We start from the raw sequence: 56,726 nt of genomic DNA on the forward strand, positions 1-56,726 counted from the left end.
GCAATGAAGGTGGGTCAGGTGGATTGAGGTGGGCGGGGCTGGCGTCTCGGGGACAAGTCCCCTCCTACCGGTTTTGAATCGGCCCGGTAGGAACGAGGCTCAACGCCTACTCCTTCCACCCACCCCCAAGCACTTTGTACAAACTGATCCTGTTGGACTGCTCATCCAGCTTGAGGGTGATCAAATCCTGTTGGGCGGTGTACAGCGAGCGTTGGGAGTCGAGGGCTTCGAGGAAGCTTTGCGACCCGGCGCGATACAGCGCGTCGGCCAGCCGATAACTGACCGCGCTGGCATCGGTGAGGTCCTGTTGCGCTTGCAGGCGTTCGGCCAGGGTGCTACGTACCGCCAAAGCATCAGCCACTTCCCGGAAGGCGGTCTGCAAGGTCTGCTGATAGGTCTGCACCTGGATTTCGTTTTCGACCTTGGCCTGATCCAGCGTCGCGCGATTACTGCCGGCGTTGAAGATCGGCACACTGATGGAAGGCGCAAAGGTCCAGGCGCCGCTGCCAGCCTTGAATAAACCGGAAAGATCCGAACTGGCCGAACCCGCGCTGGCCGTCAGACTGATGCTCGGGAAGAACGCCGCTCGCGCCACGCCGATGTCCATATTGGCAGCCTTGAGCGTGTGTTCGGCGGCCAACACGTCGGGGCGATTTTCCAGCACTCTGGACGGCAGCGCCGCTGGAATCTGTACCAGCACCGCAACAGACTGGGCTTGATCGTCAGGCAGCAGATTGGCCGGGAGTTCAGCCCCAACCAACAGACGCAGCGCATTTTGATCCTGAAGAATCTGGCTGCGATACACCGCCGCATCGCCTTGCGCCGAATTGACGGTGGTTTGCGCCTGAGCCAGCGCCAGGCCCGATGAGCCGCCAAGATCATGACTGCGCTTGGTCAGGTCGTAAGTGGCCTGCTGGCTGCGCAGGGTGTCTTCGGCCAGTTTCAGGCGCTGGTTGTCCGCCGCCAGGGTCAACCAGGCGGTGGCCACTTCAGAGACCAGACTAATCTGAGTACTGCGTCGGGTTTCGTTCAAGGACAAGTAGTCTTCCAGGGCTTCGTCTTTCAGATTCTGTACCCGCCCGAAGAAATCCAGTTCGTAACTGCTCAGGCCAATATCGGCGCTGTATTGATGGCTAGTGGTCGCCACACCGCTGTTGGACAACGTGCCCGGCGTACGCGAGCTGGTTCCGCTGCCTTCGGCGGTGATCGCCGGGAACGCTGCCGCACGCTGGATTCGATACTGGGCGCGGGCCTTGTCGATGTTCAGGCTGGCCAGCCGCAGGTCGCGGTTGTTGACCAGGGCCAGCGCCTGCAATTGCTTGAGTCGGTCATCGAGAAAGAACTCGCGCCAGCCAATGTCCGCCTCGGCTTGACCGGCAATCGCTGTGCCCGAACGCCAATCGGCAGCTACCGGGGCTTCAGGCCGCTGGTAATCGGGGACGAGATTGATGCAGCCGCTCAGGCTGAGGATTGGCGTGAGCAACAATCCCAGCAGAAAACCACGAAGCCGGCTCATACCTCACCTGCCTTGGCGTTAGAGAAATCACTGACTTTGCTGAACCGCCCCCGTATCAACACGAAGAACAGCGGCACGAAGAATATCCCCAGCACGGTCGCCGACAACATGCCACCGAGCACGCCAGTGCCGATGGCCTGGCGCCCGCCGGAACCCGCTCCGGTACTCAAAGCCAGCGGCAGCACGCCGCACATGAACGCCAGCGAGGTCATCAGGATAGGGCGCAAGCGCAGGCGCACCGCATTGAGTGTCGCCTCACGCAGGTCCTGTCCTTGCTCTTGAAGGTGCTTGGCGAACTCGACGATCAGAATGGCGTTTTTCGCCGCCAGCCCAACCGTGGTCAGCAGCCCTACCTGGAAATACACGTCGTTGGACAGGCCGACAAAGTGCGTCGCCAGTACCGCACCGACGACGCCAAGCGGTACCACCAGCATCACCGAAAACGGCACCGACCAGCTTTCATACAACGCGGCCAGGCACAGGAAAACGAACAGAATCGACACGCCATACAGCAGCGGCGCCTGGGAACCGGATAAACGTTCCTGATAAGACTGACCGGTCCATTCGTAACCGATGCCGTCCGGCAGCTGTTTCATGATTGCTTCCACCGCACCCATCGCGTCGCCCGAACTCACGCCCGGCGCAGGATCGCCCACCAGTTCCAGCGACGAACTGCCGTTGTAGCGTTCCAGCAGCGGCGAGCCATAGCTCCAGGAATAAGTAGCAAAGGACGAGAACGGCACCATCTCATCGTTGCTGTTGCGCACGAACCAGTGATCAAGATCCTCGGCCTGCATGCGTGCGGCGGCGTCGCCCTGGATGTACACCTTCTTCACCCGCCCTTCGTTGAGAAAATCGTTGACGTAACTGCCGCCCAACGCCGCCGACAAGGTGTCGTTGATGTCGCTGGTGGTCAGGCTCAACGCCCCGGCCTTGCGATCGTTAATGGCGATATGCAGCAATGGCGCATCGTCCAGACCGGTGCTGCGAACACCCTGCAATGCAGGTTGTTTTCGGGCCAGCTCGATGAACTGCGCGCGCGCCTTGACCAGCGCATCGTGGCCCAGGCCGCCTAGATCCTTGAGCTGCACATCAAAGCCGGAGCTTTGGCCCAGCCCGCGAATCGCTGGCGGTTGGGCGACGAACACATTCGCGTCGGAAACGATCTGCGATAGCTCAGCGGTGGCCCTCGCCGCGATTTGCGCCGAACCCTGATCGGCGCCGCTGCGTTCACTCCAGTCCTTGAGCTTGATGAACGCCCGTCCGGTGTTCTGGCTGTTGCCGCCCACGCCGAGCCCGGTGATGCTGATCAGTGCTTCGACTTCCGGCTGCTTGAGCATGTAATCCTCGAACTGCTTCATCACCGCCTGGGTCCGACTGTCAGTGGCGCCGACGGGCAGTTGCAGTTGCGCCATGAGAATGCCCTGATCTTCATCGGGCAGGAACGACGTCGGCAGCCGCATATACACCACGCCCATGACCAGAATAATCAGCCCGTAAACCAGCATGCTGCGCCCGCCACGCGCGAGAATCCCGCCCACCAACCCTTGATAGCGTTGCGAGCCGCGCTCGAAAGCCCGGTTGAACCAGCCAAAGAAACCACGTTTGGGCACCTCGCTGCGGACATCGGCGTGCCGTAACAGCGTGGCGCACAGCGCGGGGGTCAGAGTCATGGCCACCAGCACCGAGAGCAGCATCGCCGCGACGATGGTCACCGAGAACTGACGGTAGATGATCCCTGTGGAGCCGGAGAAAAACGCCATGGGAATGAACACTGCCGACAGCACCAGAGCGATACCCACGAGGGCGCCAGTGATTTCCTTCATTGACTTGCGGGTGGCTTCCAGCGGCGACAGACCTTCCTCGGCCATGACCCGCTCAACGTTTTCCACCACCACGATGGCATCATCCACCAGCAAGCCGATGGCCAGAACCATGGCGAACATGGTCAGGGTATTGATTGAATAACCGAACACCGCCAACACGCCGAAAGTGCCCAACAGCACCACTGGCACGGTGATCGCCGGGATCAGCGTGGCGCGCAGGTTCTGCAGGAACAGAAACATGATCAGCACCACCAGCACGATGGCTTCCCCCAGCGACTTAACCACCTCCTCAATGGAAATGCTGACGAAGGGCGTCGTATCGTAGGCAATGACGTTTTCCAGCTGCATGTCCTTGGGGTAGAACGCCGACAGTTCGGCCAGCTTGGCCTTGACCGCCTTGCCGACATCCAGCGCGTTGGCGTTGGTCGCCAATTGCACGCCCATGGCGGCAGCCGGTCGCCCGTTGAGCGCCGTGCCCACGCTGTAATCCTCGCTGCCCAACTCGATGTGCGCTACGTCGCTTAACAGCACCACCGCACCGGCGCTGGATGACTTGACCACCACATCGCGGAACTGCGCGACCGTCTGCAACTTGCTGCGCGCACTGATCGTCGCGTTCAACTGCTGCCCGGCTCTGGCTGGCAGCGAACCCAGCTGGCCGACTGACACTTCAGTGTTCTGGGCTTCCAGCGCAGCGCTGATATCGGACGGCATCAAGGCGTATTTTTCCAGCTTGGCCGGGTCCATCCATATGCGCATGGCGAAGCCCGAACCCAGGGTTTTCACTTCCCCCACGCCGTTGACCCGGCTGATCTGGTCCAGCAACGTGCTGGAAATGTAATCGCCGATTTGCGTGGCGGTGGTCGCCGGATTATTGGACGCCAGCGCGGCGATCATCAGAAAGTCCGAGCCGCCCTTGGTGACAGTCAGGCCTTCGTTCTGCACCGCTTGCGGCAAGCGTGATTCGACTTGCTGCAGCTTGTTCTGCACTTGCATCTGCGACACGTCGGGATCAGTGCCCGCGTTGAATGACAGGCTGATGCTGGCGCTGCCGTCAGAGCTGCTCGATGCCGACATGTAGGTCAGGTTGTCGATGCCGGTCATCTGCTGTTCGATGACCTGGGTTACCGAGTCCTCGACGGTTTTCGCCGACGCGCCGGTGTAAGTCGCAGAGATGCGCACCGTGGGCGGCGCGATGTCCGGGTATTGCTCCAGGGCCAGACGGCTGATGGACAAGCCACCGGCGAGCATGATGACGATAGCCAGCACCCAGGCGAAAATCGGTCGATCAATGAAAAAACCAGCCACGGATCAGCCCTCCTTCACAGCAGAGCTATTGGTCACGGCATCAGTCTTGGCCGTCGCTTGTTCCTCGACGCCTTGCGCCGCATCCCCCGCATGCACGTTCTGCCCGCCTTCGACGATGACCTGTTCACCGGCCTTGAGCCCGGACGTAATCCACCACTGATTGTCGATGGCGCGCCCAATGGTCAGCGCCCGCTGCTCGACCTTGCCATTGACCAGCACCAGGGCCGACGCGGCTCCGCCCTGGCTGCGAGTTACCGATTTCTGCGGCAGGAGAATGGCCTGCTCGTCACGGCCCTGTTCCAGCACCGCGCGCACGTACATGCCCGGCAACAGCAAGCCATCCGGGTTGGCGATTACCCCGCGCAAGGTTACGGTGCCGGTACTTTGATTGACGCTGACGCCACTGAACTTCAGGCGACCTTTCTGGGCATAAGTACTGCCGTCTTCCAGCAGCAGCGAGATTTGCGCCTCGCCAGCGCCGTTGCTCTGCAAGGTGCCGCTGGCCAGATCGCGTTTAAGACGCAGCAAGTCGGTGGTGGACTGCGTGACGTCGACGTAAATCGGGTCCAGCTGCTGCACGGTGGTCAGCGCCGTGTCCTGGCTGGCCGTCACCAATGCGCCTGGCGTGACGGTGGACGTTTCGATACGGCCGCTGATCGGCGCGGTGATGCGCGTGTAGGCAAGGTTGATCCGCGCTGTCTCCACGCCCGCCTGGGCGACTTTCACTTCAGCCTGAGCGGTGAGCAATGCGGCCTGAGCGTCTTCGTTATCTTGCTGGCTGATAGCGTCGATCCTGGCCAGGCCGGCATCGCGTTTCGCGGTCAATTCCGAAGATTTCGCGGTCGCCTGGGCCTTGGCCAACGTCGCCTGAGCTTCAGCGAGCGCCGCTTGGTAAGTCGCCGGATCGAGCTGATAAAGCGCCTGCCCGGCCTTCACTTGCGCACCTTCGACGAACAGCCGTTTCTGCACGATGCCGCCCACTTGCGGGCGGATGTCGGCGACCATGAACGCCTGGGTACGCCCGCTCAGTTCGGTATCAAAGGCCTGCACCCGAGGCTTGATGGTCAATATCTTCACTTGGGGAATTCTGACGGCAGGCTCGGGCGCCTCTCTGGAGCAACCTCCAAGGGCACCGAGCACCAGCACGGAAAGAATGAAAGCGGCCGTCACCAGAAGTTCGGCAAAGCGTTTGATGGACATTGAAGCCTCGGCGTTACAGGAATGCATGACCCAATGCTACGGAGCAAATGTGCAGAGAAATTGAAGATTGCCCACAAGCCTTGTATCTGCAGCGTCGAGGCGCCTAAATAGCCGGGCACTTCACCGGGCTTTCTGCATGAAACTGAGCATTTCCACCAAATTGTTTCTGGCAATCATGGCCAGCGTGACCCTGGTCATCCTCAGCATGAGCATGGCCACCAGCTGGAGTTTCGGCCGTGGTTTCCTGGGCTACTTGAACGAGCAGGCGCTGCTGCGCCTTGAACCGATCCTGCCGCGCCTGGAAAGAACCTGGCAGCGCGATGGCAATTGGGAGTCGCTGCGCGACAAACCGGAGAACTGGTTCAATTTGCTGCGCCCGGTGAAAGGCGAGGATCTGGCTGCGAATGGGGAATGGCGAGCGCCGCCTATTTCCGATCTGACCGGCGCGGTGTTTCGCGTCGCCCTGTTCGATCAGAACAAGGCGTTGGTGATGGGTTATCCCGGCGTTGCCGACCAGGCATTGTTGCGGCCGATCAACGTCGCTGGCAACACCGTCGGCTGGCTGGCGGTCATCCCTTTCCAGAGTGTTTCCGAAGCGGGCGGGCAACGCTTCGAGGCTTATCAACTGCGGGTCAGTCTTGGCATGGGAATCGTGTCATTGCTGCTGGCCATGCTCATCGCCTGGTGGATCGCGCGAACCTTGCTCACTCCGGTCAAGCAGGTCGCTGCCGCCACTCACCGGCTGGCGGCTGGGCATTATGCCGAGCGGGTTTCGGTGTCGGCCAATGACGAAGTCGGTCAACTGGCTCGGGACTTCAATCAGCTCGCCTTGACCCTTGAAAGCAATGAGCGCCTGCGCCGCGAATTCATGGCCGATGTTTCCCATGAGCTGCGCACGCCTCTGGCGGTGATGCGCGGCGAGCTTGAAGCCATCGAGGACGGCGTGCGTCAACTGGATATCGATTCCATGCAGTCACTGCAAGGCGAAGTCAGCATGCTCAGCAAACTGGTGGACGATCTGTATGAATTGTCCCTGGCAGATGTCGGCGCGCTGACCTATCGCAAAAACCGCCTGGATCTTGTGCCGCTGCTCAGCGATAGCGCAGCGATGTTTTTCGAGCGCCGCAAGGCCTGTGGCATTGACCTGCAACTTGTGCTGCCAGACGCGCCGCTGTCAGTGCAGGGCGATGATCAGCGCCTGCGCCAACTGATGAACAACCTGCTGGAAAATGCCATGCGCTATACCGATCAGGGCGGCACGCTGCGCATCGAGGCTCGGCATGAAGGTCAATCGGTGCGGGTTGATATTCAGGATTCCGCACCGGGCGTCAGCAATGAACAGCTGCCGCGCCTTTTCGAACGTTTCTATCGTGGCGAAGGATCGCGCAGTCGCAGCAGTGGGGGCGCAGGCCTCGGGCTGGCGATCTGTCGCAGCATCGCCGTGGCACATGGCGGCACTCTGGAGGCCGCGCACTCACCTTTGGGCGGGATCTGGTTGACACTGATCCTGCCGCGAGACGCTTGAGCATGACGTCCATATTGATTGTTGAAGACCAACCCAAACTGGCGTCACTGCTGCACGATTATCTGCTGGCCGCCGGATACCAGCCCAGTTGTCTGAGCAACGGCCTGGAGGTTGTCCCCGCCGTGCGCGCCGCCGAACCGGCGCTGATTCTGCTGGACATCATGCTGCCCGGACGCGACGGCCTGGATGTGTGCCGCGACCTGCGCAGTTTTTGTAGTGTGCCGATCATTCTGATTACCGCCCGCGTCGAAGAAATCGACCGTTTGCTCGGTCTCGATCTGGGCGCCGACGACTACATCTGCAAGCCTTTCAGCCCTCGGGAAGTGGTGGCGCGGGTCAAGGCGATCCTGCGTCGCGGCCGTCTGCTCGAAGAGGTCCGTGCTGAGCGGCTGGTGGTGGAACCCGATCACTTTCGCGCCACGCTGGATGGCGTCGAGCTGGGGCTGACCCCAGTCGAAATGCGTTTGCTGTTCACCTTGGCCAATGCGCCGGGCCGGGTATTTTCCAGGGATCAACTGTTGGACCGACTGTATTTCGACCATCGCGTGGTGACTGATCGCACCGTCGACAGCCACATCAAAAACCTGCGCCGCAAGCTGGATCTGATCAGCCCCGGCGAAGAGATCGTGCAGTCGATCTATGGGGTTGGCTATACGTTGAAGCTGTGAGTGCCGCCAAGCCCCGCCCCCTCTGGAGGCTTGCTGTAGGACCTGGAGGCTTGCTGTAGGACCGGCTTTAGCCGGGAGGGCAATTGATGAGCGGCTCGCGACTGAAGTCGCTCCTACAGTCGCTCCTACAGTCGCTCCTACGACCGATTCGCGGGCAAGCCTCGCTCCCACGATGATCTGCGGGGAGGGCAGATTAAAGCCGCTGAACAGCCAACGCGCCAGCTGGCCCGGCAACACCCGGCTGGCCTGGCAGACCTTCCCGTCCAGCCTTGCCGCCATCGGCGCGATAGACGATGCAACCCTTGGATGCTCCGCCCTTGCCGGCACGACCGCCCTGACCCGCCGCACCACCGGCACCGCCCTCGACATTGACCTTGATGTGCGCGGCAGGGAACGCCAACGGCAGCTCCAGACGTACCTGACCACCTGCGGCGCCGTCGTGACCATTGCCACCGTCGTCGCCATTGAAGCCACGTCCCGCCTGGCCCCAGGTGCAGCCCGGCGCTTCGCCGTTGGCGCCGTCGAGGCCGACATAACCGGGCGCACCCGTGCCGCCGCGCGCATCAACCGACAGCTCGGCTGCGGTCAGGGATTCCAGGCGCAGGGTCAGATTTCGCCCTGGCAACGGCGCTTTCTCATAGGTGCCAGGCGATCCACGCGCAGTGATCTGGCTGCCTTCGCCAAGCTGACCGCGATGCACCACCAGACTGAATGGCTGGCTGCCGGGCACAATCGCAATGCGCGCTTCATGGCCCAGCACCAGTTGATCGACCTTGACTTCGGTAAGGCCGGACGGAATCAGCAAGGTGCCGTAATCCGCGACTTCCAGACGCTCCAGTTGCAGAACGCTGGTGGCGTTGGGCAGGCGCATCAAGGAATGGCTTTCGACAGTGATGGTCTGCGCCATCGCCAAAGGGCTGCACAGCGCGGCCAGCAGGAAAAGACTACGCATGAGCGGCCTCCGAGGACGATTTAGGGAAGGATTGCAGGTGAAAAATGCCGAAGACCAGAATCTGCAGGCGATCACGCCACGGATGCTTGCGCCCGCGCAGGCTGCCATTGAACAGCAGCAGTTCGGCGACATGCGTCAATATCAGCAAGCTGCCGGCCAGCTTGATGAGCATCGCGAACGGCGTCGGTAACACGATAACCAGATTCAGCAGCACCACCAGCCAGAACCCTAACGTCAGCAGCTTCCCCAATCCCCAAAACACCTTCATTACTCGCCCCTGGTCATGATTTTTTTATGCGAACGCTTATTATTGCGCTCGTTTTCCGCGCGCACAGTAGACGGCTTGCTTGCCGAATATGCCAGCGGGGTGATGAAAATTCTTCACGCAGTCACACTGAGCTGCCGAACGGCGCAGGAAATACGGGCCCTGTCGTACGCCGAGCCCGCATCAAGAGAGAAGAATCAGCGGTTGATCTTGATCTCTACACGACGGTTTAGAGAGCGGCCGCTAGCCGTTTTGTTGTCGGCCACGGGACGCGCTTCGCCATCGCCTTCGACAGACACAAACGCACTGCGCGGGATGCCGGAACTGACCAGATAATCTGTCACCGAAATCGCGCGTTTCTCGGACAGTTTCTGGTTGTAGGCATCACGCCCGACGCTATCGGTATGGCCGCTGACCCGCAATTGCGCGCTCGGCGCTTCGCGTTTCAGGCGAGTCGCGATCAGATCGAGTTTCGCTTTGTCAGCCGCGGTCAGGCGCGCCGAGTCGAATTCGAACAGCACATCGTTGATGACAATGACCTCTTCCTTGACGACAACCACTTCTTCAACCACTGCCGCCGGCGCTGGCTCAACCAGCGGACAACCGGTGGCGTCTACCTGAACACCTTTGGGCGTATCGGGACATTTGTCGATGCTGTTTTTCACGCCATCGCCATCATCGTCGCCGTCGCCATGCACCCAGCAATACGCGCCTGCCATCACGCCCACCGCGCCACCCAGGCTGGCCGCCACCGCTGCAGTCTGGAACGCCCCCGCCGCCGCGCCCGCCAGAGCGCCTCCGGCCGCACACAATGGCCAGTCGGTCTTCTGCAAACCGGCACAACCGGTCAAGACACTGGTTACAAGAATCAGAGGTAACGCCGTCCGGATTATTCTCATTAATTTCTTCTCCCAAGGGTTCGGCCCAATGCGCCGCCTCTCAAGTAAAGACATCACATCGCCACTTCGCCAGTTTGAGCCCGTATTTATTGGGGGAAAGCGGAATTTGAATGTGGCTAGCCGCCCGACAGGACTAGGCCCACCGCCGAGAGCGCGCTAGTCTTGCAGGTCAATACGAGGATTTTCGATGAGCGAAGGCTTTTCCACCCGCACGCCCCAGCAAGCGCTGGCCGCCCTGCTCGACCAGCAGACGCCGCGCCGCCTGCTGATGATCGGCGCGCAGACATTTCCGGCGCTACAGGCGTTCAAGGACGCGCATCCGGAAACCGAGGTATTTCATGCGACGCCGGGATCATTGCCGGCGGAACTGGCCGCGCAGCGTTTCGACCTGGCGCTGGTGGTCGATTGCCTGGAGCACATACCCAAGCGCGCCGGGCTGGAATTGCTGGGCGGCATTCGTAACCTGAACGCCAGCCGCATCGCTGTGCTCGCCGATCTGCCTGCCTGCGGTTGGCAGGACACGGACTTCTATTCCCTGGCCTTGCAACTGACGGAACGCTTCGGCCGGGACGAACAAGTGCTGACGCTGTTCACGTACGATCTGCGTGAATACAAACAAGTACCGGATTGGCTCAACGCGCGCTTCTGGGCCAACCCGGAGAATTTTGGCAAATATTGGTGGTGACCCATGAGTAGCGCTATCTGCCCATGCGGCAGCGGAGATTTGTTGATCACCTGCTGCGGCCCTTTTCACGCTGGCCAGCCTACGCCTTGTGCCGAAAAACTGATGCGTTCGCGCTACAGCGCCTACGTGTTGGGTCTGGTCGATTACTTGCTGGATACCACGTTACCGGCGCAGAAAGCCGGGCTGGATCGTGAGTCGATCAGCCAGTGGAGCCTGCAAAGTACCTGGCTGGGACTGGAAGTCGAGAGCACGGAAGTCTTCGGCGGTAAGCCTGAACACGCTTTCGTCACGTTCACGGCGCGCTGGCATGACGGCACGGGGGAGCACAGTCATCGCGAACGCTCATCCTTCGTGCAGAATCAGGGCCGCTGGTATTTCATCGATTCGACCGTGCCGCTCAAGGCCGGCCGCAACGATGCGTGCCCGTGCGGCAGCGAACAGAAATTCAAGAAGTGCTGCGCCAGCTATTTGGCCTGATTCACTTCAGGCTCAGGTGCGAAGTGTCCGGTGCTGGCCCGGCCTTGGGTTTTTCCTCCTGACCCATGTCGCTGCCGGCCGGGGCCAGGCTTATGCGGGAAAGATCCAGGCGCGGCGCAACGGCTTCGGGTTTGGCGTCCTGCAAGTCGCTGCCGGTTTCAAACAGCGCGAAATCCGGCGCATCGACGTCCACGAAAGCAGCCATGTACACATCGCGCGGCGCGACCTGCAAGCGGCCGTTGCGGGCTGACGGTTTGCGCAACCAGGCAGGTTCGTCCGGCGGCGGCGCCAGCTCCACCTCTTCGATCTGCTGCGCCATGAGCAGAACTTCGACCAACGCTCCGGCGCGCTCCAGGGTCGAGCGATACTTTTCAGCGGCCGCAGCATCGAGATTGTTTTTGAGCACCAGGCGCCGCCCGGAGAACAGCAGCGTCAGGCGCTGGGCGTCGGCCTGAAACAATTTCCCCAGATTGGCCTGCACTCGTTCAAGCTGAGCGCCAGGTATCAATTGGCCATTAAATACAATTTCATAAAGATTCATGGGTCAGACTCTGTAGCTCGTGGCATGAGTATGCGTACGCCCAGCAAATGGAACAAGCAGGCCGTCCTGCTAAACTCAGGCCTCAAATGGAGCACGACAATGTTTTTACAGGCGCACGTGATCAGAACAATTAGCCTGGCGCTGCTGCTCTCGGTGCTGGCTGGATGCTCGAGCCTGGTGGTCAGCGACTACAAGGAGCCCGTGGTGCGCCTGACCCGCGTCGAAGTGGTCAAGGCCAAGCTGATGCAGCAGGATTTCAAGCTGCATTTTCGCGTCGACAACCCCAACAGCGGCAGCATGCTGGTACGCAGCCTGCGCTATAAAGTCATGCTCGGCGACGTGATGCTGGCCGATGGCGAGTCCACCGACTGGTTTGTGGTCGATGGCGAAGGCCACAAGAACTTTGTCGTGCCGATCAGGACCAACCTCTGGCAGCACATGAAATACATCGCCAGGCTGTTGAAAAAGCCTGATCAGGCGATTCACTACAGCCTTGAAGGCAAACTCAAGACCGGCTTTTTGTTCCGGCACAACGTGCGTATCGGCCGCGATGGGGAGATAATCCCCGGCGATTTTATTCCGGAGTAACCCCGATGACCCAGCAAGACCACGTGCATGGCCCTGATTGCAATCACGATCACGACGATCACGCCCATGACCATCACGACCACCAGCACGGCCACGTCCATGGCCCGAACTGCGGTCATGCTCACCAGGAGCCGGTGCGCAACGCCTTGAAAGACGTTGGCCGCAACGATCCTTGCCCTTGCGGCAGCGACAAGAAATTCAAGAAGTGCCACGGCGCGTAACGTGTCGAGCACTGCCGACGGCCTGCCTTGCAGGCCGTTTTCATTTGTGTGACGGGCTGCAGTCGGAGTAAAACGGGGGTCTTTTTGCGCTGAACTCATTCGGAGCTTTCAATGATCGACCTGCACTACTGGACCACGCCTAACGGTCACAAAGTCTCGCTGTTTCTTGAAGAAGCCGGCCTGCCGTACAAGATCTTCCCGGTGAACATTGGCCAGAACGATCAGTTCAAGCCTGAATTCCTGAAAATCGCGCCCAACAATCGCATCCCGGCCATCGTCGATCACGAGCCTGCCGATGGCGGCGCGCCGTTGAGTCTGTTCGAATCCGGCGCGATTCTGCTGTATCTGGCGGAAAAAATCGGCAAGTTCATCCCGCAGGATCTGCGCGGTCGTCAGGTAGTCTTGCAGTGGCTGTTCTGGCAGATGGGTGGGCTGGGGCCGATGGCGGGTCAGAATCATCACTTCAATCGCTTCGCCAAGGAAAAAATCCCCTACGCGATCAAGCGCTACGTCGACGAAACCGCCCGGCTGTACGGTGTGCTGAACAAACAGCTGGACGGCCGCGACTTCGTGGCGGGCAGTGAATACAGCATCGCAGACATGGCGATCTACCCGTGGATCGTGACGCACACCTTGCAGGAACAGAACCTCGACGACTTCCCGCACCTCAAGCGCTGGTTCGAATCAGTCGCCAACCGCGCAGCCACCCAGCGCGCTTATGCGCTGGTCGATCAGGTGAACCCGCCGAAACCATAACGATCAAGCTCCGTAGGACCGGCTTCAGCCGGGAGGGTGGCGATGCTGACGACGGGCCTGCTGCGACTGCACCGGCCTCCTCCCGGCTAAAGCCGGTCCTACGGGAGAGGTGTGATTGCGGCTAAAGCCGCTCCTGCGGGAGAGGTGTGATCGCGGCTAATGCTGAAAAACCTTGAAATAAACTCCTGCTCCCCGCTTGCGTGCCGCGCGCCTGCTCTCTAACGTAGCGCCTTTTATACGCCACCCCCGCAGGAGCTCCGCCCATGGCCTCGCCAGCCCTATCCAAATTTCTACCCCGGTTCGGCGCTGCCGCCGCTGCGGCGGGTTTCCTGAGTCTCGCGGGTTGCCAGCTCGGCGGTGGCGACACCGATACGCTGATGCCCAATTCCGGCACGGTTGCGATCAAGGGCCTGGCACAAAACGTTTCGGTACGCCGTACGCCCCAAGGCATGCCGCTGATCGAAAGCAGCACCTTCCACGACGCGCTGTTCACCCTCGGCTACGTACACGCCAATGACCGCATCACGCAAATGGTCGGCATGCGCCTGCTCGCGCAGGGTCGTCTGTCGGAAATGGTCGGTTCCAGCGCACTGGACGTCGACCGCCTGATGCGCGCGGCCAACCTCAAGCGCAACGCCGGCGAGCTGTACAACGCCGCGTCGCCACGCCTCAAGCGCTTCTTCGAAGTCTATGCCCGAGGCGTCAATGCCTACCTGTTCCGCTATCGCGACAAGCTGCCTGCCGACCTGGCCTCCTCCGGCTATCGCCCGGAATACTGGAAAGCCGAAGATTCGGCGCTGATTTTCAGTCTGCTGAACTTCAGCCAGTCGGTTAACTTGCAGGAAGAATTATCCGCGCTGGTACTGGCGCAGAAAGTCGGGGCCGACAAACTGGCCTGGCTGATTCCGACCTATCCGGATGAAGAATTGCCCTTCGCCGAAGCAGAAAAGCTCAAGGGTTTGAACCTCGGTGGGCAAGTATCAGGGCTCAGCGATCTGAATAAAGTCGCCCTGCAACTCTCGGACTTGAACATGCTTGGCGTTGCCGCGTCCAGCAACTGGGCTATCGCCCCGCAGCGCGCTCGCAATGGCCGCAGTTTGCTGGCCAACGACATGCAACTGCCCGCCGCGCTGTCGTCAGCCTGGACTTTCGTGCAGATTCGCGCGCCGAAATATCAGGCGGCCGGTACTTCCATCGCCGGTCTGCCGCTGATCCTGTCGGGCTTCAACGGCAAGCTGGCGTGGTCCATGGCCTCGGTGATGGGTGACAACCAGGACTTGTTCCTGGAGAAGCTCAAGCGGGAAAACAATCGCCTGATGTACATGGCCGATGGCAAATGGCTGCCGGCAACTTCCCACGAGGAAACCTTTTTCATCAAAGGTGGCAGCCCGGTGCGTGAAGCGGTTTACGAGACGCGTCATGGCCCGCTGCTCAACAGCAATCTGGGCGGACAACTGAGCAACGGGCTCGGCCTCGCGCTGCAAACCCCGGATTACAAAGATGACAAGAGCCTGGACGCGTTCTTCGACCTGTCCCGCGCACCCAAGGTAGAAAAAGCCTTCGACGCGAGCCGGGAAATCCGCGCTATCGCCCTGAACATGGTGTTCGCCGACGCATCGAACATCGGCTGGCAAGTCACCGGGCGCTTCCCGAATCGTCGTGAAGGCCTGGGCCTGCTGCCGTCGCCGGGCTGGGACAGCCGCTACGACTGGGACGGTTTCGCCGACTCGATGCTGCATCCTTACGATCAGGACCCGACTCAAGGCTGGATCGGCACCGCCAACCAGCGCACCTTCCCCAAGGGTTACGGCATGCAGCTGTCCAACTCGTGGAAGACGCCGGAACGCGCCGAGCGTATTGCCGAGCTGGCCAACAGCGGCAAGCAGGACAGCCGTAGCGTGATCGCCATGCAATACGACCAGACCACCACCTTCGCCGCCAAGCTGAAGAAAATGCTTGAAGCGCCGGGCATGGTCAAACCGCTCAAACAAGCCATCGATGCCCTGCCTGAAGCTGAACGCGGTAAAGCGCGGGAAGCTTACTCACGCTTGATGGCATTCGATGGCAAGCTGACGCCAACCTCGGCCGACGCAGCGCTGTATGAGCTGTTCTTGCAGGAAAGCGCCAAGCAGATCTTCCTCGATGAGCTGGGCCCGGAAAGCAGCCCGGCCTGGAAAGCGCTGGCGCAGAACGCCAGCCTGTCCTACTCGCCGCAGGCCGACCACCTACTGGGGCGCGAAGACAGTCCGTACTGGGACGACGTGAAAACCCCGCAGAAAGAAGACAAACCGACGATTCTGGCCCGCAGCCTCGCAGCGGCCATCACTGCTGGCGACAGCCAATTGGGCGGCGATCACAAGAGCTGGCAATGGGGCAAACTGCATCGCTACGTGTGGCAGAGCAATCCATTACTCGGCAACAGCATCGAGCATAGCGCCGTTGCGGCAGGCGGCGACCACAGCACGCTGAACCTCGCGGCTTCGCCATGGGGTACGAATTTCGACAGCCCGGTGGCGCCAGGCATGCGCATGATCGTCGACTTCAGCCAGGCTGAACCGATGATGGGCCAGGTCAACATCGGCCAATCCGGCAACCCGGCCAGCGCGAATTACAGCGACGCCATCGAGCCTTCGCTCAAGGGCCTGTATCAGACGATTCCGGTGCAACAGCAGAATCTTGAGAAGGCCTATGGCAAGCAGCGGTTGACCTTGATTCCGGGGAAATAGCCCGAACTCAGTAGATGAGGCGTACCGCGCTGATTGACGTGTACTGTCCCGGCCCCACTTTAAGGCCGGGCTGCATACGGGCATACACCGTGTAGACGCGGGTTTGCGAGGTATTGGCTGCCAGGGTGTAGCTGTCAGAAATAGCACTGCCAGCAGTATCGCCCCAGACCTGTTGATAACTTCCAGAGGTGTACAGCTGGTAGCTCGCTGCGCCGTTACCGCCCACCATGGTTCTTTCATTCAGGCTGAAGGTGTCAGACAACAGCTGGTAACTGACCGTGACCGCGCTATCGCTTTGGCAGACCACCGTCAGCGTTGCCGTGCTGCGCGTGACCTGGCCTGAGCGGCCCTCGACCATACCGAAACTCAACGGTGTCACTGCGACAGAACACTGATAAGCCATCGCCGGAGAGCAAATCAGGGCGATGCCAAGGCAGCAGAGCGTGACCGGTAGCTTCATGGTCTGGCTCCAGAACGGCAAATCAATGGCCCGATTTGGGGAATGGTATTGGCCTGCGGTTGATAGTCGAAACTGACGGAACAGGGTGCCTGCCCTGGCCGATTGACTGAAACCTGCTCGTGCTCCGCCAGGTTGTTGAAGAAGGTCACGCCGTCATAGCCGACCACACCCGCTTCACCACTGCCGGACAACACTGCCTGACTGCCCAGCAACAGCGGTCGGTGCTGCTCATCAAGCAATATCAGGGTTGCGCTGCGGCTGTGTCGAATGGGGAATTTCGCGATAACGCCCGAACGATCCGAAGGACGCACCTCCAGAATCGCGTTGCTCAAGGACACATCCATCGGCACATCGCCCGCATCGATGGACAGGTTGTTGGATTCGTAGGCGCGCAAGCCTTCGATAAACAGCAAGCCGTCAGCATCGGTCTTGCCCAGCGGGCGGTTTTCCTGCAACACCGTTATTCCCGGCAGGCCATCGGTATCCACCACAGCGAAACTGTCGTAGACCGTATTGGACGCGAACAGCCGTCCATCGAGCGTAGACAGAGCGCCTCGCGCAGTGGCGCGATAGGCCATGTCGCTGTCGCTGCGCTCGACCTCGGCGCCCACTTCCCCCCAGGAAGACTTGTAGCTGATACCGGCATCGTCTCGGGTTTGGGTGCCGGTTTGATGGGCGACGTTCCACCCCACATCACCGCGCTGCACGGCGCTTTTACGGGCCTCGACGGTTTGATAGGTGCTGTCGCCGCTACGACTGCTGCTGGCGCTCAGCGATGTTGTGTGACCGATAGGAATGGAGATCCCGACAAACATGCCATTACCGCTGTTGCCTTTGAAATCGTGGTACGCCGTTACAAAACCGTAGGTTTTCATGGGCAACGGCGCGGATAAGGTCGCTGACAGCGTCGACGTCGAAATTTGTTGCGTGGCATTCACATAGTCGGCGTCATCGTCAGCAAGGGTATAGAGACTGACCATCTTGCGGGCATACACCAGCCCCAGCGTTCCCACGCCCGGAATGGGAAAACCGAGATTGGCGCGCAGGGTCGTCCTGGGCATCGAATCATCATTGGCGGAGGCAATATCGGAAAATCCCCTGTTCGCCTTCAACATACTGAAACCAAAACTCAGATATGGCGTAGTGCGAGCGATACCCAGCCCATACTGAAAACCGCCCTCACCGTCGTAGGAACTGCTGGCCACCGATGCCGAAAGCACACCCAACTGGCCGACCAACAGGTTGGCACCCACACCGCCCATGGCCAGCCCGGAAGTGGTCTCCAGGTGTGTTTCCAGGCTCAGGGTTGGCGTTTCTCCACGCCGATAGCTCACCGACGCGGCCGGCTGCGCGTAATCGTTGGAGCGGGTGGCATACTCGCGCCGAACCAGACCGGCCTGCACAGCAAGGGAGTCCATGCCCTCGCTGAGCAGCAACGTGCTGGTATAGAAAGGCAATGTCTGAGTGGTCTGGCGACCGCTGGCATCCTTGACGACAACCGAAACGTCGCCCCCGCCAGAAGTGACTGGCAACTGGTTGAGTTCAAACGGGCCGGGCTGGATCTGGGTCGTGGTCTGATGCAAACCGTTGACGTAAATATCCACCGACGACGGCACCGCCACCTCCCCCGTCATGCCCGGCCGCGGATAGGTCACCAGATCAGGCCGCAAGGCGAAGTTGGTGGTCATCTGCGCGCCAAGCATGCGTACCGGGCGAGTCCAGTTCAGCCCACCGTTGATGAAATCGCCGACGTTATAGCTCTGCAACGTAGAGGCATCGGAAACGCTATACGTGCTGTCCAGGCGCACCGTGCGATTGAAGCTTTGGCTGCGGGTCTGCTCAACGCTGGACTGCACCACACCGACAGGGCTGAAAACGCGTAACTCGCCAAGGATGCTTGAGCTGGAGTAATCGCCGTCATGGGTGAACTGGGTGTCATAGTTGAGCACCGCGCCGATGTCACTGCGGTCGACTTTGCCCAATGAAGGCGCTGGTCGGGCGATCAACTGCTGAATTTTCAGACTCCGCAGAGGAATTTGCAGTGCAAGCACCTGTGCATTTGCGTCCAGCCGCCACGACCAGCCGTTGAAACTCGACAGGCCAATCAGCCCGTCAGCGGGAGCCGTCTGCGGTTCCGGGACAACCAGTCCCAGCTCGAGCAGTTGTGCGCGCGTCACGAATAACTCCGAATCACGCTCGACGAACTCCTGAATACCATCGTGAATCCGCCCGTTGATGGTGACGCTCAAGAGCAGGGTTTGCGGCGCGGCGGCGGGCGGCTGAGCAAGGGATGCCGAGACCGGAAGTACACACCCCAACAACAGCAGCGCGAGCAGCACGCACAAACCGCTGCTCACTATTTGATCTCTAACCATTGATCCCAATGTTCGCCGGGACCTGAGGTCTGCAAATGCAGGCGCAGGCTCTTGTCCAGCCGGCCACGCACTCCTTGCAATGGCCACCTGCGTTCTGTGCCACTCAGCAGGTACGGCAACCCCACGCCCTTGAGCTTGATCGCCTGACCGTCGGCCGCCGTCAACGAGAGATTCACCAGTTGCGCGTGGTGCTTGCCGTGGTTGATCGCAACCAACGCTGGCTTGTCGCCCACCAACTCCAGACGCCACTCCACGTCCGGGTCCCCAGCGGGTTGCGCGCTGGAAAAAACCGGCACTGTCAGCCGCAGCGCCATTTCGACTTTGCCAGACAAGCGATCGGGAATCTGATCGAAAAATACCCGATAGGCTTTTTCGGACAATCCGGCCGGGGTGCGCAGCAGAATACGGATGACCTGCTTCTGACCCGGGGCAATTTTCGCAAAAGGCGGGCTGACCGCCAGCTCCGTGGTCGGCGTGTAAACCTCATCGCTTTCGGTTTGCGACCAGGCATAGCCACGGATCTGCACCAGTGCTTCACTGTCCGAATGGTTCGTCAGGGTAAAGCTGGCCGTTCGCTGTTGAGGCGGCAGTTGCTGCGTGATGGGCACAATGGCCAATGCCTGAGCCAATGCCTGTGGTGCGAGCACGCACAGGCAAATCACCATCAATGCACACCGTACTGTGAAATCACGGAGCATCTGGTAAGGCGCCGGATCAATAATTGACCGTGACGGCGACGCTGTCCGTGTAGGTACCCACCGAGCCGTTCTGGCCCGCGACGATGCGCCCGTACACAGGAATGGTCTGGTCCGCGCCGTCTCCCGTACCCGCCAGAGTATCGGTGCCGACCGTATCGCCCCATACCGTGGCGTAGGCCGCGTCCTGGTACAGACCGTAATTCATCGTGGTGCCTGACAGCGAACCCGTCAGCACTCGGGTCGTCGTGGTTGCAGCGGTACCGTTACCGGCCCCGAGACCAATGGTGTAGGGCGCATCGTTAGTGCAATTGACGGTCAGATCCGCCGTGCCATCAACCGCTGTTCCTGAGTAGGCCGCAAACGCCAGCGCGCTGGCCGAAACCGTACAAGCGGCGACCACCGAAGCCGTTACGCTCATGGTTGAAGTCGCTGTGGCAGCTGAGGCATTCATTGAAGTTACAGTGCCAACAACCAGCAATGAAAGTGCAAAGACTGCGCGTACATTTTTTCCAGCCATGATAGTTCCCCACGTCAATATGTAGTCGGACAGTGCGGGCCGTTAACAGCCCTTACCTAATAAGCCGCCATGTTATCGAGTGGATACCGGAGTGCACTTTCTTAACCGCTGCATTCCCGGACAACAGCGCTGCAAATCTGGCCAGTCATGACCCAGATCAACAAAGCAACGCATTTCGGTTGCAGTCGATTATCCAAAGTAGTCATCAATAAAGACAGGGTCTATTGTTTCGTTATCGATACGTAACTCTACATACACGATACTTTTAGCGCGCGAGATATCTATCCGGACGGGAAACGACGCTGTGTCAGCAACTCAAGCTATCGGCCACGATTTAATAATCTTTAGTGTTGACTGCAAGGCCATCATGCGACTATGTTTTGACGCTATTATATTGACACAGCTCTCGCTCGGACCTCTTGGCGTACCACGCCTCATAAACAGGCATGAACACACGCCGCCCTGATTCGGCACCTATGCAGCCGCAAGTGAATAAAACTGTCCTTGGTAATGCAGATCCGCTCAATCTACCGGAAACATCTTCATATGAACCCGCCCTTCATTTCGTTACTTGACTCGTCCGTACCGTGAATTATCTACGCACGAAAGCCGAGCCTGCCGAAAGGACGGTCGTACTCCATAAAGTTGTGATACTCATGTACCCGGGCGCCTACACCGATGACGCCATCCGGCTAGTGGAAACACTCGGAGCGTTGAATGCGCGCCCGCCCAGGACCGAAGACCGTAAAGTTATCCATACCGCGCAGATTTATTCACTTTCCCATCAAGCACTTAATACATTCGAAACAGTAACGCCTTGCAGTGAATCTTCATCCGCTGCGCCCTCCACTACCCGGACGATAGACACCTTAATCATCCTCGATGGACTTCCGAGTTCCGTTACGCAGTTACCACAAGACGCGCTCGGCTGGTTGCGTACGACAACTCCGCAGGTTAGTCGCGTGGTCGCTTTGGGAGCCGGAGTCTTCTGGCTGGCCGCGGCCGGGCTGCTTGATCGCCGCAGGGTCACCACTCATTCGGCTCTGGAGTCGTCGCTGGCGAGCCGTTTTCCGCAATTGCTGGTGGAGCCACAGCAAGGCTTGCAGGTAGACGGGCAGTTTTACACCACCAGTGAACGCATCAATGCCAGCGATATGATATTGCTGCTGCTCAGAAACGAAAATGGTCACGCCGTCGATCAACTTGCCCCCTCTTTGATGCAGACGAGGCTCAACGAACATCCCCCGCTGCTACACGCTCTTGCCAAGGCCCAATCTGTCACAGGCAGAGTTTGCGTGTGGTGGCTGACACGCATCGCAGACAACCTGAGCATGGAGCTTTCAGCCTTGGCGCTGAACATGAGCGAACGCAATTTCCGTCGGCACTTCAAGCAGGAAACCGGCTATCCACCGTATCTTTTCCTGTTGCTGTTGCGCCTGGAGCTGGCTCGCCAGGCGTTGCTCGATTGCGACTTGCCCGTCGACAAAATAGCCCGCCGCACCGGCCTGCTGGATGGCCAGCAACTTGCGCGAGTGTTCCGCAAATACCTGGGCGTTTCGCCGCTTGAGTATCGACGCAAAATGAAACAAGGCTGGACTCCCAAATGCCACCAGGATTACGCCCGGTTGTTTGATGCGCGTCGGCCGCCTGAATGGTTGATCCAGTTACAATCTCACCGAACCCTCCTGCCAAACAGACTCAGCAATGAGCGCCCCGTGCACAAGGGTGTGAGCCCGGTTCAAAGAGCGAACTTCCTCCCCCGCTCCGCCTCATAACTAACAAGCCCATCGCATCGGTCATCCCATGGATCTTGTTATCGCTCGCCCCGAAGGTCTGTATTGCCCGCCCGGGGATTTTTATATTGATCCCTGGCGCCCGGTGGAACGTTCGGTAATCACCCACGGCCATGGCGATCACGCCCGTACCGGCAACGAGCATTACCTGGCGGCGGCACCCGGTGAAGGGATTCTGCGTGCGCGGCTGGGCCAGGACATCAACCTGCAAACCCTGGAATACGGCGAAACCCTGCTGCATCACGGCGTGAAACTGAGCCTGCATCCGGCTGGCCATGTGCTGGGTTCGGCGCAAGTGCGCCTGGAGTATAAGGGCGAAGTCTGGGTCGCATCCGGGGATTACAAAGTCGAGCCGGACGGCACCTGCGCGCCCTTCGAACCGGTGCGCTGTCACACGTTCATCACCGAATCGACCTTCGGCTTGCCGATCTACCGCTGGCAGCCGCAGTCGGAGATTTTCGCCGGGATCAATGACTGGTGGCGGGCCAACGCGGCGGTCGGCAAAGCCAGTGTGCTGTTCGCCTATTCGTTCGGCAAAGCCCAGCGCATCCTGCACGGCATTGATCCACAGATTGGTCCGATCCTCGTGCACGGTGCGGTCGAGCCGCTGAACCGGGTGTACCGCGAAGCAGGCGTGCGCATTCCTGAAACCCAGTACGCGGGTGACTTCAAAAAGACTGATCCGGCGCTGCGTCAGGCGTTGATCCTCGCGCCGCCTTCCGCAGGTGGCAGCACCTGGATGCGTCGTTTTGGTGAGTTCAGCGATGCGTTTGCCAGCGGCTGGATGATGTTGCGTGGCACCCGCAGACGACGCGGCGTGGATCGCGGCTTCGTGCTGTCCGATCACGCCGACTGGCCGGGCTTGCTCTGGGCGATTGAAAATACCGGCGCGGAACGGGTCATGGTGACCCACGGCTCGGTGGCGACTCTCGTGCGTTACCTGCGCGAAGCCGGCCTGGATGCCCAGGGGTTCGTGACCGAGTATGGCGACGAAGAAGACTCGGGCGAGGATAAACCCCAACAGTCCGACTCTCTGGAACCCGACGAGGTGGCGCCATGAAAGCCTTTGCCGAACTCTATTCCCGGCTCGACGCAACCACCTCAAGCAACGCAAAACTTGTCGCCATGCGCGAATATTTTGCAGAGGTTCCGCCAGAAGATGCAGCCTGGGCGGTGTACTTTCTGGCCGGCGGACGCCCACGTCAGTTGGTGCCGACCAAACTGCTGCGCGAACAGGCCATGACTCTGGCGCACTTGCCAGAATGGCTGTTCGAAGAAAGCTACCAGGCGGTCGGCGATCTGGCGGAAACCCTGTCGTTGCTACTGCCTGAAGCGGTGCACAGATCGGATCAGGGCTTGGCGATCTGGATGGAGGAACACTTGCTGCCCTTGCGCGGCCTGCCACCCGAAGAACTTGCCGAGCGCCTGTCCGGCTTCTGGACGCAACTGGATCGCGTCAGCCTGATGGTCTGCATCAAATTGATCACCGGCAGCTTCCGGGTCGGCGTGTCCAAATTGCTGGTGACCCGCGCCCTCGCCGCCCTGGCGGATATCGACAGCAAACGAGTCGCGCAACGTCTGGTCGGCTATACCGATCTGTCCCATCGCCCGACCGCAGCGGGCTTTCTCAAGTTGATCGCCGAAGAATCCGATGACGAACATGCCCAGCGCGGCGGCCAGCCCTATCCATTTTTTCTCGCCCATGCCCTGCAACAGCCGGTGGATCAGTTCGAAACCCTGCTCGGCCCGGTGGATGACTGGCAGGTGGAATGGAAATGGGATGGCATTCGCGCGCAAGTGGTCAAGCGCGAAGGCCGGCTCTGGCTGTGGTCGCGGGGTGAAGAGTTGGTCACCGATCGCTTCCCGGAGCTGCACGCACTGACTCAGAGCTTGCCCGACGGGACCGTGATCGACGGCGAAATCGTGGTCTGGAAAGCGCCGCCAGGCGAAACGGTCGCCGACGGCGAGCTTGCCCTGAGCAGCGAGGAACTGATCAAAGCTGGACCAGCGCAGCCTTCGGTGCAGCCCTTTGCGCTGTTGCAACAACGTATCGGCCGCAAGACATTGGGCAAAAAAATCCTTGAAGAGGTGCCGGTGGTGATCCTGGCGTATGACCTGCTCGAATGGCAGGGGCATGACTGGCGCAGTCGCCCGCAACATGAGCGGCGGGCTCAGCTGGAAAAAGTCATCGAAGCCTGCAACAGCCCGGTCCTGCTGCCGTCACCGGTGCTGGCCGGCAAGGACTGGCTGGATCTGGATACACAACGGGAAGCGTCTCGCAGACTCGGCGTCGAAGGCATGATGCTCAAGTCGCGCGAGGCCATGTACGGCGTGGGTCGCACCAAAGACATGGGCGTCTGGTGGAAGTGGAAAGTCGATCCATTCAGCGTCGATGCGGTGCTGATTTACGCGCAACGCGGCCACGGTCGGCGGGCCAGCCTCTACAGCGACTACACCTTCGCCGTCTGGGACGGACCGCCGCAATCCAGCGAACGCACGCTGGTGCCCTTCGCCAAAGCCTATTCGGGCCTGACCGACGAAGAAATGCGCAAGGTCGACGCCATCATTCGCAAGACCACCGTGGAAAAATTCGGCCCGGTGCGCAGTGTTACCCCGAGTCTGGTGTTCGAACTGGGTTTCGAAGGCATCGCGCTGTCCAAGCGTCACAAGAGCGGGATTGCCGTGCGATTCCCGAGAATGCTGCGCTGGCGCCATGACAAACCCGTGGCCGAGGCGGATAGCCTGTCGACGTTGCAGGATTTGTTGAGTTAGGATGCGCGCTCTTTTTTGGGGCACCACTTTTCCTCTGCCCGGATGAATGCGCCGTTTGTGTGCGCGCATGTGCGCTTTGCTACTCAATGGTTACTGAATGACTCCCGCAAGCGCGCTTGCTACAGACGAACGACCACACCCGGAAGCGTATCTGGCGCCTTCAAGCGTTGCGCAAGGCGATTTTTTGCCCAATCGAGGCCTTTCGCGAACAAGCTACACTCTCGCAGCCGCGCGCAATCAGGCTCGAAGACAGCATTGCGACAACTGCGTACATTTAAAACGCACGTTCGTATCTTTGGTTCGGAAATTGCTATCTTCTCGAGTCTGGCACCCGCCGGTAGCAAGCCTCGCGTGTTCCCAACGCTCAATTTGGTTTTAAGGACTGAACGATGAAAAAAGCATGGCTGACCCTCTCTGCATTGGCTATTTGTCTAGCCGCTGGTAATGCAATGGCCAAGGAATACAAGGAACTGCGCTTTGGCGTCGATCCTTCTTATGCACCTTTTGAATCCAAAGCCGCTGATGGCAGCCTGGTCGGCTTCGACATCGACCTGGGTAACGCGATCTGCGCCGAGCTGAAAGTGAAATGCGTCTGGGTCGAAAGCGATTTCGACGGCATGATTCCTGGCCTGAAAGCCAAGAAATTCGACGGCGTGATTTCTTCGATGACCGTCACTACAGCTCGCGAGAAGGTTATCGACTTCTCCAACGAACTGTTCTCCGGTCCGACCTCGCTGGTCTTCAAGAAAGGCGCAGGCATCAGTGAAAATTTGGCCAGCCTGAAAGGCAAAACCGTCGGCTACGAGCAAGGCACCATTCAGGAAGCCTATGCCAAGGCCGTTCTGGACAAGGCTGGCGTGACCACCAAGGCTTATCAGAACCAGGATCAGGTTTACTCCGACCTGACTTCCGGTCGTCTGGACGCTTCGGTTCAGGACATGCTGCAAGCCGAACTGGGCTTCCTGAAAACCCCGGCTGGCGCTGGCTATGAAGTCAGCAAGTCAATCGACGACCCACTGCTGCCAGCCAAGACCGCAGTCGGTATCGCCAAAGGTAACAAAGAGCTGAAAGCCCTGCTGGACAAGGGTATCAAAGCCCTGCACGACGACGGCAAGTACGCCGAGATCCAGAAGAAACACTTCGACAATCTGAATCTGTACAGCGGTAAATAACACCCCGACGCCCATCGATTCCGGCGACAATCCTGCGCCGTTGTCGATGGGCGTTTTGTTTTATTGACCGCTAAAGGCTTTATCCATGTTCGATGCCCTTCTACAAAACCTGGGACTCTCGGCGTTCAGCTTGAAAGGCTTCGGCCCGCTGTTGCTCGAAGGTACCTGGATGACCATCAAATTATCGGTACTGTCGCTGTTGGTGAGCATTCTGCTCGGCCTGATCGGTGCCAGTGCCAAACTGTCGAGCAGCGCTATCCTGCGCGTGCCAGCGCAGCTGTACACCACGCTGATTCGCGGCGTTCCCGACCTGGTCCTGATGCTGCTGATTTTCTACAGCCTGCAAACCTGGCTGAGCCAGCTGACAGATGCCATGGAATGGGACTACATCGAAATCGACCCCTTCAGTGCAGGCGTGATCACTCTCGGCTTTATATATGGTGCGTATTTCACCGAGACGTTCCGGGGTGCGATTCTTTCCGTGCCTCGCGGCCAGGTTGAAGCCGCCACCGCCTACGGCCTCAAGCGCGGCCAGCGTTTTCGTTACGTGGTGTTCCCGCAAATGATGCGTTTTGCCCTGCCGGGTATCGGCAACAACTGGCAAGTGCTGCTCAAGGCCACGGCCCTGGTGTCGATCATCGGTCTGGCGGATCTGGTCAAGGCTGCGCAGGACGCCGGCAAGAGCACGTATCAGCTGTTTTATTTCCTGGTGCTCGCGGCGGTGATTTATCTGCTGATCACCAGCGCCTCCAACTTCGCGCTGCGCTGGGCTGAACGCCGCTACGCAGCCGGTAGCCGGGAGGCTCAGCGATGATCGAACTGCTTCAGGAATACTGGCGGCCCTTCCTTTATAGCGACGGCATGCACATTACCGGTCTGGCGATGACCATGTGGCTGCTCAGTGCATCCATTGCCATCGGCTTTTGCGTATCGATCCCGCTGTCGATCGCCCGGGTATCGAGCAAACCCTGGGTGCGCTGGCCGGTTCAGTTCTATACCTACCTGTTTCGCGGCACGCCCCTCTATATACAGCTGCTGATTTGCTACACCGGCATCTATAGCATCGCCGCCGTTCGCGAACAGCCGATGCTCGACGCGTTCTTTCGCGATGCAATGAACTGCACGATCCTGGCCTTCGCCCTGAACACCTGCGCCTACACCACGGAGATTTTCGCCGGGGCGATCCGCAGCATGGCTCACGGGGAAGTCGAAGCCGCCAAAGCCTACGGCCTGACCGGCTGGAAGCTGTACGCCTACGTGATCATGCCTTCGGCATTGCGTCGCTCGCTGCCTTATTACAGCAACGAAGTGATCCTGATGCTGCATTCGACCACCGTCGCGTTCACCGCCACGGTGCCGGACGTTCTTAAGGTCGCGCGGGACGCCAACTCGGCCACGTTCATGACCTTCCAGTCCTTCGGTATCGCGGCGCTGATCTACCTGTGCGTCACGTTCATATTGGTGGGCCTGTTCCGTCTGGCCGAACGTCGCTGGCTGGCCTTCCTCGGCCCGGCTCACTAGGACCTGCATATGCGCCATGAAACCCATGACTTGCTGGCCCCGATGCCGGGCACCGCGCGACAGATCCACAGCTTTCACTACGGACCGCAGAACGGCGCGTGCAAGATCTATATCCAGGCCTCGCTGCATGCCGATGAACTGCCCGGCATGCTGCTCGCCTGGCATCTGAAGCAGCGTCTGAGCGAGCTGGAAAACGCCGGCTTGCTGCTGGGCGAAATCGTCATCGTGCCGGTGGCCAATCCGGTGGGGCTGGAACAGATCCTGATGGATATTCCGCTGGGCCGCTATGAACTGGAGAGCGGACAGAACTTCAATCGCTGGTTTGTGGATCTCGGCCAGGAAGTGGGCGATGCCGTCGAGGCGCAGCTCAATGACGACCCGCAGCACAATGTGCAGCTGATCCGCCGCAGCCTGCGCAACGCGCTGGAGGCGCAAGTCGCCAGCACGCAATTGCAGTCGCAGCGTTTGACCCTGCAACGCCTGGCCTGCGATGCCGACATGGTTCTGGACCTGCATTGCGACTTCGAAGCTGTTGAACATCTGTACACGACGCCGGAAGCCTGGCCGCAAGTGGAGGCGCTGTCACGTTATCTCGGCGCGCAGGCCAGCCTGCTGGCAACCGATTCGGGCGGCCAGTCGTTTGACGAATGTTTCACGCTGGTCTGGTGGCAATTGCAGCAACGCTTCGGCAATCGCTTTGAGATCCCGATGGGCAGCTTTTCGGTGACGCTCGAACTGCGCGGCCAGGGCGACGTCAATCACGCCCTGGCCAGCCGCGACTGTCAGGCGTTGATCAGTTACCTCAGTCACTTTGGTGCAATCGCCGCCGAGGCCACGCCGCCGCCTGAGTTGCTTTATCCCGCCACGCCGCTGGCAGCGGTGGAACCTGTGGCGACGCCCGTGGGCGGCTTGTTGGTGTTCTGCACCCAGCCGGGTGAGTTCGTCGAGGCCGGGCAATTGATCGCCGAGATCATCGACCCGATCAGCGACCTCGTCACCCCCATCCATACTCTTAATTCCGGTTTGCTCTACGCCCGTTCGTTACGGCGCATGGCGACTGCCGGAATGGTCATCGCTCACGTTGCAGGCACCGAAGCCTACCGCAGCGGTTACCTACTTTCTCCTTAAGGACTGCCTGTCATGTACAAACTGACCATTGATGGCCTGCATAAAAGCTATGGCGACCATGAAGTGCTCAAAGGCGTTTCGCTCAAGGCCAGCACAGGCGACGTGATTTGCCTGATCGGCGCCAGCGGTTCGGGCAAGAGCACGTTTCTGCGCTGTATCAATTTCCTCGAACAACCCAACGACGGCGCGATGAGCCTGGACGGTCAACAAGTGCGCATGGTCAGCGATGCCGGCGGCATGCGCGTTGCCGATCCGGATGAGCTGCAACGCATTCGCACGCGTCTGGCCATGGTGTTCCAGCATTTCAACCTGTGGGCACACATGACGGTTCTGGAAAACATCACCATGGCGCCGCGCCGGGTGCTGGGTGTTTCCAAGGTCGAAGCCGAAGCACGCGCTCGCAAGTATCTGGATAAGGTCGGGCTGCCCGGCCGTGTCGCCGACCAGTACCCGGCGTTTCTGTCCGGCGGCCAGCAACAGCGTGTGGCCATTGCCAGGGCGCTGGCGATGGAACCGGAAATCATGCTCTTCGACGAGCCCACTTCTGCGCTCGACCCGGAACTGGTCGGCGAAGTGCTCAAGGTGATTCAGGGCCTGGCCGAAGAAGGCCGCACCATGATCATGGTCACCCACGAAATGAGCTTCGCCCGCAAAGTCGCCAGCCAGGTGGTGTTCCTGCATCAGGGCCAGATCGAAGAATCCGGCCATCCGGAAGAGGTACTGGGCAATCCGAAAAGCGAGCGTTTGCAGCAGTTCTTGAGCGGGAATTTGAAGTAAGAGATCACACCTCCTGTAGGAGGGGACTTGTCCCCGATTGGCCAGTAGAGCAACCGTGATCTGCCTGACCCACCTCGATTGCCCGAACCAACGCTTCCCGGACAAGTCCGGTCCTACCGAAGCAATGCGGCCCTGTAGGAGGGGACTTGTTCGCGAAGCAATATTCCTGATGAAACAGGACCAACGCCTCGCCAACACGTTGGCTCCTACAGCCACGCATCACCGTAAAACTATTCCCCACCCGTTGCTGTCTCTGATTTAACCCATTCAGAGCACACGGCGCGCATGAGCAGACCCACCGATTTCGCTCAGCGATGGTTTTCGGCGCGCGGTTGGAAGCCTTTTCCTTTCCAGAAAGAAGTCTGGTCGGCCGTCAAACGTGGCGAGTCCGGGCTTTTGCACGCTAGTACCGGCTCCGGTAAAACCTATGCGGTGTGGTTTGCGGCGCTGAATCGCTTTGCCCAAGCCAATAAAACCCTCCCCGATGAAAAGCTGCGCAAACGCAAACCACCTGCCGCGCCGCTCAGCGTGCTGTGGATAACCCCGATGCGCGCCCTCGCTGCCGACACTGCACGCGCACTCGAAGCGCCATTGCAGGATCTGGACATTCCCTGGAGCGTCGGCCTGCGCACCGGCGATACCAGCAGCAGCGAACGCGCCAAACAAGGCCGACGCCTGCCTTCCGCCTTGATCACCACGCCGGAAAGCCTGACCTTGCTGCTCACCCGTGCCGACGCGCTGAGCACGCTGTCGACGCTGAAGATCGTGGTCGTTGATGAATGGCATGAGCTGATCGGCAACAAACGTGGTGTGCAGCTGCAATTGGCCCTCGCCCGCCTGCGCCAGTGGAATTCGCAACTGATTGTGTGGGGTGTTTCCGCGACCTTGGGCAATCAAGGCCATGCGCAGCAGGTGTTGCTGGGCGATTGCGGAGTCAGCGTGCAGGGCAAGATCAGCAAAGAGCTGTGGGTCGACACGCTGCTGCCGCCGGCAATCGAACGCTTTCCGTGGGCCGGACACATGGGGCTGCGGATGCTGCCGCAAGTGCTGGCGGAGGTGGACAGCAGCGCCAGTTGCTTGCTGTTCACCAATACCCGAGCGCAATCGGAAGTCTGGTATCAGGCCTTGCTCGAAGCGCGACCGGACTGGGCTGGCCTGATTGCCTTGCACCATGGCTCGTTGTCCCGCGAAGTGCGCGACTGGGTCGAACGCGCCTTGAAAGAAGGACAATTGAAAGCGGTGGTCTGCACCTCCAGCCTGGATCTGGGTGTGGATTTCCTGCCCGTCGAGCGGGTGTTGCAAATCGGCTCGGCTAAAGGCGTGGCGCGCCTGATGCAACGCGCCGGTCGTTCCGGGCACGCGCCAGGTCGCCCGTCACGCGTCACGCTGGTGCCCACTCATAGCCTTGAGCTGGTCGAAGCCGCAGCGGCGCATGACGCAATAGCAGCGCGAATGATCGAGCCTCGGGAATCGCCGCACAAACCCCTCGATGTGCTGGTGCAGCACGTGGTCAGCATGGCGCTGGGCGGTGGCTTCTTGCCTGAGGAGCTGCTTGCAGAAGTACGCACCGCCTGGGCCTACCGCGAGCTGACCGACGAGGAATGGCAATGGGCACTGGCGTTTGTCCGCCATGGCGGTCACTCGCTGATGGCTTATCCGGATTATCGACGCGTCGAACCCGACGAGCACGGCATCTGGCGCGTGCCGGATGCGCGATTGGCGCGCCGCCATCGCATGAGCGTCGGCACCATCGTCAGTGACGCCAGTATCAACGTGAAGTACTGGAAAAAAGGCGGTGGCGGCGGCTCGCTGGGCAGCGTTGAAGAAGGCTTCATCGCCCGCCTCAAGCCCGGTGATGGCTTCTTGTTCAGCGGTCGCTTGCTGGAACTGGTACGGGTCGAGAACATGACCGCCTACGTGAAGCGCGCCACCAGCAAGAAGGCCGCTGTGCCGCGCTGGAACGGCGGGCGGATGCCGCTTTCCAATGAACTGGCTGACGCGGTGGTGGCTAAATTCGACGCCGCTGCCCGTGGCGAGTTTGTCAGCCCGGAGATGCAAGCCGTCAAACCGCTGCTGGAGGTGCAGAGGCATTGGTCGGGCTTGCCGCAACAACACACGTTGCTCGCTGAAGTGCTCAAGTCCCGGGAAGGCTGGCATCTGTTTCTCTACCCGTTTGCCGGGCGGCATGTGCATCTCGGCCTTGCCAGCCTGCTGGCCTGGCGCCTGAGCCGCGACACGCCGCTGACCTTCTCCATCGCCGTAAATGACTACGGCTTCGAGCTGCTCAGCGCCACTCCAATCGACTGGGCCGAGCAGCTGCGCAAGGATCTGTTCACGGAAAACAATCTGATGGCTGACATCATCGCCAGCCTGAACGCAGGTGAGCTGGCACTGCGCCGCTTCCGGGAAATCGCGCGGATAGCAGGACTGGTGTTTTCCGGCTATCCGGGCGCGCCCAAGAGCAATCGACAGCTACAGGCTTCCAGCGGCCTGTTCTTTGAAGTGTTCAAGCAGTACGACGCCAGCAATCTGCTGCTCACCCAGGCCGAGGAGGAAGTCTTGCGCCAGGAACTGGACGTGCAGCGACTCGAACAAACCCTCCAACGCATCAACCAGCGCGAACTTGACGTGCACCTGATCAAACGCGCCACGCCTCTGGCCTTTCCACTCCTCGTGGAACGCATGCGCGAAAGCCTCAGTTCGGAAAAACTCGCCGACCGCATTGCGCGCATGGTGCGCGATCTTGAGAAAGCCGCCGGGCCAGAGGCCAATGTATGAAGCCGCATTTTGCGATAAATCTGGCCGGTGCCGAGCTCTGGTTACTGGCCGACAAGGCAATCTACTACCCTGAATACCGGGCTCTACTGATCGCCGATGTGCATTTTGGCAAGGCTGCTGCCTATCGAAAACTGGGGCAACCGGTGCCACACGGCACGACTCAAGGCAATCTTGAGCGCCTTGATCGACTGCTGACTGCTTACAACTGCGACTGGCTGATCTTTCTCGGCGACTTTCTGCATGCGCCGGAATCCCACGCTGCCACCACGCTGAACGCTCTTGGCGAATGGCGTAAGGCGCGCCCGGACCTGCGCATGACGCTGATTCGCGGCAACCATGACAAACGTGCGGGCGATCCGCCTGGCAGTCTTGCAATCGAAGTGGTTACCGAACCGCTGCTACTGGGTCCGTTTGCGCTGCAACATGAGCCCGATCCACACCCGACGCATCACGTGCTGGCTGGGCATGTGCATCCGGTTTATCGCTTGCAAGGCCGAGGACGGCAAAGCCTGCGACTGGCCTGCTTCTACATGGGGGGAACGGTTAGTTTGCTGCCAGCTTTTGGTGGGTTTACTGGCGGATTCGCCATCGAAAAAAACCCTGACAAGCAAATATATGTCGTCGGCGATGGCGCGGTATGGGCGGCAGGATAAGCGCAAGCTGAATCGATTCAACTCAGCTCGTTCAGCCACTTTCGTGACCGATCAGACACGGCTCTGCCGGCCAGTAAATGCGCCAGCAGAAACATGAGGGAAATCAGACGACCGGGGCTGGTGGTGGCTCGTCCGGAACAGTCGGGCTGCCCGGTTCAGTCGGCTCAGGGATTTCTCCGGGCCCATCAGGCCCTGGCTGGCCAGGAATACCGCCAACCATATTGAATTGTGGATGCGCTAGTAACGACCAGGCGAGTAGACCGACTTGATTGGCATGCGGGTCAACCCCTTGGGGACTGGGCTTCATTTCTATCTTCATAGGGCACTCCTGAGCGTTGGCCCCACTCGCATGACGCGAGGGGAAACAGTTCAGCTCAATAGAGTGCCGAAATGAAGACTAATTCAATCCGCGCAGGATCAACGGTAACAAATACACCAAAGCTTACGCGCGCGGCAGGGTCACGCCACGTTGGCCCTGATATTTCCCGCCGCGATCCTTATAGGAAATCTCACATTCCTCGTCAGATTCCAGGAACAGCATCTGCGCCACGCCTTCATTGGCGTAGATCTTCGCCGGCAAGGTCGTGGTGTTGGAGAACTCCAGCGTCACGTGTCCTTCCCACTCAGGTTCCAGCGGCGTCACGTTGACGATGATGCCGCAGCGCGCGTAGGTGCTTTTTCCCAGACAGATGGTCAGCACATTGCGCGGAATACGGAAATATTCGACGGTACGCGCCAGGGCAAAGGAGTTCGGCGGAATGATGCAAACATCGCTGGTAACGTCGACAAAGCTTTTTTCATCGAAGTTCTTCGGATCGACGGTCGCCGAGTTGATATTGGTGAATACCTTGAATTCGGCAGCGCAACGCACGTCGTAGCCGTAGCTGGAAACGCCGTACGAGATCAGCCGGTCGGCGCCTTCGCCGCGCATCTGACGCTCCACGAAAGGCTCGATCATGCCGTGTTCCTGCGCCATGCGGCGAATCCACTTGTCCGATTTGATGCTCATGGCGGTGTCCTGAATAGCGAGGTGAAAAAGATGTCCGGCATCTTACCGGGCCGAGGCGCCGGGTTCAAAGACTGTGGGCATGATGCAGGTCATGCTTTGGACACGAATAGAAATATTCCTGCACAGAGTGTTGGCACGTTCAAAAAAAAGCGTTAAGGTGGCGTCACTGTGTTGCTTGTGTCACTGAGAATCTCTACACGATGTTGAATTTCGATCCAACCATCTCCAAGAATTTTTCCTGCTCTTTGCACTCAGTCTCGGCCAGGGCATTTCCTGAGTCGCAGTTAACTTTGTCCAAGGAGATACACCATGTCTAATCGCCAAACTGGTACCGTTAAGTGGTTCAACGATGAAAAAGGCTTCGGCTTCATCACTCCACAATCGGGTGACGACCTGTTCGTTCACTTCAAAGCTATCCAATCCGACGGCTTCAAAAGCCTGAAAGAAGGCCAACAGGTTTCTTTCATCGCTACCCGCGGTCAGAAAGGCATGCAAGCTGAAGAAGTTCAAGTTATCTAACTTGTACTGAATCGCTTAAAAAGAACCCCGCCAAAAGCGGGGTTTTTTTATGCCTGTAGAAAAGCTCTGCAGGAGCCAGCTTGTTGGCGAGACGGCGAACCTGCCCGCCCCTCGCCAACAAGTTGGCTCCTACAGGATCCGCCTCAATCAGTCATCGCTGACCGAAATATTCGGCATCGCCGGGCTTTCTGCTTCCTGCAGGACAATCCGTGCACCAACGTGCCGCGCCAGTTCCTGATAAACCATGGCAATCTGGCTTTCCGGCTCGGCAATGACCGTTGGTTTACCGCCATCGGCCTGTTCGCGGATCAACATCGACAGCGGCAACGAGGCCAGCAATTCGACGTTGTACTGACTGGCCAGCTTCTCGCCACCGCCTTCGCCAAACAAATGCTCGGCATGGCCACAGTTCGAGCAGATGTGCACCGCCATGTTCTCGACGACGCCCAGCACCGGAATATTCACCTTGCGGAACATTTCCACGCCCTTCTTGGCATCCAGCAGCGCCAGATCCTGCGGGGTCGTGACAATCACCGCACCCGCTACCGGGACTTTCTGGGCCAGGGTCAGCTGGATATCACCGGTGCCAGGCGGCATATCGATGACCAGATAATCCAGATCATTCCACGCGGTCTGGGTAATCAGCTGCAGTAGAGCGCCAGAGACCATTGGGCCACGCCACACCATCGGCGTGTTGTCATCGGTCAGGAACGCCATGGACATGACTTCGATGCCATGGGATTCGATGGGCACGAACCATTTCTGGTCCTTGATCTTCGGCCGGGTACCTTCGGCGATACCGAACATCACGCCTTGGCTTGGCCCGTAGATATCCGCATCGAGAATCCCGACCCGCGCACCTTCCCGCGACAGCGCCAGGGCCAGATTGGCAGCCGTCGTGGATTTACCGACGCCGCCCTTGCCCGACGCCACGGCGACGATATTTTTGACATTGGCCAGGCCGGGGATTTGCCCCTGGGCCTTGTGCGCGGCGATGACCGTATTGATCTCGACCTTGGCCGACGTCACACCGTCCAGGCCTTCGATGGCGATTTGCAGCATCTGCGCCCAGCCATTCTTGAACAATCCGGCGGCGTAACCCAATTCCAGCTGGACGTTGACGCGCTCACCCTGAATGTCGATGGCGCGCACGCAACCGGCTGTAACCGGGTCTTGATTCAAATAGGGATCGGTATATTGGCGAAGGACGGCTTCCACCGCTGCGCGATTTACAGCGCTCATGGGCTACTCCCGAATAAAGGCAGACTAAAACAGGCGGCTATCCTACCCCTTCTATAGATTGGCAGCATGGTTTCGCTGCGCATGCCAGACGACTCCTACATCTGCGCGGGGTGAAAAAAGTTGCCCAGACCTTTATAGTGGTCGACCTCCGTTTCACTTCAAGTAGCCGAGCCCCATGTCCGAGCCACGCAAGATTCTCGTCACCAGCGCCCTGCCCTATGCCAATGGATCCATCCATCTTGGCCATATGCTTGAGTACATCCAGACTGATATGTGGGTGCGCTTCCAGAAGCATCGCGGCAATCAGTGCATTTATGTCTGCGCGGACGACGCTCACGGCTCGGCAATCATGTTGCGCGCCGAAAAAGAAGGCATCTCCCCGGAACAACTGATCGACAACGTGAAGGCCGAGCACAGCGCGGACTTCAAGGAATTCCTGGTCGACTTCGATAATTTCCACTCGACGCACTCGGATGAAAACCGCGAGCTGTCGAGCATGATCTACAAGCGCCTGCGCGATGCCGGTCATATCGCAACGCGCTCGATCACCCAGTATTTCGACCCGGAAAAAAAGATGTTCCTGGCCGATCGCTTCATCAAGGGCACTTGCCCGAAATGTGGCACTGAGGACCAGTACGGCGACAACTGCGAAAAATGCGGCGCCACTTACGCGCCGACCGACCTGAAGAATCCGCGCTCCGCGATCTCTGGCGCTATCCCGGTTCTGAAAGAATCCAAGCATTTCTTCTTCGATCTGCCAGCCTTCGACGCCATGCTGAAAAGCTGGACGCGAAGCGGCACCTTGCAGGATGCCGTAGCCAACAAGATCGCCGAATGGCTGGATGCCGGCTTGCAGCAGTGGGATATCTCCCGCGACGCGCCGTACTTCGGCTTCGAGATTCCAGACGAGCCGGGCAAGTACTTCTATGTCTGGCTGGATGCGCCTATCGGCTACATGGCCAGCTTCAAGAACCTGTGCGCGCGCCGTCCGGACCTGGACTTCGATGCGTACTGGGCCAAGGATTCCACGACCGAGCTTTACCATTTCATCGGCAAGGACATCGTCAACTTCCACGCCTTGTTCTGGCCGGCGATGCTTGAAGGTGCTGGCCTGCGTAAGCCGACCGGCATCAATGTGCACGGCTACGTCACGGTAAACGGTCAGAAAATGTCCAAGTCCCGTGGCACCTTCATCAAGGCCCGGACCTATCTGGAACACCTGTCGCCGGAATACCTGCGTTATTACTACGCCGCCAAACTGGGCAAAGGTGTCGACGACCTGGACCTGAACCTCGAAGATTTCGTGCAGAAGGTCAACTCGGACCTGATCGGCAAAGTGGTCAACATTGCCAGTCGTTGCGCAGGCTTCATCCATAAAGGTAACGCGGGCGTTCTGGTGGCTGGCAATCCGGCTCCCGAGCTGACCGACGCGTTCCTGGCCGCTGCGCCGGGTATTGCTGAAGCTTACGAAGCCCGTGACTTCGCCCGCGCCATGCGTGAAATCATGGGCCTGGCCGACCGCGCCAACGCCTATATCGCTGAAAAAGCGCCGTGGTCGCTGGCCAAGCAGGAAGGCAAACAGGACGAAGTTCAGGCCGTCTGTGCGCTGGGCGTCAATCTGTTCCGTCAGTTGGTGATTTTCCTCAAGCCGGTACTGCCATTGCTGGCCGCCGATGCGGAAAAATTCCTCAATGTCGCGCCGCTTACCTGGGACGACCATCAGACGCTGCTGAGCAATCATCAGCTCAATCCGTTCCAGGCCCTGATGACGCGCATCGATCCGGCAAAAGTCGAAGCCATGACCGCCGCTTCCAAAGAAGACCTCAGCGCTGGCGCTACCGAAACCGACGCTGCGCCGGCAGGCAATGGCGAGCTGACCAAGGAGCCACTGGCGGCCGAGATCGAGTTCGATGCCTTTGCGGCCGTAGACTTACGGGTTGCGTTGATCCTCAAGGCTGAACACGTCGAAGGTGCCGACAAACTGCTGCGCCTGACGCTGGATATCGGTGACGAGCAACGCAACGTGTTCTCGGGCATCAAGAGCGCGTACCCGAATCCTTCAGAGCTGGAAGGTCGCCTGACCATGATGATCGCCAACCTGAAGCCGCGCAAAATGCGCTTCGGCATATCGGAAGGCATGGTGATGGCAGCGGGCCCTGGCGGCGAAGAAATCTACTTGCTCAGCCCTGATAGCGGCGCAAAGCCGGGTCAGCGTATCAAGTAAATTTGCACGGCTTCGGTAGGACCGGACTTGTCCGGGAAAGCATTGGCTTGGCTGATGCCTTCGGGGACAAGTCCCCTCCTACAAGGCCAAGGCTTTGCGGCAACGTCCAACGAAACGAACCGGTTTCTTGCCAGATACTGTCTACCCTTTAGAAAGGCTCTTCAGCCTGTTCGCACATCCGGCAAGCACATGACTGACTTCATCCTTATCTTTATCAGCGCCGCACTGGTCAACAACTTCGTGTTGCAGCAGCCGATTGCTGTCGATCCAGTACTGGCCACCTCCGTGCAGACGGCAAATACCCGTGCTCGCGTGCATACATTGGGCATCGCCACACTCAGTCTGATGTTTGTAAGCAGTCTGGCTGGCTACGGGGTTTACCGGTACGTCCTGCTGCCCTGGGGCTTCGGTTTTTTGTCGCTGTTCGTGTTCCTGCCTACAGTTGTGCTGCTGATCAGTCCAACGTTGCGGGCCCTCGGCCGAATATTTCCACGTTTGCCACTGGATGGCCTGCATCTGCTGCTTATCGGTAACGCCGGCGTACTCGGGCTGATGGTACTTGGCACCGAGCCGGATAAAGGGTTGATCCATACAGTCGCATTGAGTCTGGGAGGCGGATTGGGATTCTGGCTGGTGTTGAGCCTGTTTGACGACCTGACCGGACGCCTGCGACAGCAATTCATTCCCACACCCTTTCAGGGTCTGCCCATCCAACTGATTGGGGCTGGCCTGATGGGGCTGGCCTTTCTTGGTTTCAGCGGACTGGTCAAACCATGACTCTCATTCAACACATCGACGCGCTGCTGCCGCAAACCCAGTGCGGCAAATGTGGCCATCCGGGTTGCAAGCCCTATGCGCAGGGTATCGTCGACGGCGAAGCAATCAATAAATGCCCTCCCGGCGGCGAAGAAACCATCGCGGCCCTGGCGCAGCTGCTCAAGGTGCCGATTCTGGCGCTGGACACCGAACGCGGCTCGGCCCCGCCGCAAGTTGCGTTCATCCGCGAGGCGGAGTGCATTGGCTGCACCAAGTGCATTCAGGCCTGTCCGGTGGATGCAATTCTTGGCGCGGCAAAGATGATGCACACCGTCATCGTCGACGAATGCACAGGTTGCGATCTGTGTGTGGCGCCTTGCCCGGTGGACTGCATCGATATGCTTCCCCTGCCGCCCACGGGGGTAATCCCGATTGTCGGCGGCCTTGCAGTGACCGAACAGCAAACCCAGGCCCGAACGCGCAAACGCAATCACGCCCGCCATCGCTTCGAAGCCCGCAACGCTCGCCTGCGCCACGAAGAGCAACAGCGTCACGCGGAACGGCTGGCCCGCGCGCAAAAGCCTGTATCGCAGCCAGACGCCCTTGAGAGTCCGCTGCAATCTGCTATCGAACGTATCCGCGCGCAAAAACTGGCAACAACCGAAGATGCGCTGAAAAAAGCGCGCAGCACCCTGGCCATGAGCCGGGCGCAGCTGAACAAATCCCTCAAGGCTTTCGGTCATCCCCCTATCGCCGAGCAGGCTGCGCAGCTGGTGGAGATGCAAAAAGAGTTCGAAGCCGCCGAGCAAGCGCTGGCGAGCCTGCAGGATCAGGCACCCGTGCCAGCGCAAACGCCGGTAGTCCCGCGCGACGACAGCAGCCTGAAACGGGCGAAAATTCAATTGGCCATGGCCCGCGCCGCCTACAACAAAGCGCTGTCAGCTCAGGCCACCGCCGAGCAACTGGCAACCCTGCAAACAGCACTCCACACAGCCGAGGTGGCGCTTGATTCGGCAATGCAGCCCTCATCTGCATTGATGGATACTCGTGCGAACGCCTGATAACGCCCTCCACCTGGAACAGGTGAACGAGCGCCTGCAAAAAACCATGCTGTGGGTGCTGATTGCCGCAATGCCGGGGGCATTGACCCTCTTCTGGTTCTTCGGTTGGGGCGTATTGATCACCTGGCTGATAGCGGCGGGTGCAGCGCTGCTGGTCGAAGCTGCCGTGCTCGCCCTGCGCAGGCAAGCGCTGCTGCCGACACTCAGTGATTACAGCGCTCTGGTCAGTGCAACCCTTCTGGCGTTGGCGCTGCCGCCCTATTCCCCTTGGTGGGTGACTGCGCTGGCCAGCGGATTTGCGCTGCTGTTTGGCAAACATTTGTATGGCGGCATCGGCAATAACCCTTTCAATCCGGCGATGCTGGGCTATGCCTTCGTACTTGTTTCGTTCCCCCAACAGATGAACCACTGGCCCGCGACGCACGGCCTGAGCCTGGCGGGTGGCCTGCAGCACATCTTCGGTCTCGACCTCAGCGGCCTATCAAACCCGGATGCCTGGTCTCAGGCGACCGCACTCGATGTACTTCGCATCAACAAGAGTTTGACCGTCGACGAACTCTTCGCGCGCAGTCCGGCATTCGGCAGCCTGGGCGGGCGCGGCGTGGAATGGGTCAACCTGGCTTTCCTCGCTGGCGGGGCGCTGCTGCTGCAACGTCGCCTGATCGGTTGGCACGCATCTGTTGGCATGCTCGGCAGCCTATTCGTGATCAGCCTGCTGTGCTGGAACGGTTCGGGGTCGGACTCCAACGGCTCGCCGCTGTTTCACTGGTTCACCGGCGCGACGATGCTCGGCGCGTTTTTCATTGTTACCGAGCCGGTTTCCGGGCCGGACAATCCCAAGGCGCGCCTGCTTTTCGGCGTTGGTACCGGCCTGATTATCTATGTCATTCGAACCTGGGGCGCTTATCCGGACGGTGTTGCATTCGCAGTATTACTGATGAACCTGGCCGTGCCGGCGCTGGAGCGCCTGACCGCATCACCAGCGACGCCCGGTGAACATTCGTGAAACCGCTCTCCAGACCTCTTGCCGGGCTCTTGCTCGCTGTCGTCATATGCCTGGGTGTCGGCCTCACGATCGTGTTTGAGAAAACCTCTGCGCCAGCCATCCAGGCGAGCCAGGATGCGCTGCGCAACCAGGTGTCACTCGGCGTCATTCCTGCGCGAGATTACGACAACCAACCACTGCAACAGCCCTTGGAGTTGCCCCGTCGCCCGCCAGATTCGGCCGTACTCGAAGGTTTTCTGGCGACACAGGGAAGCCGTCCCGTTGCGATCATTTTCCACAGTCGTGGGCAAGGCTACGCAGGCCCCATAGAACTGCTGATAGGCGTATCGGTGGATGGCAGGCTGATGGGCATCAAAGTACTGAAGCACACCGAGACAGTTGGACTGGGCGGGCGGATTGTGTCCGAACCACAGTGGCTCAATGGTTTTCTCGGCAAATCGTTGACTGACCCGGATGATGCAGGCTTGAGATTGAAACAGGATGGCGGGACCTTCGATCAAATCGCCGGCGCGACCATGACTTCGCGAGGTGCCATTGACGCGATCCGCGAGACGTTGCGCTACTTCGATGCCGAGAAAACCCGCTTGCTGCCCAACCTGACAGGAGAACGGCCTTGAACCCCAGCAATCACCCGGCTCTGTTCATGCTGATGGGACCTTTGAGCCTCGCGCCATTGATCGGCGTCACCGACTCGCTGGTTAAAACCATGGGATTCCTGTTGGTGCTGGGGTCAGTCGGATTGCTGCACTTCGCCCTGTTGAACGCCGTCGCGCCGCTGCTGCGCTCAACTACCCGGTTGCTGATCGGCGCAACAATCGCTGCCACCTTGGTCACCATCGCCGGGCTGCTGCTGCAAGCACACGCCCTCGAGTTGTATCAAGCGCTGGGCATTTATTTGCCGCTCATCGGTGTTCAATGTCTGTTGCTATCGGGTAACGAGACTGACCCGCATGGCGGCGTCCGGAGCTTTCTACGTCTGTCCGGCTGCTACGGCGCGACATTCATGTTGCTCGGAGCCGTTCGAGAGCTACTGGGTCAGGCATCGCTATTGAGCAACGCGCAATGGTTGTTTGGCAGCAGCGCATCAAGATGGCAGATTGACCTATTCCCGTCAGCATCCGGCCTTCATCTCGCGGCACTTGCTCCGGGAGGCTTTATGCTTCTAGGCCTCGTGCTCGCCGTGGCAAACGCGCTACGGCTGCGCCGAAAAGACACCCGTATTTAACGAGGCACAGGCCTCCAGGGAAACACTCCGTACATGAATGCAGCGAAACGCCTGGAAATTTTCCGCAGACTCCACGAAGACAACCCGGACCCGAAAACCGAACTGGCCTACACGTCGCCGTTCGAGCTATTGATTTCGGTGATTCTGTCAGCGCAGGCCACGGACGTCAGCGTCAACAAGGCCACGGCCCGCCTCTACCCCGTCGCCAACACGCCGCAGGCGATATACGACCTGGGTGTCGAAGGTTTGTCCGAGTACATCAAGACCATCGGCCTCTACAACAGCAAAGCCAAAAATGTCATAGAGACCTGCCGAATGCTCGTTGAGCTGCACGGTGGCCAGGTGCCCGAAACCCGCGAGGCGCTGGAAGCCCTGCCGGGCGTGGGTCGCAAGACCGCCAATGTGGTGCTCAACACTGCGTTCCGCCAGATCGCAATGGCGGTGGATACGCATATCTTCCGCGTCAGCAATCGAACCGGTATCGCACTCGGCAAGAACGTGGTCGAAGTCGAGAAGCAACTGATGAAATTCGTACCAAAAGATTATCTGCTCGACGCCCACCATTGGTTGATCCTGCACGGCCGTTATGTTTGCCAGGCACGCAAGCCCCGCTGCGGCAGTTGCCGAATCGAAGACCTGTGCGATTACAAACACAAAACCTCGGACGATTGAGCGATAGAGGTTTAAGCGGCTGATCGATTGAAAAAATCTTTTTTACCCGCTCCCGCTTTGTCGCTATAAGGTGCGCCATGAATGCCCCAAGCCTGGAGTCAACTTCATGAGCACTGACAAAGAGCAAATAGACGTAGACGACGACTTTGTTACCGTCGAGTCAGACGAGGCCGAGCCGACGCCCGTCGAGCAGGCAAAGACCAACCTGAGCAAACGTCGCACCATCGATAATCTGCTGGAAGAGCGGCGACTGCAAAAGCAACTGGCGGATTACGACTTCGATCTTTAAGACCGAAGACGCAACGCGCCATGCCTGAATCGCTACGCCCGGGCCGCCAAAGCCTCTCAGGCTCGAGAGGCTATAGGGTCTCAGACCAACCCGTTGCGCTGGGCCAACTCAATCAAGTCCACCAACGAGTGAGCATTGAGCTTCATCAGCAGACGTGTCTTGTAAGTACTGACGGTTTTATTGCTCAGAAACATACCGTCGGCGATCTCCTTATTGGTTTTCCCCCTGGCGAGCTGTTGCAAGACCATCATTTCCCGCCCGGAAAGACGATCGACCATATCGGCCTCACTGGCGTTACCCATGCTCGAACGAACGGTGTGCAGCGCCTGGTTCGGAAAGTAACTGTAACCTGACAATACCGCTTTGATGGCGCTCAACAGCTCGGTCAAATCCTGCTGTTTGCAAACGTAGCCTGCCGCGCCAGCCTGCATGCAGCGCATGGAAAAATGCCCAGGCGCCTGTGAGGTGAGTATCAGCACCTTGAAGGGCAACGTCATCGCCGATAAACGAGCGATGACTTCAAGCCCGTCGAGCTTGGGAATGCCAATGTCGAGAATCACGATGTCGGGCAAATGCTCGCGTGCCAACTGCAGGGCATCCACGCCGTTGTCCGTCTCGGCGATGACCTCATAGCCATGACGCTCCATCAGCATACGTACGGCAAGGCGAATGACGGGATGATCATCCACGATCAGCACTTTATTCATGGGCAGTCCATTTTTCGCTATTCGAATTTTCAGAGTCAGCACAATAGCCTAGTCGTTTAGTGCTTTGCATGGCGCTCACCCCTGAGGACTAACAGCCAAAGACCATTCGTACACTTACAACAGAATAGTCCTACAAAATTCAGCCGCATTACGGCATTCCAGAAATTTTTCAAAATATATCCTCCCTGACAATTGACGAATCGTTCATCCCGAAAAAGACCGGGATAGAGCGTTGCAACGCAAGGACAGTCGTTACAGTCAAAACAAGCATTGGACCTGCCACCTCTTATGATTAATGAACCGGATGCAACGGAAGCCGATGAACATTTCTCATTCAAACCACGGTTCACTCCTACGCATCCGGTGGACTTAAGCTGACCCTAGGCTAGATAGCGTCTCGCCACTACTTTCAGATCGATTTCTTGCGTCGGATTACCAGGACGCTGGCAGTATCGAATGGATGAATAAACGGACCAGCCCCATTCGGCCCAGGGTTTAAACACCGTCTGATCGACCACTTCGCTCTGCGTACGGCAATTTCAATGCGCCTGCCTGCGGCCCACGTATTCTTTATCTATTCATGATATGTGGTATCGATGAGGACGCCAGAGACCAGAGTCAGAAAATGTTGCACACATAATTACCTCAAAATCGCCTGTTGCCTCTGTTGAAAAACTACACATATTGCAGCACTGTTTTTGTAAATATATATATTTCAGGAAATCCCCTACAAACATTTCGGACAATTCCTAATCAATGGCAGCGCCTTGGCGTCGCCAGCCCGTAGCCGGTTAACACCCGGCAATGGAGTTCTGCTGTTACCAAAACAAAGCGCGACAGATGCATAACTATTTATTACCAAACTATCTATTTACCCCGCGCATCACCGTGCGGCGGCCTCAGACGCTTTAAAACCGCTCATCCGACATATAGCTAATACTATATTGCTACCTGACGCCATACTCCTCTACTTAAAGAGGAAATGTACTACAAAACTCACAGACGCCAAATAAAAGCATGTAAGACACCCAGCCCGAAGCCAAATCAATTCATGTAAAGCGTCCATTTTTACTTGCAAAATCTATTACCAGTCGTTACTTTTTTAACAACCAACTCACTATTCTTTGCGTGAAGCATGCTGAATTAATTGAGTAACCGCCTAAGAGGCAATGTCACTTTGACTACCTTTTATAAAATTTTTTATTGTATGGATCCCATTCAAAAACAACTGAAGGGACTCGAACAGTGCAGGCAAGGTCAATCAGACACTGCTCAACACTGACAGACCTGGGTCCGGCCTGTAGATTCATTTTGAATTGGCCATGTGTATAACCATGTTCAAAAAAGGATATACCATGAATAACAAGACTACCCACCGCTCTCCCGATCAACGAAGTACCATGGACCTGGCCGCAGCCGTCGAACGATTCGTCGCTCAAGGCGGTGTGATTGATGTCATAAAGGAAGGGAATGTTTCGCCGCCGCGATCTACGCCTGCCTCCGCTAACACCCCGGATGACGCACAGGAGCGAAACAGCAAAGTTCATCTTCTCAAAGATCTGGTCGCCAAGGGCGCAGGGATGTCTGCGCTTCAATACTCACTGAGGATGAACAGGAAAGAAATAAAACAGCTGGCATTCGAGCACGGTGTAAAAATAGCGTTCAGCCGACCTATCAGTGAAATCAAGCGGGAAGCATTACAAGACCCCATGGAGATAGATGACTTGGTCGCGGGTCACGCCATGCATTACTCCAGCCTGGGTTACACCGCAGTAGAGATCGCTCGCCTGCTTGATCTGACCTTGCGGCAGGTATGGGACATAGGCAAGGCCTATCGATTTGAATTTCAGCAGAGGGAAAACGACGACACTCCCTGACCCCCCGCTTGCGCACGACCTATGGCCGGTACATACCTGATCGCAATGACAGCCGACACCCCGTCAGTACCGGCCTCACCCCGTAAGCGCGCTCTTGCGCCGTCGCACGCCCCGCTTTTACATTTACTCGAGCCGAAAGGATAGCTCCCGACTCTTGACCCCTTTTCGGATATTGCGAAAAAAAATTCAATCTGATTAAACGTTCCTTATCGCCTATCGGCGCGCTTACCCCTTTCCCTATAAGGAACAAAAATGAAACGTTTAAACCGGATTGTAAACCCCATCAGTGTCATCGCGGCATTTGCAGCATTGTCTGAAGCATCAGCAACAACGGTACTGCCTTACCTGGATGACGAAAACCGCCAGATATATATCTGGTTTTTGATCGCCTTCCCTTCAACTTTGGTCGTGTTGTTTTTTTTGACATTGAATTTTAACAATAAAGTGCTATACACCCCTACTGAACTGAAACACTTCCGCCTCGAAGATGATAACAATCCTGAAACGACGCCCTCTCAAAGCACTACTTCAAAAGAGGCAATGGCGTTGAATTTGAGTTTCAGCAAAGAAGAATATAGCTGTAGGAAATCGTCATGCAGCCCGCCGCAAACGGATAAAAACCAATAGACTTAAGCGATGTATTCTGTAGGAATAATACAATCAATCTGACAGCTTGGTCCATGCGAGAAAAGCGAAAGTAATTAAACGCTGTGTAATCAAGCACTTCAATCAACATGCATTACTGGGCCGAACTTCAAATATTGCAAAGGCAACAAAGTACGCTCCCAAAAAAAGAAGCTAATGTTTAACGAATTCAACACAGGACGAAACGTTTATGAAAACTGCTTTTACATGACTCAATCAAGCCCAGGGACAGACAACGGAAAATACCATGTCAAAACTAAGAGATTACCGCGATGCAGAGCGCGCGCTGGACGAAAACCTGCAACGCCTTGAACACCTCAAGAATAATCCTGACCTGATCAAGGAGCTGGAATTTGAAAAAAGACTGATGATGCTGTTAAAGCGATATAGCAAGAGAACGGAGGATTTGCTGGCGTTCGTCAAACCGGTGCTCGGGGCCAGCCTGCAAGCACAAGAGAACAGACGACCTTATGGAAAGGCTTCAAGCAAAAAAACCGGATAGTCAGCGTCTTGGTACCCACACGATAGCCTGAGAATACGATGACCCTCAGCAACGAATTTCAAATGCAGCACCGGTTCAAGGTGCTGCATTTTTTACATCAGATCAGAACAGCTTTCTGCCTTTGTTGGCTGCGATACGCATGCGCAGGGCATTGAGCTTGATGAAGCCTGCTGCGTCAGCCTGGTCGTAGGCACCGGCATCATCTTCAAATGTCGCGATATTGGCATCGAACAACGACTCATCGGATTTGCGACCCGTCACGATCACGTTGCCTTTATACAGCTTCAGACGGACGACACCGTTCACATGAGCCTGGGACGCATCGATCATCTGTTGCAGCATCAGACGTTCCGGGCTCCACCAGTAGCCGGTGTAGATCAGGCTGGCATACTTGGGCATCAGCTCGTCTTTCAAGTGAGCGACTTCGCGATCCAGGGTGATCGACTCAATGGCGCGGTGAGCGCGCAGCATGATGGTACCGCCCGGAGTTTCATAGCAGCCACGGGATTTCATACCGACGTAGCGGTTTTCAACGATATCCAGACGACCAATGCCGTTTTCGCCGCCGATGCGGTTCAGGGTGGCCAGCACAGTTGCAGGCGTCATTTCAACGCCATCAAGTGCAACGATGTCACCATTGCGATAGGTCAGTTCCAGGTAGGTCGCAACGTTCGGTGCGTCCTCTGGGGACTTGGTCCACCGCCACATGTCTTCTTCGTGCTCGGTCCAGGTGTCTTCCAGAACGCCGCCTTCATAAGAAATGTGCAGCAGGTTGGCGTCCATGGAATACGGCGATTTCTTCTTGCCATGACGCTCGATCGGGATCGAGTGCTTCTCGGCGTAGTCCATCAGCTTTTCACGGGACAGCAAATCCCATTCGCGCCAAGGGGCGATCACTTTGACGCCTGGTTTGAGCGCGTAAGCACCCAGTTCGAAGCGCACTTGGTCGTTGCCTTTACCGGTCGCGCCGTGGGAAATGGCGTCAGCGCCGGTTTCATTGGCGATTTCAATCAGACGCTTGGCGATCAGCGGGCGAGCGATGGAAGTGCCCAGCAGGTACTCACCTTCGTAGACGGTGTTGGCGCGGAACATCGGAAACACGAAATCACGCACGAATTCTTCGCGCAGATCGTCGATGTAAATTTCTTTCACGCCCATGGCTTTAGCCTTGGCACGTGCGGGCTCGACTTCTTCGCCCTGACCCAGGTCAGCGGTAAAGGTCACCACTTCGCAGTTGTACGTATCTTGCAGCCACTTGAGGATTACCGAAGTATCCAGGCCACCGGAATACGCGAGAACTACCTTGTTTACGTCCGCCATGCCATCACTCCACCGGGTTGTACGGAAAAACCGGGATTCTACCGCTCATGGGCAGTGATTTACAGTGGCGCGACAGCTTCTGACGATGAAGCGACAGTTTATGTCGAGTGCGCGACGAATCTCGCTCGATCAGGAAGTGCTGGCTGCGCTGCCTGCTGAGGCAACGGGCGCGGGCTTCTCGTCGGGAGTAACCCGCTCAAGATGAATGTTCACCCGGCGGTTGCGGGCGCGGTTGGCGTTGTTGGTGTTGGGCGCCAGCGGGTAACGCTCGCCATGGAAGCGCAAGGTGATCTGCTCTTCAGGAACGCCCTGGGCCTTGAGGAAATCCATCACCGCCAATGCACGACGACGGGAAAGGTCGCGGTTGGTCAGTCGATTGCCACTGTTGTCGGAGTGTCCGTCGAGCTCGATATGGTTGACCGTTGGATCAGCCTTCAGATAAGCCACCACCGTTTGCAGCTGTGACTTGGCCCGGGTGTCGAGTTCGATACCGCCGCCGGGGAAGCCGACCTCGGCCTGCTTGACCTGGTCGAAGTTCATCGGCAAGAGCTTGGTGACACACAGTTGGTAGTCGCTGAACGCCTTGTTGAACTTGACCGGCAGCAAGCGCACTTCCATGGTGCCGCCACCGTCACGGGAATAATGCCGGATAACCGGGCTGCGGCCGTCCATCAAGCCATTGATCAACCGCCCGGCCTGCACCTGAGAGCTGTTGAAGGGAAAACCGCCGTTGCTGACCCGGACCGAACCCAGATTGATATCACCGCGCCCCGGCTGCCAAGGCGCAGCGGCAGCCAGGAGGGTCGCGGAGCCTGGGCCCATCATTGCCCCGGAAGCCTTGATGCGGAAGATCGCCTGCTCACCCGCCCGGCGCACGAACTCGCCCGCACCGAAATCGGTGATGGGTTGGCTCAGACGACACTCGAACTGATCGCCTTCGACCTTCCACTCAATACTTTCCAGACGCGTCTGGAAAGTAATAGCCATCGCCGGCAGACTGGCGAAAAGGCTGAGCAAGGCTAAATATCGCTGGCGCACGGGAGGCTCCACAAAAAAATACGGCGTTACCAAAAAATTGCTTCCTACAACTGGCTATCGGTAACTTCCTACAAAACTTGATAGCGAGTGCCTGAGAGAGTCTTTTCCGGTAGCATTCCCAGCGAGTTTGACCCGCCTGGAATCCCCAATGTCCGACCGCCTGACCCTTCTGCGTCCCGACGACTGGCACATTCACCTCCGCGATGGAGCTGTTTTGCCTCACACCGTTGCTGACGTTGCGCGCACTTTTGGCCGCGCAATCATCATGCCGAACCTCGTGCCTCCCGTACGCAACGCACAGGAAGCTGACGCTTATCGCCAGCGCATCCTGGCGGCGCGTCCGGCTGGCAGCCGTTTCGAGCCTTTGATGGTGCTGTACCTCACCGACCTGACCCAACCGGAAGATATCCGTACGGCCAAGGCGTGTGGCTTCGTTCACGCGGCCAAGCTGTATCCGGCTGGCGCGACTACCAACTCCGATTCCGGCGTGACCAGCATCGACAAGATCTTCCCGGCGCTGGAGGCCATGGCCGAAGTTGGCATGCCGCTGTTGGTGCATGGCGAAGTGACCCGGGGCGAAATCGACGTGTTCGACCGCGAGAAGATGTTCATCGATGAACAACTGACCCGCGTCGTCGAACGCTTCCCGACGCTCAAAGTGGTGTTCGAGCACATCACCACGGCCGAGGCCGTGCAGTTCGTCAATCAGGCTTCCGAGAATGTCGGGGCGACGATTACTGCTCATCACTTGCTCTACAACCGCAATCACATGCTGGTTGGCGGCATCCGCCCGCACTTCTATTGCCTGCCGATTCTCAAGCGCAACACGCACCAGAGCGCTTTGCTGGATGCAGCAACGAGCGGCAGCACGAAGTTCTTCCTGGGCACCGATTCGGCGCCTCATGCCCAGCATGCCAAGGAAGCCGCCTGCGGTTGCGCCGGTTGCTATACCGCTTACGCGGCGATCGAGATGTACGCCGAAGCCTTCGAGCAGCGCAACGCCCTGGACAAGCTGGAAGGATTTGCCAGCCTCCACGGCCCGGCCTTCTATGGCCTACCAGTTCACCAAGACACCATAACGCTGGTCCGTGAAGAATGGACCGCGCCCACCAGTCTGCCGTTTGGCGAGCTGTCCGTAATACCCCTGCGTGCCGGTGAAAAACTGCGCTGGCGCCTGCTGGAGACACACACGTGAGTGAAGATCATTTCGACGACGAACAGGAAGGTCACGGCGGAGGCGGCTCGCGTCACCCGATGGCTGCCCGTTTCCGTGGCTATCTGCCTGTCGTCATCGACGTTGAAACAGGTGGTTTCAACTGCGCCACCGATGCCTTGCTGGAAATTGCAGCGGTCACCATCGGCATGGACGAAAAGGGCTTCGTCTTCCCGGAGCACACCTACTTCTTTCGAGTCGAGCCTTTCGTGGGCGCGAACATCGAAGCGGCAGCGCTGGAATTTACCGGAATCAAACTCGACCATCCGTTGCGTATGGCCGTCAGTGAAGAAACTGCCCTGACCGACATTTTCCGAGGGGTCCGCAAGGCGCTCAAGGCCAATGGCTGCAAGCGTGCAGTGCTGGTCGGGCACAACGCCAGCTTCGATCTGGGCTTCCTCAACGCTGCCGTAGCGCGGCTGGACATGAAGCGCAATCCGTTCCACCCGTTTTCCAGTTTCGATACTGCGACACTGGCCGGACTTGCCTATGGCCAGACCGTACTTGCCAAAGCCTGTCAGGCAGCGGGTATCGACTTCGATGGCCGCGAGGCACACTCGGCTCGCTACGACACCGAGAAAACCGCCGACTTGTTCTGCGGCATCGTCAATCGCTGGAAACAGATGGGCGGCTGGGAAGACTTCAACGACTGAGTCGTTGTCTGCCTGATGAAAACCGGCCCTTTACAGGCCGGTTTTTTTTCGCCGCGATATAGGTTTAAGGCCATTCAGCGCTAAGCATATTCCATGATTTACCATTCATCGGTCGTGCGCGAAAGCCTCCCAAAGAGTTTTGACAAGCATTCTCATTAACATTAGTATCCTCCGCATCGAGCAATGAACAGCGACGGTTCTCACTTATGTATGTCTGCCTCTGCCAAGGTGTTACTGACGGTCAAATCCGAGACGCAATTCTCGAGGGCTGCTGCAGTTATCGCGACGTCCGCCAAACCCTGGGTGTAGCCAGCCAATGTGGGAAATGCGCGTGCCTCGCCAAGGAAGTCGTGCGTAATACGCTGACCGAACTGCAAATCAGCAAGCCCTCGCTGGCTTACCCCGCAGAATTTTCAGTCGCCTGATTAAACGAATTTAAAGAACCGGACCCTGTGTCCGGTTTTTTTATGCCTGTAATTCAAACGCTTAGGATCAAGATGCGGAACACAAACATTCTTATTACTATTTATTTTCACTTAGTATTCAATAACTTAGGTTTGACAGAGTTATAACTGCGGCTCAAACTTGCCTTTTATAGACACAAGCCATTGGCGGGACCTCGAACATGAAAGGCGACATTACAGTCATCCAGCATCTCAACAGGATCCTCGGAAACGAGCTGGTCGCGATCAATCAATACTTCCTGCATGCCCGCATGTACGAAGATTGGGGTCTGAAAAAGCTGGGTGCGCACGAGTATCACGAATCCATCGACGAGATGAAGCACGCTGACAAGCTGATCAAGCGCATCCTGTTCCTTGAAGGTCTGCCTAATCTGCAAGAGCTGGGCAAGATTCTGATCGGCGAACACACCAAGGAAATGCTTGAGTGCGATCTGAAGATCGAGCAAAAAGGCTTGGCCGACCTCAAGGCTGCCATTGCGCACTTTGAAGTGGTTGGCGACTTCGGCAGCCGCGAACTGCTGGAAGATATTCTCGAATCCGAGGAAGAGCACATCGACTGGCTCGAAACCCAGCTGGGCCTTATCGACAAGGTAGGGATTGAAAACTACCTGCAGTCGCAAATGGGCGACTGAACAGTCTGATCGACCGATACAAAAAAGCCCCGCTTCTCTGATGAGAGCGGGGCTTTTTGTTGTAGGACCGGCTTCAGCCGGGAGAACCCACTCCCGGCTGAAGCTGGTCCTACGGTTCGCGAGCAAATCACCCGCCAACAGGTCCTATCAAGCTTCGGTCTTGTTGGCCGCAGCTTTGGTGGTTGCGTCCTTGATCAGCGATTGCAGCGAGCCATCAGCCTGCATTTCGGTGATGATGTCGCTACCGCCAACCAGTTCGCCTGCTACCCAAAGCTGTGGGAAAGTCGGCCAGTTGGCGTACTTCGGCAGATTGGCGCGGATTTCCGGGTTTTGCAGGATATCGACATAAGCGAATTTTTCGCCACATGCCATCACTGCCTGAGTTGCCTTCGCCGAAAAGCCACACTGTGGGGCATTAGGCGAGCCTTTCATGTAAAGCAGGATCGTGTTGTTGGCAATCTGCTCTTTAATCGTTTCGATGATATCCATGGAGCACCTCGGCTTAACTTTTCCGACTCAGTTGTCGACACGGTGGCGCATTGTAACGGAATCCCGAGCAGGACGCTCAGCCTTCCCTGCCTTCAGGCAGCAGCAACCTGCACACAAACCCCGTTCAACACCGCATTGCCGGACAGGCTATCGAGTTGCCGCTCATCAGTCAGGTCGTTGGCGCTGACGCCGGGCTGGCTTTGCGCGATGCCCATTTGTACGCCAGGCCGTGCATGCCCCCACCCGTGAGGCAGGCTGACCACGCCCGGCATCATGTCGAGACTGGCCAGAACCTGCACTTCAATGACACCCACCCGCGAGCTGACCCGCACTTGCTGCCCATCGCTCAGCCCACGACTGGCCAGGTCATCCGGATGCATGAACAACTGGTGGCGCGGCTTGCCTTTCACCAGCCGGTGATAGTTGTGCATCCAGGAATTGTTGCTGCGCACATGACGGCGGCCGATCAGCAACAATTCGCCGACGGCTGGGACGCTAACGGCAGCGAAACGCGCAAGATCAGCCATGATCACCTCGGGCGCGGCCTGAATGCGCCCATTCGCAGTCTTCAAGCGTGGCGTGAGATTGGGTTTCAGCGCTCCAAGGTCCACGCCATGCGGATGATCAAGCAGGCGATCCAGGGACAGCTTGTATTCCGATGCCTCGCCATACAATCCGCTACGCAAACCCCGATCGATCATGTGTGCCGGGGCGATGGTGGGCTTCAACTCTCGTCCGGCTCTGGCAGCAAAAGCATTGGCCAGGCCGACAAAGATTTCCCAGTCATGCAAGGCACCTGCTGGCTTTTCGAGAATCGCCCGATTGAAACGGGTCACGTTGCGCACGGCAAACATGTTGAAAGTCGTGTCGTAATGATCGTTTTCCAGCGCCGAGGTCGAGGGCAGGATCAAGTCTGCGTGGCGCGTAGTTTCGTTGATGTACAAATCGATGCAGAGCATGAACTCCAGGCCGTCCAGCGCCTGATCCAGCTGACGGCCATTGGGCGTCGACAGCACCGGATTGCCCGCCACGGTGATCAACGCTTTGACCTGCCCTTCCCCTTCGCTGAGGATTTCTTCGGCCAGCGCCGATACCGGCAACTCGCCGGCGTATTCAGGAAGACCGGAAACCCGGCTCTGCCACTGATTGAAATGCCCGCCGGACGTGGTGCTGACCAGATCCACGGCCGGTTCGGTGCACAAGGCGCCGCCCGTTCGATCAAGATTGCCGCTGACCAGATTGATCAACTGCACTAACCAATGGCACAAGGTGCCGAACACTTGCGTGGATATGCCCATGCGCCCGTAACAAACGGCTTTGTCGGCGGCGGCAAAATCCCGTGCCAGTTGTCGAATCTGCTGCGCAGGAACACCACAACGCGGGCTCATCGCTTCGGCGGTCATCGCAGCAATCGCCTGGCGCACCTCCTCCAGACCATCGACGGGCAGATGGCTGGCGCGGGTCAGACCTTCCTCGAACAGCGTATTGAGCAGGCCGAACAGCAAGGCCGCGTCGCAACCAGGACGCACGAACAGATGTTGATCGGCAATCGCCGCCGTTTCGCTGCGCCGTGGATCGACCACGACCACTTTGCCGCCGCGAGCCTGAATCGCTTTCAGACGCTTTTCCACATCCGGAACAGTCATGATGCTGCCGTTGGACGCCAGCGGATTACCGCCCAGGATCAGCATGAAATCAGTGTGATCAATGTCGGGGATCGGTAGCAGCAAACCGTGGCCATACATCAGGAAACTGGTGAGGTGATGAGGCAGTTGATCCACGGAAGTCGCGGAATAACGGTTGCGCGTCTTGAGCAGGCCCAGAAAGTAATTACTGTGCGTCATCAACCCATAGTTATGTACGCTGGGGTTGCCCTGATACACCGCCACCGCGTTTTGCCCATGCCGTTGCTGAATGGACAGCAGACGCTCGGCAACCAATTCGAACGCATCGTCCCAGCCGATCGGCTGCCATTGATCGCCAATGCGCTGCATCGGCTGGCGCAGTCGATCCGGATCATTCTGGATGTCCTGCAATGCCACCGCTTTGGGACAGATATGGCCGCGACTGAACGTATCCAGCGGATCGCCTTTGATCGAGGTGATCTGCGTTCCAGACTCCGCTGTCGAAGTGGTTTCGATGGTGAGGCCGCAAATGGCTTCACACAAGTGACAGGCACGGTGGTGGAGGGTCTTGGTCATCGCCAGCCTCATATTTTTGTCGTCGCGATCTGGAGTGATCGAGCAAACGAAACTATGGAGCGTGGCAGGCGACTTCGCCAGAGTCGTTCATCCCGTGAATCGGCGGGCATCAGGCGCGCCGATGGGACGGAGGATCAACCGCCGATGGGCGTGATCTTGCGCTGCAGCTGGATTTCGTGGACGGTTTCGATCTGTTCCTGGGCCACATGAACCCCGGTCAGTTCGCCGATCAGGCGCCAGTGTTCATCCAGGCCGGAGCTGATGGTCGCCATACGGTCGATCATGCGACGACCGGCAGAGCGGGTCACTTCGTCTTCGCTGCGCAGCAGCTCGAATGACATTGAAGTCATGGAAGCTGTGAGATGTGTGAGGGTGCGGGCCGTGAGGCCAAGCAATTCCGTCAATTGATGTTCTTTTGAATCCATTCCCCGAGCCTCTTGATTGCGCGCCCGCCAGTTATAACTCAGCACGGCGTTTTATGAAACGTAATGAAACGGGCGACGTGTCAACCACGTGAAGCAGGTCGCATATGCTACGCATAACCGCGCCGGGGCCGGCAGCAATTGCATTGGCTCGTGAGGTCGGTGTACAAATGTGCTTCCCCGCTTCCAGCAGGGTCAAATCCTCGTGAGGATGTAAAGAGTCTAGCTGACGCTGACGATCCCACAACGGCTCACGATCGGCCCGAGCTTGTTTCCAAACATTGCTAACGGCTTATAAATCAATGCCGCTATTGGTAAGAGGCGACATTTTTTTATACCATCGCGCCTTTCCTATTCGCCGCCTCGTGCGGCCTCCGCCGTAGATCTCGCCCGTTTTCCCGATAAAACCCGGCTTTGAGCATCTGCGGTCTGTTGCAAAAAGGTAGTTAATGATGAACGCCAGGCACTTTCTCTCGATGATGGACTACCAGCCAGAAGAGCTCGTGCGCCTGATTCGACGCGGCGTGGAGCTCAAGGAGCTGCGAAATCGCAGCGTGCTTTACGAGCCACTGAAAAGCCGGGTGCTGGGGATGGTTTTCGAAAAATCATCGACACGTACCCGTGTTTCCTTCGAAGCCGGAATGATCCAGTTGGGCGGCCAGGCGATCTTTTTGTCGCCTCGGGACACTCAATTGGGCCGTGGAGAGCCGATTGGCGACGCCGCGCGAGTCCTTTCGAGCATGCTCGACGTGGTGATGATTCGTACGTTTGCCCACAGCAATCTGCTCGAGTTCGCAGCCAACTCTCGCGTGCCGGTCATCAACGGCTTGTCTGACGATTTGCATCCCTGCCAGTTGCTGGCCGACATGCAGACCTTCCTGGAGCATCGCGGCTCGATCAAAGGCAAGACGGTCGCCTGGATCGGCGATGGCAACAACATGTGCAACAGCTATATAGAAGCCGCGATTCAGTTCGACTTCCAGCTGCGGATCGCGTGCCCTGCCGGTTATGAACCCAACGCCGAATTCCTGGCCCTGGCCGGCGAGCGGGTAACGGTGGTGCGCGACCCTCGCGAAGCCGTTGCTGGCGCGCATCTGGTCAGCACTGACGTCTGGACCTCCATGGGCCAGGAAGAAGAAACCGCCAAGCGCATCGCGCAGTTCCGTCCATTCCAAGTGACCCGCGAGCTGCTGGACCTGGCTGCCGAAGACGTGCTGTTCATGCATTGCCTGCCCGCACACCGAGGCGAAGAAATCAGCATCGATTTGCTCGACGATCCGCGCGCGGTGGCGTGGGATCAGGCTGAAAATCGCCTGCATGCGCAGAAAGCGTTGCTCGAATTCCTCGTCGCGCCATCCTGCCAACCAGAATGAGCCAGCCGCTTCTGCTGAATCTGCGCAATCTGGCATGCGGCTATCAGGATCAACGGGTGGTGCAGAATCTCAATCTGCACCTGAACGCCGGCGACATCGGCTGCTTGCTGGGTTCTTCCGGCTGCGGCAAGACCACGACCCTGCGCGCCATTGCTGGCTTTGAGCCAGTGCATGAGGGGGAAATCACCCTCGCCGGTGAAGTGATTTCCCGACCGGGTTTTACCCTCGCGCCGGAGAAACGCCGCATCGGCATGGTGTTTCAGGATTACGCGTTGTTCCCGCATCTGAGCGTCGCCGAGAACATCGCGTTCGGCATTCGCAAACATCCGCGCCTCAAGCAGGTGACTGACGAACTGCTTGAATTGGTCAATCTGGGCGCATTGGGCAAGC

Annotated in this window: 56 protein-coding genes (1 of these 56 running past the window's edge); 36 read left to right on the top strand and 20 right to left on the bottom strand. The window is 58.4% G+C overall.

Annotated features, from left to right (window positions below):
* Nucleotides 1-106 precede the first annotated feature (106 nt).
* The 3 genes from AFK24_RS22760 to AFK24_RS22770 are packed head-to-tail and all read right to left on the bottom strand — an operon-like array spanning nt 107 to nt 5,850.
* Nucleotides 107-1,516, bottom strand: coding sequence for an efflux transporter outer membrane subunit (locus AFK24_RS22760; RefSeq protein WP_065835374.1), 1,410 nt, complete (start codon nt 1,514-1,516; stop codon nt 107-109).
* Nucleotides 1,513-4,650, bottom strand: a complete 3,138-nt coding sequence (locus AFK24_RS22765; RefSeq protein ID WP_065835375.1) for an efflux RND transporter permease subunit — start codon at nt 4,648-4,650, stop codon at nt 1,513-1,515. The genes AFK24_RS22760 and AFK24_RS22765 overlap by 4 nt, the downstream gene beginning before the upstream one ends.
* 3 nt (nt 4,651-4,653) lie before the next feature.
* Nucleotides 4,654-5,850, bottom strand: coding sequence for an efflux RND transporter periplasmic adaptor subunit (locus AFK24_RS22770; protein WP_065835376.1), 1,197 nt, complete (start codon nt 5,848-5,850; stop codon nt 4,654-4,656).
* Between the two features lie 136 nt (nt 5,851-5,986).
* Between AFK24_RS22770 and AFK24_RS22775 the strand changes: the two genes are divergently transcribed.
* Nucleotides 5,987-7,375, top strand: a complete 1,389-nt coding sequence (locus tag AFK24_RS22775) for an ATP-binding protein (RefSeq protein WP_065835377.1) — start codon at nt 5,987-5,989, stop codon at nt 7,373-7,375.
* Between the two features lie 2 nt (nt 7,376-7,377).
* Nucleotides 7,378-8,043, top strand: coding sequence for a response regulator (locus tag AFK24_RS22780; RefSeq protein ID WP_065835378.1), 666 nt, complete (start codon nt 7,378-7,380; stop codon nt 8,041-8,043).
* A gap of 193 nt (nt 8,044-8,236) precedes the next feature.
* Here AFK24_RS22780 and AFK24_RS22785 read toward each other — a convergent pair whose 3' ends face one another.
* From AFK24_RS22785 to AFK24_RS22795, 3 genes are all read right to left on the bottom strand, one after another.
* Entirely contained in the window at nt 8,237-8,995 is a 759-nt protein-coding gene (locus AFK24_RS22785) for a collagen-like triple helix repeat-containing protein (RefSeq protein WP_065835379.1), read from the bottom strand.
* On the bottom strand, nt 8,988-9,263 hold the full coding sequence (locus AFK24_RS22790; protein ID WP_065835380.1) for a DUF1145 domain-containing protein: 276 nt from the start codon (nt 9,261-9,263) through the stop codon (nt 8,988-8,990). The genes AFK24_RS22785 and AFK24_RS22790 overlap by 8 nt, the downstream gene beginning before the upstream one ends.
* A gap of 194 nt (nt 9,264-9,457) precedes the next feature.
* Complete coding sequence (locus AFK24_RS22795; protein ID WP_065835381.1) at nt 9,458-10,159, bottom strand: OmpA family protein; 702 nt, start codon at nt 10,157-10,159, stop codon at nt 9,458-9,460.
* Nucleotides 10,160-10,346: 187 nt separating this feature from the next.
* Between AFK24_RS22795 and AFK24_RS22800 the strand changes: the two genes are divergently transcribed.
* Together AFK24_RS22800 and AFK24_RS22805 are read left to right on the top strand one after the other, a co-directional pair.
* Nucleotides 10,347-10,844, top strand: coding sequence for a DUF6231 family protein (locus tag AFK24_RS22800; RefSeq protein ID WP_065835382.1), 498 nt, complete (start codon nt 10,347-10,349; stop codon nt 10,842-10,844).
* A 3-nt stretch (nt 10,845-10,847) separates the two neighbouring features.
* On the top strand, nt 10,848-11,321 hold the full coding sequence (locus AFK24_RS22805; RefSeq protein WP_065835383.1) for a YchJ family protein: 474 nt from the start codon (nt 10,848-10,850) through the stop codon (nt 11,319-11,321).
* A 1-nt stretch (nt 11,322) separates the two neighbouring features.
* On the opposite strand, the gene AFK24_RS22810 is transcribed toward AFK24_RS22805, so the two are convergent.
* A complete protein-coding gene (locus AFK24_RS22810; protein WP_065835384.1) occupies nt 11,323-11,862 on the bottom strand; it encodes a hypothetical protein in 540 nt (179 codons plus the stop codon).
* Between the two features lie 99 nt (nt 11,863-11,961).
* Here AFK24_RS22810 and AFK24_RS22815 point away from each other — a divergent pair, with 99 nt between their 5' ends.
* From AFK24_RS22815 to AFK24_RS22830, 4 genes are all read left to right on the top strand, one after another.
* On the top strand, nt 11,962-12,450 hold the full coding sequence (locus AFK24_RS22815) for an LEA type 2 family protein (protein ID WP_065835385.1): 489 nt from the start codon (nt 11,962-11,964) through the stop codon (nt 12,448-12,450).
* A 5-nt stretch (nt 12,451-12,455) separates the two neighbouring features.
* Entirely contained in the window at nt 12,456-12,671 is a 216-nt protein-coding gene (locus AFK24_RS22820) for an SEC-C metal-binding domain-containing protein (RefSeq protein ID WP_020288970.1), read from the top strand.
* Between the two features lie 111 nt (nt 12,672-12,782).
* Complete coding sequence (locus AFK24_RS22825) at nt 12,783-13,427, top strand: glutathione binding-like protein (protein WP_065835386.1); 645 nt, start codon at nt 12,783-12,785, stop codon at nt 13,425-13,427.
* 263 nt (nt 13,428-13,690) lie between these two features.
* On the top strand, nt 13,691-16,153 hold the full coding sequence (locus tag AFK24_RS22830; protein WP_065835387.1) for a penicillin acylase family protein: 2,463 nt from the start codon (nt 13,691-13,693) through the stop codon (nt 16,151-16,153).
* A gap of 7 nt (nt 16,154-16,160) precedes the next feature.
* On the opposite strand, the gene AFK24_RS22835 is transcribed toward AFK24_RS22830, so the two are convergent.
* The 4 genes from AFK24_RS22835 to AFK24_RS22850 are packed head-to-tail and all read right to left on the bottom strand — an operon-like array spanning nt 16,161 to nt 20,104.
* Nucleotides 16,161-16,613 (bottom strand): spore coat protein U domain-containing protein, encoded by a 453-nt coding sequence (locus AFK24_RS22835; RefSeq protein WP_065835388.1) that lies wholly within the window; start codon nt 16,611-16,613, stop codon nt 16,161-16,163.
* A complete protein-coding gene (locus AFK24_RS22840; protein ID WP_240500431.1) occupies nt 16,610-18,970 on the bottom strand; it encodes a fimbria/pilus outer membrane usher protein in 2,361 nt (786 codons plus the stop codon). Before AFK24_RS22840 ends, AFK24_RS22835 begins: the two co-directional genes overlap by 4 nt.
* The gene (locus AFK24_RS22845; RefSeq protein ID WP_065835390.1) at nt 18,970-19,653 is read right to left on the bottom strand and encodes a fimbrial biogenesis chaperone; all 684 of its coding nucleotides are present in this window, start codon (nt 19,651-19,653) and stop codon (nt 18,970-18,972) included. The genes AFK24_RS22840 and AFK24_RS22845 overlap by 1 nt, the downstream gene beginning before the upstream one ends.
* A 49-nt stretch (nt 19,654-19,702) precedes the next feature.
* Nucleotides 19,703-20,104 (bottom strand): Csu type fimbrial protein, encoded by a 402-nt coding sequence (locus AFK24_RS22850; RefSeq protein WP_240500432.1) that lies wholly within the window; start codon nt 20,102-20,104, stop codon nt 19,703-19,705.
* 755 nt (nt 20,105-20,859) lie between these two features.
* On the opposite strand from AFK24_RS22850, the gene AFK24_RS22855 reads away from it, so the two are divergent.
* From AFK24_RS22855 to pdeM, 10 genes are all read left to right on the top strand, one after another.
* The gene (locus AFK24_RS22855; protein ID WP_080482259.1) at nt 20,860-21,978 is read left to right on the top strand and encodes a helix-turn-helix domain-containing protein; all 1,119 of its coding nucleotides are present in this window, start codon (nt 20,860-20,862) and stop codon (nt 21,976-21,978) included.
* Between the two features lie 28 nt (nt 21,979-22,006).
* A complete protein-coding gene (locus tag AFK24_RS22860; RefSeq protein WP_065835393.1) occupies nt 22,007-23,056 on the top strand; it encodes a ligase-associated DNA damage response exonuclease in 1,050 nt (349 codons plus the stop codon).
* Nucleotides 23,053-24,768: an ATP-dependent DNA ligase gene (locus AFK24_RS22865; RefSeq protein WP_065835394.1), complete on the top strand. Its 1,716-nt coding sequence runs from the start codon at nt 23,053-23,055 to the stop codon at nt 24,766-24,768. Before AFK24_RS22860 ends, AFK24_RS22865 begins: the two co-directional genes overlap by 4 nt.
* Nucleotides 24,769-25,157: 389 nt before the next feature.
* Nucleotides 25,158-25,940, top strand: a complete 783-nt coding sequence (locus AFK24_RS22870; protein ID WP_065835395.1) for a transporter substrate-binding domain-containing protein — start codon at nt 25,158-25,160, stop codon at nt 25,938-25,940.
* An 85-nt stretch (nt 25,941-26,025) separates the two neighbouring features.
* Complete coding sequence (locus AFK24_RS22875) at nt 26,026-26,754, top strand: ABC transporter permease (protein WP_065835396.1); 729 nt, start codon at nt 26,026-26,028, stop codon at nt 26,752-26,754.
* A complete protein-coding gene (locus AFK24_RS22880) occupies nt 26,751-27,461 on the top strand; it encodes an ABC transporter permease (protein ID WP_065835397.1) in 711 nt (236 codons plus the stop codon). The genes AFK24_RS22875 and AFK24_RS22880 overlap by 4 nt, the downstream gene beginning before the upstream one ends.
* A 9-nt stretch (nt 27,462-27,470) precedes the next feature.
* On the top strand, nt 27,471-28,589 hold the full coding sequence (locus AFK24_RS22885) for a succinylglutamate desuccinylase/aspartoacylase family protein (RefSeq protein ID WP_065835398.1): 1,119 nt from the start codon (nt 27,471-27,473) through the stop codon (nt 28,587-28,589).
* A gap of 12 nt (nt 28,590-28,601) precedes the next feature.
* Nucleotides 28,602-29,366: an ABC transporter ATP-binding protein gene (locus tag AFK24_RS22890; protein WP_065835399.1), complete on the top strand. Its 765-nt coding sequence runs from the start codon at nt 28,602-28,604 to the stop codon at nt 29,364-29,366.
* Nucleotides 29,367-29,651: 285 nt separating this feature from the next.
* Complete coding sequence (locus AFK24_RS22895; RefSeq protein WP_065835400.1) at nt 29,652-32,144, top strand: ligase-associated DNA damage response DEXH box helicase; 2,493 nt, start codon at nt 29,652-29,654, stop codon at nt 32,142-32,144.
* Nucleotides 32,141-32,797, top strand: coding sequence for a ligase-associated DNA damage response endonuclease PdeM (gene pdeM / locus AFK24_RS22900; protein WP_065835401.1), 657 nt, complete (start codon nt 32,141-32,143; stop codon nt 32,795-32,797). Before AFK24_RS22895 ends, pdeM begins: the two co-directional genes overlap by 4 nt.
* Nucleotides 32,798-32,900: 103 nt before the next feature.
* On the opposite strand, the gene AFK24_RS31660 is transcribed toward pdeM, so the two are convergent.
* Both AFK24_RS31660 and dcd read right to left on the bottom strand, forming a co-directional pair.
* Nucleotides 32,901-33,116 carry a hypothetical protein gene (locus AFK24_RS31660; protein ID WP_065835402.1) on the bottom strand — a complete coding sequence of 72 codons (216 nt, stop codon included), beginning with the start codon at nt 33,114-33,116 and terminating at the stop codon, nt 32,901-32,903.
* Nucleotides 33,117-33,239: 123 nt separating this feature from the next.
* Nucleotides 33,240-33,806, bottom strand: a complete 567-nt coding sequence (dcd, locus tag AFK24_RS22910; protein WP_020288957.1) for a dCTP deaminase — start codon at nt 33,804-33,806, stop codon at nt 33,240-33,242.
* A gap of 309 nt (nt 33,807-34,115) precedes the next feature.
* On the opposite strand from dcd, the gene AFK24_RS22915 reads away from it, so the two are divergent.
* Nucleotides 34,116-34,325: a cold-shock protein gene (locus AFK24_RS22915; protein ID WP_002554837.1), complete on the top strand. Its 210-nt coding sequence runs from the start codon at nt 34,116-34,118 to the stop codon at nt 34,323-34,325.
* A gap of 147 nt (nt 34,326-34,472) precedes the next feature.
* On the opposite strand, the gene apbC is transcribed toward AFK24_RS22915, so the two are convergent.
* Nucleotides 34,473-35,567, bottom strand: a complete 1,095-nt coding sequence (gene apbC / locus AFK24_RS22920; RefSeq protein ID WP_065835403.1) for an iron-sulfur cluster carrier protein ApbC — start codon at nt 35,565-35,567, stop codon at nt 34,473-34,475.
* Nucleotides 35,568-35,742: 175 nt separating this feature from the next.
* Between apbC and metG the strand changes: the two genes are divergently transcribed.
* The 8 genes from metG to AFK24_RS22960 all read left to right on the top strand — a co-directional run bounded on the left by metG (nt 35,743) and on the right by AFK24_RS22960 (nt 42,800).
* Complete coding sequence (metG, locus tag AFK24_RS22925) at nt 35,743-37,791, top strand: methionine--tRNA ligase (RefSeq protein WP_065835404.1); 2,049 nt, start codon at nt 35,743-35,745, stop codon at nt 37,789-37,791.
* Between the two features lie 189 nt (nt 37,792-37,980).
* Nucleotides 37,981-38,568 (top strand): Rnf-Nqr domain containing protein, encoded by a 588-nt coding sequence (locus AFK24_RS22930; protein ID WP_065835405.1) that lies wholly within the window; start codon nt 37,981-37,983, stop codon nt 38,566-38,568.
* Nucleotides 38,565-39,608, top strand: a complete 1,044-nt coding sequence (gene rsxB, locus AFK24_RS22935; protein ID WP_065835406.1) for an electron transport complex subunit RsxB — start codon at nt 38,565-38,567, stop codon at nt 39,606-39,608. The genes AFK24_RS22930 and rsxB overlap by 4 nt, the downstream gene beginning before the upstream one ends.
* Complete coding sequence (locus AFK24_RS22940; protein ID WP_080482260.1) at nt 39,595-40,614, top strand: RnfABCDGE type electron transport complex subunit D; 1,020 nt, start codon at nt 39,595-39,597, stop codon at nt 40,612-40,614. The genes rsxB and AFK24_RS22940 overlap by 14 nt, the downstream gene beginning before the upstream one ends.
* A complete protein-coding gene (locus AFK24_RS22945) occupies nt 40,611-41,231 on the top strand; it encodes an RnfABCDGE type electron transport complex subunit G (RefSeq protein WP_065835407.1) in 621 nt (206 codons plus the stop codon). Before AFK24_RS22940 ends, AFK24_RS22945 begins: the two co-directional genes overlap by 4 nt.
* A complete protein-coding gene (locus AFK24_RS22950) occupies nt 41,228-41,839 on the top strand; it encodes an Rnf-Nqr domain containing protein (protein WP_080482261.1) in 612 nt (203 codons plus the stop codon). Before AFK24_RS22945 ends, AFK24_RS22950 begins: the two co-directional genes overlap by 4 nt.
* A gap of 33 nt (nt 41,840-41,872) precedes the next feature.
* Entirely contained in the window at nt 41,873-42,511 is a 639-nt protein-coding gene (gene nth, locus AFK24_RS22955) for an endonuclease III (protein ID WP_065835408.1), read from the top strand.
* 106 nt (nt 42,512-42,617) lie between these two features.
* Entirely contained in the window at nt 42,618-42,800 is a 183-nt protein-coding gene (locus AFK24_RS22960; protein WP_065835409.1) for a PA3496 family putative envelope integrity protein, read from the top strand.
* Nucleotides 42,801-42,880: 80 nt separating this feature from the next.
* Here AFK24_RS22960 and AFK24_RS22965 read toward each other — a convergent pair whose 3' ends face one another.
* The gene (locus tag AFK24_RS22965; protein ID WP_020288947.1) at nt 42,881-43,507 is read right to left on the bottom strand and encodes a response regulator transcription factor; all 627 of its coding nucleotides are present in this window, start codon (nt 43,505-43,507) and stop codon (nt 42,881-42,883) included.
* 1,355 nt (nt 43,508-44,862) lie between these two features.
* On the opposite strand from AFK24_RS22965, the gene AFK24_RS22970 reads away from it, so the two are divergent.
* The 3 genes from AFK24_RS22970 (at nt 44,863) to AFK24_RS22980 (ending at nt 46,531) form a co-directional block, all read left to right on the top strand.
* Entirely contained in the window at nt 44,863-45,384 is a 522-nt protein-coding gene (locus tag AFK24_RS22970) for a hypothetical protein (RefSeq protein ID WP_080482262.1), read from the top strand.
* A 252-nt stretch (nt 45,385-45,636) separates the two neighbouring features.
* Nucleotides 45,637-46,011, top strand: coding sequence for a hypothetical protein (locus AFK24_RS22975; RefSeq protein ID WP_065835411.1), 375 nt, complete (start codon nt 45,637-45,639; stop codon nt 46,009-46,011).
* Nucleotides 46,012-46,276: 265 nt separating this feature from the next.
* Nucleotides 46,277-46,531: a hypothetical protein gene (locus AFK24_RS22980; RefSeq protein WP_065835412.1), complete on the top strand. Its 255-nt coding sequence runs from the start codon at nt 46,277-46,279 to the stop codon at nt 46,529-46,531.
* Between the two features lie 102 nt (nt 46,532-46,633).
* On the opposite strand, the gene AFK24_RS22985 is transcribed toward AFK24_RS22980, so the two are convergent.
* Nucleotides 46,634-47,851 (bottom strand): argininosuccinate synthase, encoded by a 1,218-nt coding sequence (locus AFK24_RS22985; RefSeq protein ID WP_020288943.1) that lies wholly within the window; start codon nt 47,849-47,851, stop codon nt 46,634-46,636.
* Between the two features lie 129 nt (nt 47,852-47,980).
* Nucleotides 47,981-48,889: a flagellar protein MotY gene (locus AFK24_RS22990; RefSeq protein WP_065835413.1), complete on the bottom strand. Its 909-nt coding sequence runs from the start codon at nt 48,887-48,889 to the stop codon at nt 47,981-47,983.
* Nucleotides 48,890-49,037: 148 nt separating this feature from the next.
* Between AFK24_RS22990 and pyrC the strand changes: the two genes are divergently transcribed.
* The 4 genes from pyrC (at nt 49,038) to bfr (ending at nt 51,851) form a co-directional block, all read left to right on the top strand.
* A complete protein-coding gene (gene pyrC, locus AFK24_RS22995; protein WP_065835414.1) occupies nt 49,038-50,084 on the top strand; it encodes a dihydroorotase in 1,047 nt (348 codons plus the stop codon).
* Nucleotides 50,081-50,755, top strand: a complete 675-nt coding sequence (rnt, locus tag AFK24_RS23000; protein WP_065835415.1) for a ribonuclease T — start codon at nt 50,081-50,083, stop codon at nt 50,753-50,755. The genes pyrC and rnt overlap by 4 nt, the downstream gene beginning before the upstream one ends.
* A 206-nt stretch (nt 50,756-50,961) precedes the next feature.
* A complete protein-coding gene (locus AFK24_RS23005) occupies nt 50,962-51,180 on the top strand; it encodes a bacterioferritin-associated ferredoxin (protein ID WP_020288939.1) in 219 nt (72 codons plus the stop codon).
* Nucleotides 51,181-51,380: 200 nt separating this feature from the next.
* Nucleotides 51,381-51,851 (top strand): bacterioferritin, encoded by a 471-nt coding sequence (bfr, locus tag AFK24_RS23010; RefSeq protein ID WP_020288938.1) that lies wholly within the window; start codon nt 51,381-51,383, stop codon nt 51,849-51,851.
* A gap of 147 nt (nt 51,852-51,998) precedes the next feature.
* Here the strand turns inward: bfr and grxD are convergent, their stop codons facing one another.
* From grxD to AFK24_RS23025, 3 genes are all read right to left on the bottom strand, one after another.
* On the bottom strand, nt 51,999-52,340 hold the full coding sequence (grxD, locus tag AFK24_RS23015) for a Grx4 family monothiol glutaredoxin (RefSeq protein WP_065835416.1): 342 nt from the start codon (nt 52,338-52,340) through the stop codon (nt 51,999-52,001).
* A 92-nt stretch (nt 52,341-52,432) separates the two neighbouring features.
* Nucleotides 52,433-54,541: a molybdopterin oxidoreductase family protein gene (locus AFK24_RS23020; RefSeq protein ID WP_065835417.1), complete on the bottom strand. Its 2,109-nt coding sequence runs from the start codon at nt 54,539-54,541 to the stop codon at nt 52,433-52,435.
* Nucleotides 54,542-54,675: 134 nt separating this feature from the next.
* On the bottom strand, nt 54,676-54,966 hold the full coding sequence (locus AFK24_RS23025; protein ID WP_065835418.1) for a hypothetical protein: 291 nt from the start codon (nt 54,964-54,966) through the stop codon (nt 54,676-54,678).
* A 449-nt stretch (nt 54,967-55,415) separates the two neighbouring features.
* On the opposite strand from AFK24_RS23025, the gene argF reads away from it, so the two are divergent.
* Both argF and AFK24_RS23035 read left to right on the top strand, forming a co-directional pair.
* Nucleotides 55,416-56,336 carry an ornithine carbamoyltransferase gene (argF, locus tag AFK24_RS23030; protein WP_080482263.1) on the top strand — a complete coding sequence of 307 codons (921 nt, stop codon included), beginning with the start codon at nt 55,416-55,418 and terminating at the stop codon, nt 56,334-56,336.
* A protein-coding gene (locus AFK24_RS23035) for an ABC transporter ATP-binding protein (protein ID WP_065835420.1) crosses the window boundary here: on the top strand, nt 56,333-56,726 show its 5' end (the start). 680 nt of this gene lie beyond the right edge of the window; only the first 394 of its 1,074 coding nucleotides appear in the window; its start codon is at nt 56,333-56,335; the stop codon falls past the right edge of the window. Before argF ends, AFK24_RS23035 begins: the two co-directional genes overlap by 4 nt.

The sequence above is a fragment of the Pseudomonas syringae genome (genome assembly GCF_001698815.1).
GTDB classification, from domain to species: domain Bacteria; phylum Pseudomonadota; class Gammaproteobacteria; order Pseudomonadales; family Pseudomonadaceae; genus Aquipseudomonas; species Aquipseudomonas syringae_A.

Excerpts from the sequence above, each read along its gene's own strand:
- AFK24_RS22895 (WP_065835400.1), top strand. The coding sequence starts at position 29,652 with ATGAGCAGACCCACCGATTTCGCTCAGCGATGGTTTTCGGCGCGCGGT.
- AFK24_RS22930 (WP_065835405.1), top strand. The coding sequence starts at position 37,981 with ATGACTGACTTCATCCTTATCTTTATCAGCGCCGCACTGGTCAACAAC.
- AFK24_RS22860 (WP_065835393.1), top strand. The coding sequence starts at position 22,007 with ATGGATCTTGTTATCGCTCGCCCCGAAGGTCTGTATTGCCCGCCCGGG.
- AFK24_RS22885 (WP_065835398.1), top strand. The coding sequence starts at position 27,471 with ATGCGCCATGAAACCCATGACTTGCTGGCCCCGATGCCGGGCACCGCG.
- AFK24_RS22960 (WP_065835409.1), top strand. The coding sequence starts at position 42,618 with ATGAGCACTGACAAAGAGCAAATAGACGTAGACGACGACTTTGTTACC.
- rsxB (WP_065835406.1), top strand. The coding sequence starts at position 38,565 with ATGACTCTCATTCAACACATCGACGCGCTGCTGCCGCAAACCCAGTGC.
- argF (WP_080482263.1), top strand. The coding sequence starts at position 55,416 with ATGAACGCCAGGCACTTTCTCTCGATGATGGACTACCAGCCAGAAGAG.
- AFK24_RS22790 (WP_065835380.1), bottom strand. The coding sequence starts at position 9,263 with ATGAAGGTGTTTTGGGGATTGGGGAAGCTGCTGACGTTAGGGTTCTGG.
- AFK24_RS23020 (WP_065835417.1), bottom strand. The coding sequence starts at position 54,541 with ATGACCAAGACCCTCCACCACCGTGCCTGTCACTTGTGTGAAGCCATT.
- AFK24_RS22775 (WP_065835377.1), top strand. The coding sequence starts at position 5,987 with ATGAAACTGAGCATTTCCACCAAATTGTTTCTGGCAATCATGGCCAGC.
- pyrC (WP_065835414.1), top strand. The coding sequence starts at position 49,038 with ATGTCCGACCGCCTGACCCTTCTGCGTCCCGACGACTGGCACATTCAC.
- AFK24_RS22780 (WP_065835378.1), top strand. The coding sequence starts at position 7,378 with ATGACGTCCATATTGATTGTTGAAGACCAACCCAAACTGGCGTCACTG.
- AFK24_RS22770 (WP_065835376.1), bottom strand. The coding sequence starts at position 5,850 with ATGTCCATCAAACGCTTTGCCGAACTTCTGGTGACGGCCGCTTTCATT.
- AFK24_RS23025 (WP_065835418.1), bottom strand. The coding sequence starts at position 54,966 with ATGGATTCAAAAGAACATCAATTGACGGAATTGCTTGGCCTCACGGCC.
- AFK24_RS31660 (WP_065835402.1), bottom strand. The coding sequence starts at position 33,116 with ATGAAGATAGAAATGAAGCCCAGTCCCCAAGGGGTTGACCCGCATGCC.
- AFK24_RS23005 (WP_020288939.1), top strand. The coding sequence starts at position 50,962 with ATGTATGTCTGCCTCTGCCAAGGTGTTACTGACGGTCAAATCCGAGAC.
- metG (WP_065835404.1), top strand. The coding sequence starts at position 35,743 with ATGTCCGAGCCACGCAAGATTCTCGTCACCAGCGCCCTGCCCTATGCC.
- AFK24_RS22815 (WP_065835385.1), top strand. The coding sequence starts at position 11,962 with ATGTTTTTACAGGCGCACGTGATCAGAACAATTAGCCTGGCGCTGCTG.
- AFK24_RS22805 (WP_065835383.1), top strand. The coding sequence starts at position 10,848 with ATGAGTAGCGCTATCTGCCCATGCGGCAGCGGAGATTTGTTGATCACC.
- AFK24_RS22975 (WP_065835411.1), top strand. The coding sequence starts at position 45,637 with ATGAAACGTTTAAACCGGATTGTAAACCCCATCAGTGTCATCGCGGCA.
- AFK24_RS22875 (WP_065835396.1), top strand. The coding sequence starts at position 26,026 with ATGTTCGATGCCCTTCTACAAAACCTGGGACTCTCGGCGTTCAGCTTG.
- grxD (WP_065835416.1), bottom strand. The coding sequence starts at position 52,340 with ATGGATATCATCGAAACGATTAAAGAGCAGATTGCCAACAACACGATC.
- AFK24_RS22915 (WP_002554837.1), top strand. The coding sequence starts at position 34,116 with ATGTCTAATCGCCAAACTGGTACCGTTAAGTGGTTCAACGATGAAAAA.
- AFK24_RS22965 (WP_020288947.1), bottom strand. The coding sequence starts at position 43,507 with ATGAATAAAGTGCTGATCGTGGATGATCATCCCGTCATTCGCCTTGCC.
- AFK24_RS22760 (WP_065835374.1), bottom strand. The coding sequence starts at position 1,516 with ATGAGCCGGCTTCGTGGTTTTCTGCTGGGATTGTTGCTCACGCCAATC.
- AFK24_RS22850 (WP_240500432.1), bottom strand. The coding sequence starts at position 20,104 with ATGAGCGTAACGGCTTCGGTGGTCGCCGCTTGTACGGTTTCGGCCAGC.
- AFK24_RS22800 (WP_065835382.1), top strand. The coding sequence starts at position 10,347 with ATGAGCGAAGGCTTTTCCACCCGCACGCCCCAGCAAGCGCTGGCCGCC.
- AFK24_RS22970 (WP_080482262.1), top strand. The coding sequence starts at position 44,863 with ATGAATAACAAGACTACCCACCGCTCTCCCGATCAACGAAGTACCATG.
- AFK24_RS22865 (WP_065835394.1), top strand. The coding sequence starts at position 23,053 with ATGAAAGCCTTTGCCGAACTCTATTCCCGGCTCGACGCAACCACCTCA.
- AFK24_RS22870 (WP_065835395.1), top strand. The coding sequence starts at position 25,158 with ATGAAAAAAGCATGGCTGACCCTCTCTGCATTGGCTATTTGTCTAGCC.
- AFK24_RS22835 (WP_065835388.1), bottom strand. The coding sequence starts at position 16,613 with ATGAAGCTACCGGTCACGCTCTGCTGCCTTGGCATCGCCCTGATTTGC.
- nth (WP_065835408.1), top strand. The coding sequence starts at position 41,873 with ATGAATGCAGCGAAACGCCTGGAAATTTTCCGCAGACTCCACGAAGAC.
- AFK24_RS22845 (WP_065835390.1), bottom strand. The coding sequence starts at position 19,653 with ATGGTGATTTGCCTGTGCGTGCTCGCACCACAGGCATTGGCTCAGGCA.
- AFK24_RS22785 (WP_065835379.1), bottom strand. The coding sequence starts at position 8,995 with ATGCGTAGTCTTTTCCTGCTGGCCGCGCTGTGCAGCCCTTTGGCGATG.
- dcd (WP_020288957.1), bottom strand. The coding sequence starts at position 33,806 with ATGAGCATCAAATCGGACAAGTGGATTCGCCGCATGGCGCAGGAACAC.
- AFK24_RS22855 (WP_080482259.1), top strand. The coding sequence starts at position 20,860 with ATGTACCCGGGCGCCTACACCGATGACGCCATCCGGCTAGTGGAAACA.
- AFK24_RS22830 (WP_065835387.1), top strand. The coding sequence starts at position 13,691 with ATGGCCTCGCCAGCCCTATCCAAATTTCTACCCCGGTTCGGCGCTGCC.
- AFK24_RS22820 (WP_020288970.1), top strand. The coding sequence starts at position 12,456 with ATGACCCAGCAAGACCACGTGCATGGCCCTGATTGCAATCACGATCAC.
- AFK24_RS22985 (WP_020288943.1), bottom strand. The coding sequence starts at position 47,851 with ATGGCGGACGTAAACAAGGTAGTTCTCGCGTATTCCGGTGGCCTGGAT.
- pdeM (WP_065835401.1), top strand. The coding sequence starts at position 32,141 with ATGAAGCCGCATTTTGCGATAAATCTGGCCGGTGCCGAGCTCTGGTTA.
- AFK24_RS22810 (WP_065835384.1), bottom strand. The coding sequence starts at position 11,862 with ATGAATCTTTATGAAATTGTATTTAATGGCCAATTGATACCTGGCGCT.
- AFK24_RS22880 (WP_065835397.1), top strand. The coding sequence starts at position 26,751 with ATGATCGAACTGCTTCAGGAATACTGGCGGCCCTTCCTTTATAGCGAC.
- AFK24_RS22825 (WP_065835386.1), top strand. The coding sequence starts at position 12,783 with ATGATCGACCTGCACTACTGGACCACGCCTAACGGTCACAAAGTCTCG.
- AFK24_RS22795 (WP_065835381.1), bottom strand. The coding sequence starts at position 10,159 with ATGAGAATAATCCGGACGGCGTTACCTCTGATTCTTGTAACCAGTGTC.
- AFK24_RS22890 (WP_065835399.1), top strand. The coding sequence starts at position 28,602 with ATGTACAAACTGACCATTGATGGCCTGCATAAAAGCTATGGCGACCAT.
- bfr (WP_020288938.1), top strand. The coding sequence starts at position 51,381 with ATGAAAGGCGACATTACAGTCATCCAGCATCTCAACAGGATCCTCGGA.
- apbC (WP_065835403.1), bottom strand. The coding sequence starts at position 35,567 with ATGAGCGCTGTAAATCGCGCAGCGGTGGAAGCCGTCCTTCGCCAATAT.
- AFK24_RS22980 (WP_065835412.1), top strand. The coding sequence starts at position 46,277 with ATGTCAAAACTAAGAGATTACCGCGATGCAGAGCGCGCGCTGGACGAA.